Genomic DNA, 56965 nt, shown 5'->3' with positions numbered 1-56965 from the left:
TTTTTCGTCGCAGAACCACAGCACCCGATCAGCGTCCCAGCCATCCAGAAGCCGGTCGAGTTTCTGCAACTCCGCCACCTCGGGCACATAGGTCGCGCCGCATTGTTCGGCGGCCTCGATGGCATGCGCGCGCTGTTTGTCGGGGCGGATCCGTTCGGAATTGGTGAACCGGGTCTGCACCGGCAGGATGCGCCGCGCCCCCAGTTCCACGGCCTTTTCCACGATGAAATCGGTGCGGGCCTTTTTCACCGGCGCAAAGAGCAGCCAGAGATCGGGCGGCATGTCCTGTGGCCTGCTCCGCGCCACGCAAGCCAGCACACCGCCGCGCTTGCCGGCCTCGATGACCTCGGCACGCCATTCGCCGTCCTGGCCGTTAAACAGCAAAAGCTCCGCCCCCACGCCAAGCCGCATCACCCCGAAGAGGTAATGTGCCTGCGCGCGTTCGAGAGGAAGCGTTTGCCCCTCCCCCAAACCTTGCTCTACATACAGCCTGATCGTGCCACTCATGGGGATAGTGTTATGTCAGAGCCGCGCCAGACGCCAGAGGCCGAAGGACAAGTTTCCGACGCCGTAAAGGGCAATTGGGTTGACCGATATGCGCCCCCCGCGGCGCGTCCATATCTGCGGCTGTCCCGCGCCGACCGACCCATCGGGACATGGCTGCTTCTCCTGCCCTGCTGGTGGGGATTACTGCTAGCCATTGTTGCAGATGGACAAGCATCCTGGCACGATCTGTGGATATTTGCAGGATGTGGGTTCGGTGCCTTCCTGATGCGTGGGGCGGGTTGTACCTGGAACGACATCACCGACCGGCATATTGACGGCTCGGTCGCGCGCACCGCGTCGCGCCCCATCCCCTCGGGTCAGGTCACCGACAAAGGTGCAGTGGCGTGGATGTGCGCGCAGGCGCTCATTGCCTTTGGCATTTTGCTCACATTCAATTGGGCCGCGATCGCGCTGGGAATCCTGTCTCTTTTGCCGGTGGCGGTCTATCCCTTTGCCAAGCGCTTCACTTGGTGGCCGCAGATCTTCCTCGGGCTGGCCTTCAACTGGGGCGCTTTGCTGGCCTGGACGGCGCATAGCGGCGCGCTGCAATGGCCCGCGGTGCTGCTTTATGTGGCCGGGATCAGCTGGACGCTGTTCTATGACACGATCTATGCCCATCAGGACAAGGAAGACGACGCGCTGATCGGGGTGAAATCCACCGCGCGGCTGTTTGACCGGGACACGCCGAAATGGCTGCGCCGGTTTCTGGTGGGAACGGTTGTGCTGATCGGTCTGGCCGTGATCGCCGCCGTGCCGCGTGGCGATATCCTTGCGCTGGTCATCGCGCTTGGCGGGCCCTGGGCGATGGGATGGCACATGGCGTGGCAGATGCGCATGTTCGACATGGAGAACATGGACCGGCTGCTCATGCTGTTCCGCTCCAACCGCAATGCCGGGCTGCTCCCTGTGCTGTTTTTCGCCGTTGCCATGCTCGTGTGATTGAACCCCGCGCCCGGGCGACGTATCTCTTCACGGCACAATAACAATCCGGGGCCTTTGAATGCGCCTTTCGAACTATGCTCTGCCCATCGCGAGTTTTGCCTTTGCGGGCGTGGCGTCGGTTGTGGCAGCGACGCTGTCCGTTTCACTGGTCGAAGATGCCTCGGTAGACGCTGTGACCGAACAATTCCAGACCGCCGGGCTGGACTGGGCCTCGGTCGATGCGACGGGCCTTCAGGTCTTTGTCATCGGCACCGCCCCGAACGAGGCTGACCGCTTCCGCGCGCTGTCCAATGCCGGTCAGGTGGTGGATGCCGCGCGACTGATCGACCAGATGGACGTGGCCGAAACCCAGCAACTGGCCCCGCCGAAATTCTCTATCGAGATTTTGCGCAACGATTCCGGTGTGTCGCTGATCGGCCTGACCCCCGACGGCGACGCTCATGAGCAGCTTGTCGAAGCGATGCAAACCGTGGTTGGCGAAGATCAAGTCTCGGACCTGATGGAAACCGCATCCTACCCCGCTCCTGACGGCTGGGAGGAGGCAATTGATTTTGCCACCGATGCGTTGCGCCGCCTGCCGCGTTCGAAAATCTCGGTCTCTGCGGATCTGGTGGAAGTGACCGCCATGACAGACAGCGCCAAGGAAAAGACCGCAACCGAAAGCGCGCTGGCGCGTGCCAAGCCCGACGACCTGCGCGTGGCGCTGTCCATCTCGGCACCGCGTCCGGTGATCACGCCCTTTACCCTGCGCTTTGTCGTTGAGAACGGCACCGCGCGTTTCGACGCCTGTTCGGCTGACAGCGAAGAGACGCGCGACCGCATCCTGCGCGCCGCCCGCGCCGCCGGTCTGGAAGGTCAGACGGTCTGTACAATCGGGCTGGGCGTGCCCAGCACGCGCTGGGTCGAAGCGGCAGAGAAATCCATCAGGGCGCTGACCACATTGGGGGGCGGCACGGTGACAATGTCGGATGCCGATATCTCCCTGATCGCGCTGGAAGGCACGGAACAGGGCGTGTTCGACACGGTTGTGGGCGAGCTGGAAAACAGCCTGCCCGAGGTGTTCGACCTCACCGCTGTGCTGCCCGAAACGCCCGATGAAAGCGATGAAGGCCCGGCAGAATTCGTCGCAACCCTCAGCCCCGAAGGCCAGGTACAGCTGCGCGGCCGCGTCGCAAGCGAGATCGCCCGCCAGACCGCGGAAAGCTATGCCAAGGCGGCTTTTGCCAGCGCGGCGGTGCGGATGACGGCGCGGGTGGACGATACGCTGCCGGCGTCGTGGTCGGTGCGGGTGCTTGCCGGGATCGAGGCGCTTGGGAACCTGTCCAACGGCGCAGTGACCGTAACCAAGGATGACATGCGCATTTCCGGCGATACGGGTTTCAAGGCCGCCCGGTCGGAAATTGCCCGTCTTTTGTCCGAAAAGCTGGGCGATGGGGCGCAGTTCTCGATCGATGTGACCTATAAGGAACAGCTCGACCCGACAGCCGCGCTGCCCACACCCGAAGAATGCCTTGTGCGGATCCAGACGGTTCTTGGCACGCGGAAGCTGAATTTTGAACCCGGATCGGATACGCTGGACAGCGAAGGCCGTGGCATCATGGATGACATTGCCGAAGTGCTGAAATCCTGTCCGGAGATTCCGCTTGAAATCGGTGGGCATACCGACAGCCAGGGCCGTGAGAGCATGAACCAGCAATTGAGCCAGGCCCGCGCCGAGGCGATCCTGACCGAATTGCGCAATCGCCGGGTGCTGACCGCCTCTTACCGAGCGGTGGGATATGGTGAAACACAGCCCATCGCGGACAACGGAACCGAAGAAGGCCGCGAGCAAAACCGCCGGATCGAATTCCGCCTGATCCCTCCGGAACCTGTGGAAGAGACGCAAACAACGCTTGAAAGCTCCGAGCAATCCGTGAAAGAAGACGGCGCGGCACAGTCGGAGGGCAGCGAGGATGAACAGAACTGAATTTGTCATTGCGACAGCAATCATTCTGTTTGTTGCCTTTTGCCTTGGCTGGTTCGCAAACTGGCTTCTGCACCGCTTCACCCGGGTGTCGAAATCCGATGTGGGCGAACTGGAGCGCATGAGCCAGGAGCTGCACGAGGCCGAAGAGACCCGCGATCAGGCGATCACCTACCTCCAGCAGCGCGAGGCTGAACTGACCAACCAGCTGGCCCAGACCGAAGCCGAACTGTCTGCGGCCATGGACGGGCTGCGAGATGCCCGTCACGAGGCCGAAGAGCTGCGCGCCTATGTCGAGCGCGTGCAAAACGCCGGGTGATGTCCACCGGGCCCGACTGATCGAGATCAAGGTTCCATCCCGTCAGATATGATTTCTCGCATGTGACAACATATGCGAAGGAGCCCCCTATGGACTGGACGGAAAAACTGGCGGATACGCGCGGACAATTGCGTGCCCTGAACAAAGCCATCCCTGACGCTACGAAAGCCTTTGGCGAGTTGGGCAAAGCGGTCAAGACCGACGGCGCGCTGGACCTCAAAGCCAAGGAATTCGTGGCGCTTGGGATAGCCGTGGCGATCCGCTGCGAACCCTGCATCATGTTTCACACCCAAGCGCTCATCAATGCTGGTGCCACTCGTGAGGAAGTTGCCGAAGTGCTGGCGATGTGTGTCCAGATGGGCGGCGGTCCGGCGGTCATGTATTCCGCCAAGGCGTTGGAATGCTTTGACCAATTGACCAAAGGAAAATGATGTCCGCCTGCGACATTCTGGCACGACGGAGGGTTCTTCATATTCCGTTTAAGAGATGTATCAACACTGGAATATGGATAGATCAATGACCCGCACACTCGCATTTCTGCTCGCCCTTGCCGCAACCCCGGTTCTGGCGTCAAGCCATGGTCAGGGACAGGGCAACGGTCAGGGAAATCCCGGCGCGCATTTCATCGAGAACTGGGATGTGAACGAAGACGGGCAGGTCACGCTGGAAGAAGCGACCGCGAGACGCGGGGATGTCTTTTTTACATTCGATGCCGATGAAAACGGCGTGCTGGACAGTGAGGAGCACGATCTTTTTGATGAGGCCCGCGCCAATGACATGAAAGAAAACGGCATGGGTCATGGGCGCGGGCGGAACAACCCGGCCAATGGCATGATGCGCAACGTGACCGATGCGGACGGAGACGGTCAGGTGACGCGCGCGGAATTCATGGAGGCCGTGCCCGCTTGGTTTGCGAACATGGACCGGAATGGCGATGGCGTCGTGACTACGGACGATTTCGGGCGCGGGCGGAACTGATCGAAGGGCGCATGCCTTTGAGCAAAAAGCGAAACGCCCCGCATAAGCGGGGCGTTCAACATATCCGGGCCTGTCCTGAGGATGGGTTTGCGCGGCATGACACACGCCGCGCAAGCGCTCCGATCAACCGTCCTTGCGGATGGTTTCGTTCTTGGGATCATAGGGGCTGTCACAGGTGACTTCCGCATCCCAAAGCTGATCAAGCATCTTGACCTTGAGCTTGGTGCCTTCCACGGCCAGCTCGGGTTTGACATAGCCCATGCCGATGCTCTTGCCGAAAGCTACGGAATAGCCGCCCGAGGTCAGACGCCCGACCTTCTCACCATCGAGATAGAGCGCCTCGTGTCCCCAGGGATCCGCGTCCGCCGGACCGTCGATCAGAACGGTGCAACATTTCGAGCGTACGCCGATTTTCTCCATCGCGTCCTTGCCATGGAACTCTTTGGACAGATCCACAAAACGCTGCAGGTCGGCTTCAAGCGGGGTCGCGTCACGGCCCAGCTCGTTGCCAAAGGCGCGGTAGCTCTTTTCCTGACGCAGCCAGTTCTGCGCACGCGCGCCGACCAGCTTCATGCCGTGTTTCTCGCCCGCTTTCTCCAGCAGGTCGAAGAGGTAGTTCTGCATCTCGATCGGATGGTGCAGCTCCCAGCCCAGCTCGCCGGTATAGGCCACGCGGATCGCGTTGACCGGGCACATGCCCAGCTCGATCTGGCGTGCCGACAACCAGGGGAACCGCTTGTTCGACAGGGCGGTGTCCGGTTCGGCATCCTTGATCACCTCGGCCAGCACATCGCGGGATTTCGGCCCGGCGATGGCAAAGACGCCCCATTGGGTGGTGACGTTCTGGATCTCGATATAGCCGAATTCGGGGGCTTTATCCTCGGCCGCCTTGCGCAGAAAATCACCGTCGTAATCGGTCCAGGCCCCGGCGGAGACGAGGTAATATTCGTCTTCGGCCAGACGCACGATGGTGTATTCGGTGCGGGTCGTGCCCGCCGCCGTCAGCGCATAGGTCAGGTTGATGCGCCCGACTTTGGGCAGCTTGTTACAGGTGAACCAGTCGAGGAACTGCGTCGCACCGGGGCCTTTGACCATGTGCTTGGTAAAGGCGGTGGCGTCGATCAGGCCCACGCCGTTGCGGACGGCTTCGGCCTCGGCCTTGGTATAGTCCCACCATGCGCCACGGCGGAACGAGCGGCTGTCATGGTCAAAACTCTCAGGGGCATCAAGCGGGCCAAAGTAGTTGGGGCGCTCGAACCCGTTCACGCAGCCAAATTGCGCGCCGCGGGCCTTTTGCCGGTCATAGGCGGGTGCGGTGCGCAGCGGGCGGCAGGCTTCACGCTCTTCATCCGGGTGGTGCAGGATGTAGACGTGCTCATAAGCCTCTTCGTTCTTGCGCGCGGCATATTCCGTGGTCATCCACGAGCCGTAGCGCTTGGGATCAAGGCTCGCCATGTCGATTTCGGCCTCGCCCTCGACCATCATCTGGGCAAGGTAATAGCCGGTGCCGCCCGCAGCGGTGATCCCGAAGGAGAAACCCTCGGCCAGCCACATGTTGCGCAGCCCCGGCGCGGGGCCCACCAGCGGGTTACCATCGGGCGTGTAACAGATCGGGCCGTTGAAATCGTCCTTGAGACCCACGGTTTCCGAGGACGGAATGCGGTGGATCATTGACATGTATTCCTCTTCGATCCGCTCCAGATCGAGCGGGAAGAGGTCTGCCCGGAAGCTGTCGGGCACGCCATATTCAAAGCGTGCGGGCGCGTTGCGCTCGTACGGGCCAAGGATCCAGCCGCCACGCTCTTCGCGCACATACCATTTGGCATCCGCATCGCGCAGAACGGGATGTTCGCCATGGGTTTTGCGGTATTCGACCAGCGCCGGGTCAGGTTCGGTCACGATGAACTGGTGCTCGACCGGAATGGCGGGCATCTTGATGCCCAGCAGTTTCGCGGTGCGCTGCGCGTGGTTGCCAGTGGCGGTGACCACATGTTCGGCGGTCACGACGGTCTGCTCCTCGGACGGCACAAGGTTGCCGCCCTTTTCGACCATCTTGGTGAGCGTCACACGCCATTCCGACCCGGTCCATTCATAGCCATCAACCTGCCATTTGCGTTCGATCACGACGCCACGCTGACGCGCGCCCTTGGCCATCGCCATGGTCACGTCAGCGGGGTTAATGTAGCCATCGGTCGGGTGATAGATCGCGCCGACAAGGTCCTCGCAATTGACCAGCGGCCAGCGCTGCTTGATCTCATCCGCGCTCAGCCATTCATAGGGCACGCCCACGGTCTCGGCGGTGGTGGCGTAGAGCATGTATTCATCCATGCGCGCCTGGGTCTGCGCCATGCGCAGATTGCCCACCACGGAAAAGCCCGCGTTCAGCCCGGTCTCTTCTTCCAGTGTCTTGTAGAACTTGACCGAATAGTCATGGATATGGCTGGTGGCATAGCTCATATTGAAGAGCGGCAGCAGCCCCGCCGCGTGCCAGGTGGAGCCGGAGGTCAGCTCATCCCGTTCGAGCAGCATGACATCCTCCCAGCCCGCGCGGGCCAGGTGATAGGCGATTGAGGCACCGACGGCACCACCGCCGACGACAAGAGCTTTGACATGGGTCTTCATGAGACGCGACTCCGCTGAGTGTTTTCCAAGCAATAGCCGCGCGCGGGACAGGCGCGCAAAACCTGCCCGACCTGACAGGATGTGAAAGCGACATTCACCCGCGTGTCCGGGTCGGAAAACGCCGTCACCCCGTTGGTTTCACTCGTCCTGCATCTCAAGCGTCAGCGGCTGTTGCGGCACGGCAAGGTCATCCACCCGCAGCGCGTGGCTGGGCCGGGACAGACGGTTGCGCACCACCCAGATCAACCTCTCCTGCGCGCGGGTGATCGCCACATAGGCCAGCCGTTTCCAGAGCGGTTGCCCGGCTTCGACCCGCCCCATGCGCGCGGCAACAAAGAGATCGGGAGCGAAGACCTGTACATCGTCCCATTGGCTGCCCTGTGCCTTGTGGATCGTGACCGCCGCGCCATGCAGAAACGTCGCCCCCATGCGCGCGGCAAAGGGGATGAACGGCTCTTCCTCATCCGGTTTTTCAATCTTCACGATGGAAGCGGCGGAAACGCGCGGGTCCTCGGCCCCCATCACATGCAGGCGGGAAAAGCCCGGTTTGCGTCCCTCGCCGAGATAGATGACTTGCGCGCCCTTGATCAGGCCCCGCGCCTCAAGGTCCAGCCGTTTCTTGCGGTGCTTGAGCGGCAGTTCAATCCCGTCGCAGATCAGCGGCTCGCCCTCCAGGAGCCGGTCATCAGGCGCGTCATGCACGGCGCGAAAGGCGTTGATCAGCCGGATGCGCGTGGCATTGCGCCAGACAAGGACGGGAGAGCGCGCCATCAGGTCCACCTCGACCCGCTGGCCCCAGACGACGCGGTCGTCCTGACGTGACTTTTCCTCAACCATCTGTTCGAAATCGTGAAATTCCAGCGTCGGATCGGCCAGCGCATGGGCGAGATCAAGGATCGGGTTGTCCGCCTCTTGCCGGTGGATGCGGTGCAGATACATGACCTGTTTCTCGGCCAGCTTGTCGAACACCATGGTGCCGGACTGGTTCACCGGGGCAAGCTGTGCCGGATCGCCGAACATCAGAAGCGTTGGGAAGATTTCGCGCAGGTCTTCGTATTGCCGGTCATCGAGCATCGAGGCCTCGTCCACAAAACCGATATCGAGCGGCTCCTCGCGGCGTTTCCAGCCGGTGATGAAATCCGAGCCGCGCAGACCGGCGGCGGCCAGCGCACCGGGAATGGAGTTGTTGGACTGGTAGAACGCATAGGCCCGGTCCAGCGCCGCATCTGTCAGCGCCTCGATTTCGGGGCGTTCACCATTGCCCGCCAGCCATTCCGCGATGCGTTCGTATTCCGGATCATAGACCGGCGTATAAAGAATGCGGTGAATGGTGGTGGCAGGCACGCCGCGCATCCGCAACACGCTGGCGGCCTTGTTGGTGGGGGCAAGAATGGCCAGCGTGCGGCGGTCCTTGCGCCTGCGCCCTTCCCAATCGCCCGACACCACATCAACGCCCGCCTCCTTGAGCGCCTTGTAGAGCTCTGCGAGGAGAAGCGTCTTGCCCGACCCGGCCTTGCCGGTAATGGCCATCACGCCCGAACGCCCCTCGCGCGGGGGCAGGAGCGCGCCATCTTCGATATCAACGCCCACTTCGCGCAACGCCTCGGCAACGCGGTCAAAGGCTTCGGCCTGGTCTTCGGAAAATGTCAGCGCGGGCAATGTCATGCGCGGACCCTACCCCCCGGCCCGCGCAAGTGCCAGCAAGATCAGGCGCTTGCGGCAAGCTGATTTGCGCTATCGAAAGACTGGTTGAACCATTGGCGTGACTGCGCGGCGGAAATGCCCGCGGCTTCGGCCACGCGTGCCTGAGCCTCGGGCGTAAACGCCCACAGGCCCACGCTGATTTTGGCCCGCCCCGCGCCATCGCTGCCCAGCACCTCGGGCGAGGCACCAATGCGACGATAGATGCGCACCATGCGGGCATCGAACACGCCAACGAAATGCCGGACGCCGAAATTCTGCATGATCTCGCCCCCCGCCAGCATAAGCGCCGCCGAGACCTTTGCCGAGGCCCCGCGCGACAGGCAGAAGCGCGTGCATTCCCAGATCACGGGGCTTTGGATCAGGACACCATCGGTCAGGTGCGAGAAATGATCATTGACCATGGTGCGGCCCACGGTGGGCAGAAACCGCATGGAACCGCCATGGCCGCCATCGGCATTCTGCCAGATCACGTAGAGCGGGCTCAGGCCATCATATGCGTCGCGTTCCTCGCCGTTTTCGTCCACCTGCACCTCCCACCCAAGGCGCGTGTGGAACTGATCGGCCCGGTCGCGGAACATGGCGTGGGCAAGACCGGGTTCCTGGGCAAGCTGGTCGGCGTAGAGGTATCGGATCATGTGGCTGTCTCCCCGTGATTTACGGGAAACAGCGTGATCAATTCCGGTTAATGCCGGGCGAGAGACGCGCGCGGGCCGATAAGGACTACACCACGATCAGGCCCCGGCTCAGCGCCTTTGCAACCGCGTGCGTGGTGTTCATCGCGCCAAGTTTGAACCGCGCGCTTTCGATATAGACGCGCAATGTATGCTCCGAGATCGACAGGCTTTCTGCCGCCTGCGCCCGGTTGTAACCCACTGCAATCAAAGTCATTGCCTCGACTTCGCGCGGCGACAGCGCCTGGCCTTGTTCGGGCACGCGGCCCGGTTCGAACTCCAGCGCCTTTTGATTGAAGTAATGCGCCACGAGGATCAGTTCGCGACGGTGGCGTTCGGTAAATTCGGCCCATTCGCGATCACTGCAATTGTGGCTGAGTGTATAAAGTGCGAATTGACCGTTCGGTCCCCGGATCGGGATCGACAAGCCCTGATTTCCGACGCCGTAGTCCAGCGCCTCTTTCTGAAAGGCACGTGCCGCGCGCGACGACCAGTCCAACCGCTTCCAGTCCACCGGGTGGAACCGTTGAAAACATCCCAGAACAACCGGATCAATCCGCAGATATCCCTGATCAAGGTAGCGCTGCACCCATTCCGGAGAATAGGTGCCGCAGCCGTACTGCTCCCCCGTGCTGCTGACCCAGTGATAGACCATGTGATCGACACCGAAGCAGTCACGCAGCTTCTCGATCACATCCTGCAATTCTTCAAGCGCGTCGGATTGCTCCAGCTGCGAAAGTATTTCCTCCAGTTGAGGCGTCCGTGCCGCGAAGCCCAACCCCTGTCCCTTCTTCCTTGGAGGCGACCTCGGCCATGGCGACCATGCGACTGTCCTCCAGCTGCTCGGCGAGGGCTGGCAATCCATTGGTCATTGCAAAGCTTTTGAGGTCTGCCAGTACGTCCAGTATCCAGTCGTGTTGCATGTTAACTCTCAATTTCAGTGGTTAACGAAAGATTAACACAAGCATAGCATGCGCCGGGTTTCTAAAATATTCACGCATTCCAACTCCCCAAAAACGGTGAGGCTGTGATCTCCAAGCTTTTGAAATCACAGTTTGCGCCTGCAAAACGCAAAGCGCCCGCGAACCGATTTCCGATTCGCGGGCGTTTCAGTTCTGCTTGAATTCAGCTTAACCTTTGGGGCCAGCCTCCAGCGCGTCTTCAAATGTGCGCAGCCCGGTCTTGGGTGCCTGCACCAGCACGGACATGTTGCCCGGCTTGTGCTCGTTGCGCAGCATCTTCATGTGGGCGGCCGGCAGGTCATTCCATTCAAAGACTTCGGACATGCAGGGATCAAGGCGACGCTCCAGCATCAGCTTGTTCGCGGCAGACGCCTGTTTCAGATGGGCAAAGTGCGAGCCCTGCAGACGCTTCTGGTGCATCCACATGTAACGCACGTCAAAGGTCAGGTTGAAACCGGTGGTGCCCGCGCAGATCACGACCATGCCGCCTTTTTTCACCACAAATGTGGAAACGGGGAACGTGGCCTCGCCCGGGTGTTCGAACACCATGTCGACATTGTTGCCCTTGCCGGTGATGTCCCAGATCGCCTTGCCGAATTTGCGCGCTTCCTTGAACCACTCGGCATATTCCGGGGTGTTCACCGTGGGCAGCTGACCCCAGCAGTTGAAATCGTTGCGGTTCAGAACGCCCTTGGCGCCCAGACCCATCACGAAATCACGCTTGCTTTCGTCCGAGATCACGCCGATCGCATTGGCACCCGCAGTGTTGATCAACTGGATCGCGTAGGAGCCAAGACCGCCCGAGGCACCCCAGACCAGCACGTTCTGGCCGGGCTTGAGATCATGCGGCTCGTGGCCGAACAACATCCGGTAGGCGGTGGCCAGCGTCAGCGTGTAGCATGCCGCCTCTTCCCAGGTCAGGTGCTTGGGGCGCGGCATAAGTTGCTGGGCCTGCACATTGGTGAACTGGGCAAAGGAGCCATCAGGGGTTTCATAGCCCCAGATCCGCTGGCTGGGCGAATACATCGGGTCGCCGCCGTTGCATTCTTCGTCGTCGCCATCGTCCTGGTTGCAGTGGATCACCACTTCGTCACCGACTTTCCAGCGTGTGACCTTGTCACCCACGGCCCAGACGATGCCGGATGCATCGGAGCCTGCGATGTGGAAGGGCTGGCCATGGCCATCAAAGGGCGAGATCGGCTTGCCCAGCGCGGCCCACACACCGTTGTAATTCACGCCAGCCGCCATCACCAGCACCAGCACCTCGTGGCTGTCCAGTGTCGGCACATCGACCACTTCCAGCTGCATCGCCGTGTCCGGCTCGCCGTGGCGTTCGCGGCGGATCGCCCAAGCATACATTTGCTTGGGGACATAACCCAGCGGGGGCATTTCGCCCATTTCATACAGGTCCTTTTCGGGCGCGTCGTAGGCAGCGATGCCGCCATTGGTGTCCAGAGCCATTTGGGCCTCCTTGTTTAAATCTGTGCCGCAACGCAGAATCGCGGGCTGTGACCCTGAAATATCGGGGGTCACGCAACATTGCAACAATGTTTGAGTGGTTTTTGTAATTTTATGACCGAGCGACCGCAGAAATCCCTATGCAGTCGCAGAATTCCGGCGTTCCAAGTGTGAAATCGAGTTTGCGTAGTAGGCCAGCACGTCGATATGCGCCGGATCGACGCGGATTTGCCCCTCGGGCGTTTCCTGCACCAATGAGCGCCGCAACAGGACATCAAGCCCGGCGGCCACCACTTCGTCCGGGGCGCAATGCACGGCATGTTCGGGGGGAAGCGCCAGGCACCCAAGCTCCGCATCAACCGCCTCCCGCAGCGCGTCGCGGTCCCGCGCCACCCCATCGCGCAACACAAGCGACAAAAGCGGCACCGGCAGAACCGGCACGACCGCGCCAATCCGCTCCATCAGTTCGAGTGCAAGCGGCTCCGGGTCTGCGCCATGGGCAGCGACATGGGCGTTGAGCGAGAGGGGGGTGCCGAAGCTGACAGCCGCATAGCCGAATTTCTGCACCCTCCCGGTCGCTCTGCGCAGAAGATAGCTCAGGCCAAACCGCAGCGCTTCGCCGATGCGCGCTCGGAAACGCCGCGTGCCAGAGCGATGTGCATCCAGAAGCACCCGGTCTTCCAGCACACGGTCGTAGTTCAGCGCCACGGGGACAAAGACCACGTCCCGGCCATCCGGCTGCCAACCATCGGTGATATATTTCAGCAACCCCATGCGCGGCGGTGCCAATGCCCCGTCAAGGCTCAGCCCGCCCTCGGGAAACATCGCCTGCGCCACGCCGCCCTGGGTCGCCATGGCCACGTAGCGCGCCAGCACCCGCCGATAGAGCGGCCCGGCATCCTTGCGCCGGATAAAATAGGCCCCCATGGCGCGGATCAAACGGCTGAGCGGCCAGACCCGCGCCCATTCGCCCACCGCATAGGACAGCGCCGACTGACTTGCCGCGAGATAGGTGACCAGCACGTAATCCATGTTGCTGCGGTGGTTGATGACAAAAATCAGCGTGGCGTCAGGGTCGACATTGTCGAGCGTCTCTTTGTCGTAGCGCCCCAACCGCACGTGATAGAGGAATCGCGCCAGCAAGCGCGCGGCGCGGATAGCAAAACCGAAATAGGCTGTGGCGGAAAAGGATGGCACGATCTCGCGCGCGTAACGCTTGGCCTGCTCAAAGGCCACATCTTCACGCAGCCCATGCTCGCGGGCATGATCGACAATCGCTTCGGTCACCGCCGGGTCATAGACCAGCCGCTGGATCATGTCCGTGCGCCGGGCGAGCTTGAACGGCTGGATCGGGCGGGCCAGCCGGGTGTTCAGCCGCGCCACCACCCGTTCCATCCTGCGACGCAGGAACCAGCGCACAGACGGAAACAGAAAATGCGAAGCAAAGGTCACCGCTGCAAAGGCCAGGATCAGCACAAACAGCCAGATCGGGATTTCGATACGCTCTGTCATTCCGTCACGTTTGCATTTTGCTGCAAACGCGTAAACATGGCTCAGTTGCCGCGATGCAGCGAATTGACAGCGCCATATTCTTTCGCGTATGCAGCAACGGACGAAACAAAATTACGCCACTCGAATCGAGAGACACAGATGACCGAGACCCAGAAAGACCGCCCCTGGCTGATCCGAACCTATGCCGGCCATTCGACGGCCAAGGCCTCGAACGCACTGTATCGCTCGAATCTCGCCAAGGGTCAGACCGGCCTTTCTGTGGCTTTCGACCTGCCCACCCAAACCGGCTATGACAGCGACCACGTGCTCGCGCGCGGCGAAGTGGGCAAGGTGGGCGTGCCGATCTGCCATCTGGGCGATATGCGCGCGCTGTTTGATCAGATCCCGCTGGAGGACATGAACACCTCCATGACCATTAACGCCACCGCCCCCTGGCTGCTGGCGCTCTATATCGCTGTGGCCGAGGAACAGGGTGCGGATGTCTCCAAGCTGCAGGGCACGGTGCAGAACGACCTGATCAAGGAATACCTGTCGCGCGGCACCTATATCTGCCCGCCCAAGCCCAGCCTCAAGATGATCGCGGATGTGGCCGAATATTGCTACACCAACATCCCCAAATGGAACCCGATGAATGTCTGTTCCTACCACCTGCAAGAGGCCGGTGCGACGCCGGAGCAGGAACTGGCCTTTGCACTTGCCACGGCGACGGCGGTGCTGGATGAGTTGAAGCCGCGCATCCCGGCCGAGGATTTCCCGACCGTTGTTGGCCGTATCTCCTTCTTTGTGAATGCGGGCATCCGCTTTGTGACCGAGATGTGCAAGATGCGCGCCTTTGTCGATCTCTGGGATGAGATCTGTGAAAAGCGCTATGGCATCGACAATCCCAAGATGCGCCGCTTCCGTTATGGGGTGCAGGTGAACTCGCTCGGCCTGACCGAGCAGCAACCAGAAAACAACGTCTACCGTATTCTCATCGAGATGCTGGCGGTGACACTGTCCAAGAAAGCCCGCGCGCGTGCGGTGCAGCTTCCGGCGTGGAACGAGGCTCTGGGCCTGCCCCGCCCCTGGGATCAGCAATGGTCCATGCGCATGCAGCAAATCCTGGCCTATGAGACGGACCTCTTGGAATTCGACGATCTGTTTGACGAAAACCCCGCTGTTGACCGCAAGGTAGAGGAGTTGAAGGAGGGCGCGCGCGCCGAGCTGGCCAATCTCGATTCCATGGGCGGCGCGGTGAAGTCGATCGAATACATGAAAGGCCGCCTGGTCGATTCCAACGCCGAACGGCTGAACCGGATCGAGCGCAACGAGACCATCGTTGTGGGCGTGAACAAATGGGTCGAGACCGAACCCTCGCCGCTGATGACCGAAGATGGCGGCATCATGGTGGTGGACCCGGCGGTAGAGCAGGAGCAGGTTGAACGGCTGAACGTGTGGCGCGCCGAACGGGATCAGGATGCGGTAGACGCCGCGCTGGCCGATCTGCGCGCAGCTGCCAAAGACGGCCGCAACGTGATGGAGCCGTCGATTGCCGCGGCACGCGTGGGCGTGACCACCGGCGAATGGGCGGCGGAGATGCGCAAGGCCTATGGCGAATATCGTGGTCCTACGGGCGTTTCGGCCTCGGTGTCGAACAAGACCGAAGGGCTGGACAATATCCGCGATGCGGTGAACGCGGTCAGCGACCGTTTGGGCCGCCGGTTGAAATTCCTTGTTGGCAAACCGGGCCTCGACGGCCATTCCAACGGCGCCGAACAGATCGCCTTCCGCGCGCGGGATTGCGGCATGGACATCTCCTATGAGGGCATCCGCCTGACGCCCGAGGAAATTGTGCGCGGCGCGCTGGAGGAAGAGGCGCATGTGGTGGGTCTGTCGATCCTGTCAGGATCACATATCCCGCTGGTCGAGGACCTGATGGAGCGGATGCGCGCGGCCGGGCTCGGGAATGTACCGGTGATCGTGGGCGGTATCATCCCCGATGACGATGCCAAGCGCCTGCACGCCATGGGCGTCGCCCGGGTCTATACGCCTAAGGATTTCGAACTGAACACGATCATGACTGACATCGTGACGCTGGTCGATCCGCAATCGGTCGCTGCGGAATAAGGCCACCAGCCACGCAACACGCGCTCTGCGTTCAGGAATGCAGGGCGCGCCCCATCCCGGCATGGCGTCGGATTTTGGCAGGTTGACAGATCAGGCGGGTCGGCGCATCGGGCTGCTGATGCCGTCCATGCCTTGTGAAAGGCGCGCGTGCCAGAAATCCGGTCGTTCGGGCCGCCCAAGCAGGTAGCCTTGCGCCGTGTAAATGCCGATCTCTTGCAGAACTTCCAGCGAGGCCTCTGTTTCCACACCTTCGGCAATGACGTCAAAGCCCATGCTTTGAGACATGCTGTGCAAGGCGCGCAGGATGCTTGTGTCCTTACCGGTTTCGCCAAGCCCCCGCACAAAGCTCTTGTCGATCTTGACCATGTCGACATTGAGCGAGCTTAACCAATGCAGGTTGGACATGCCGGTCCCGAAATCATCCAGCGCCACGCGCACGCCGCGTTCCCGCAAAAGATCTAGGAGATACCGGGTCTTTTCAATATTCTGGATCGCGGCGTTTTCCACCAGTTCCAGAACGGTGCGGGCGGGATCGAGATCGCCAATCAGATCATCGATCAAATCGCTGCCCTCCAGCGCGGAGGCTTCCAGAAACCGCGACGAAATATTGAACGCGCAGTAGAACCGGTCGCCCAGCCCGGCAAACTGTGTCGAAATATTGGATGTGGCGCGGACCGACGGAATGATCTGGCGCGCCTGATTTCCGATCATGGCATCCAGGAACTTTTCCGGAAGCAGCACCCGGCCATCGCTGCGCACCCAGCGGATCAAAGCTTCGACGCCCACCGCCTTGCCGATGCGGGTGTCAAAGATCGGCTGCACGAAATAGGTGACCTCTTCGCGGCGGATCGCTTCGGCCATATCTTCGGGCCGGGGGCTTGTGCGGCGGGCGATCATGGAACGGAGCGTTTCACCTTCGGTCACCCGAAGCGCGTTGCCCCCCGATTGCTTGGCAGCATACAACGCCTCATCGGCGTAGTACAAAGCACCGACAAGATCCTGCCCCTTGTCAATGCGCGCGACGCCCGCGCTGGCTGTGCGGCGCACCTGAACACCGTCAATGTCGATCCTGCAATCCGAGACAATCGCCACAAAGGCTTTGGCACGCTCGACCGCCTCGGGCACCGACGTGTTCTCCAGAAAAACGCAGAATTCGTCGCCGCCCAGCCGGAAGAGCACCTCGCCTTCCTTGCAGGCCTTGCGCAACCCATCCGCAATCGCCCGCAAGAGCGTGTCCCCGGCGCGATGGCCGAACCCGTCATTGACGCTTTTGAAATTGTCGAGATCCATGAAGATCATCGCGTTCTTGCCGTCCTGCGGCTTGCTCGCGAAAAGTTCGCGCATGTAGCGACGTGACCGCGCCGAGGTCAGGTCGTCATACTCCACCATATGCATCAGGCGCTTGTTTTCGCGGCTGGTCGTGGCCAGACGATCCCGCAGGTCCAGCAATTGCGATTTCAGCCTGTCCGCACGGATGGCAAAATACAAAGCTGCAGCCGCGCAGCCCAGACCGACCAACGTCAAGAGTACAAGTGCCGTATTGAAGGACGTCACAAGAACGCGGTCCTTTCGGAAAGCAATGGGTGAAACTCAACCTTAAGGATAAAATGCCTCCTCGCAATCCCCTTAAGCGACGGATTCCGTGATGTCTTGCGATTGGCCGTAGCCGGTGCGAATGTCACGGTCTGAGTTGAAGCGAGGAACATGACATGTCCATCCATATCGGAGCCGCACCCGGAGAAATCGCCGAAACCGTGCTGATGCCCGGCGATCCCTACCGGGCGAAATGGGCCGCCGAAACCTTTCTGGACGACGTTGTGCAGGTCAATTCCGTGCGCGGCATGCTGGGCTTTACCGGGACCTGGCGTGGCAACCGGGTAAGCATCCAGGGGTCGGGTATGGGCATGCCGTCACTGTCAATTTATGCCAATGAACTGATCCGCGATTTCGGTGCCAAGACCCTGATCCGCATCGGGTCCTGCGGTGCCATGCAGGAACATGTCAAAGTCCGCGACATCATCCTTGCCATGACCGCCACGACGCTTTCCACGCCCTCGCGCGGTATCTTTCGCGAATTGAACTTCGCGCCTTGCGCCGATTATCCGCTTTTGCGCCGTGCCGCGGATGCGGCCGGGTCGCGCGATGTGGCCACCCACGTGGGCGGCATCTATTCCTCCGATGTGTTCTATGACGAACGCCCCGATCTGAATGACCAGATGACACGGCACGGTATTCTCGGTGTCGAGATGGAAGCCGCCGAGCTCTACATCCTTGCCGCCCGCCACGGGGCCCGCGCCCTTGCCGTTCTCACGGTCTCCGATCACCTGCTGACCGGTGAGGCGTTGCCAAGCGATCAACGGGAAACGAGTTTCGGCGACATGGTCGAGATCGCGCTCGAAGCGGCCTTTGAAAGCTAACCCCCGGAGACACCCGAGATGAGTGATGAAACCGCCAAGCTGGCGTCCCGTGACTGGCTGCCGGAAACCAGCCGGTCATTGATCGACCAGATCGCCCGTCAGACCGCGCGCAATGACAGCGCAGAGGTCTCGTCCCGCGTCGAAACGCTGGCGGCGATGAACCGGCGCATCCATGAACGCGAATGCTTCAACCTCAACCCCGCCACCAACGTGATGAACCCGCGCGCCGAGGCGCTGTTGGCCAGCGGCATCGGCACGCGGCCCTCGCTTGGCTATCCAGGTGACAAATACGAAATGGGGCTTGAGGCTATCGAAGAGATCGAAGTGATCGCGGCGGAACTGGCCTGCGAAATCTTTGATGCCACCCATGCAGAGATTCGCGTGCCGTCGGGCGCGATTGCCAATCTTTACGGCTTCATGGCGACCTGCAAACCCGGCGATGCGGTGATTGTCCCGCCGGCAGTGGTGGGTGGGCATGTCACCCATCACGAAGCCGGGGCGGCCGGTCTCTACGGCCTGCAGATCTTTGAGGCCCCGGTGGACGAGGACGGCTACACGGTTGATCTGAATGCGCTTGCCGATCTGGCAGAGGCTGTTGAGCCGCGCCTGATCACCATCGGCGGCAGCCTGAACCTGAGCCCGCATCCGGTGGCCGGAATACGGCAGATCGCCGACCGGTTCGGGGCCAGCGTGTTGTTTGATGCGGCGCATCAATGCGGGATCATCGCCGGGCGGGCGTGGCCGAACCCGCTGGATGAGGGCGCGCATCTGATGACGATGAGCACTTATAAAAGCCTCGGCGGACCGCCCAGCGGGTTGATCGTGACCCGGGACGCCGCATTGGCCCAGCGGCTGGAGCAAATTGCCTTCCCCGGGATGACCGCCAATTTCGATGCCGCCAAATCCGCAGCGCTCGCGGTGTCGTTGCTGGATTGGCGCGATCATGGCACGGCCTATGCCGAAGCCATGGTGGAGATGTCGAAGGCGCTGGCCAAAGCCTGTCAGGAGGCGGGCCTGCCGGTGTTCAAAACCGCACAGGGCGCAACGCAGTCCCACCAGTTCGCGCTTGAGGCTACCGCGTTCGGGGGCGGACAGGCGGCGTCGAAAAAACTGCGCAAAGCGGGCTTTCTGGCCTGCGGGATCGGATTGCCCACTGAGCCGGTCGAGGGAGACATGAACGGGCTGCGCATCGGCACGCCGGAATTGGTGCGCTGGGGCATGACGGCGGAGCATGCACCAGAGCTGGCACGGCTGATCGTGGCGGCGCTGCGCGCCAATGCACCCGACACGCTGGCTCCCGAGGTCGCCGCGTGGCGCGCGAGTTTCGACAAATTGCACTTCATCCATGCAGGTTGAACACGCTACGCGTCTCTGGTGCCGTGGGTCCGATCATAGCCATTTGCCGGGGACGGCGACCAATCCCTGAGCAGCGCGCGGTCCGGCTCAAAGATCTCAACCTTGAGCGGGTAACAGGCCGCTGCGTCACTGGTATGGGTGGCAGAGCAATCACCGCCGGGACAGGCGCTGAGCGCGCCTAAAAGGTCGATATCAGCGAAGAACTCGATGTAGTCACCGGGGCGGACCGGGCTGGCCTTCATGAAATATTGCCCGGTGTCGCGGGTAAACCCGGTGCACATGAAGACATTCAGAACGTCATGCACGTGAAATTCGCAGGCATGGAGCGGCAATCCGGTTTCTTCGGCCAGTGCGCGGGTCAGGTTGGAATGGCAGCAGTGATGATACTGCACGCCGGACAACAGATAGCCCGTATAAGGATCGCAGCGCGTCCCGATCACATCATGTACGGAGCCGCCGAACGCATCCATCCCATACCAGTCCAGGGTGTCCTCGACGATGGTGGCCATGGCGCGCAGATAGGGCAATGAGGACCAAAGCCGATCCCCGGAGCTCACATGCGTCCCATGCAGCGCACGGGTCTTGCCGGAAAAGAAGCGCTCATTGAGGTCATGCGCGTACCAGAGGTTCAGGTCGCCCACCTGCGGGCCCTCCACGCTCGTGATGCGAAAGAACTGCCCGGCATCGGCACGAAAGCATCCGCCCTCGCGGGGCGGAACGATCACCTCGTCCACCTTTGTGGCGCTGGCCCGGGCTGCGCGCATCATGGAAAGGTCGGGTTTGGGCAAGGTGTCATTCGGATACACGATCACAGGTGCAATCGCGCGGCGCGCTTCTGCGTCCTTTGGTGCCTTGTTCATTGCGATCTCCCGCTTTTTTGCCATGACAAAACGGCAGCTTGACGCAAAAAACAAGGGGCGTGCCGCGCCGGCACGCCCCTTGCCCCTCCCTTCACCGCGCGCGCCGCACGCGTGCGGTGCCAGTATTCAGATGGCCACCACATCCAGAGGCGGAAAGCCATTGAAGCCCACACTCGCATAGGTCGAAGTATAGGCACCGCAGGCCCGGATCATGACCCGGTCGCCCGCGCGCAGCCCCAGCGGCAATTGCACCGGTTGCTTTTCATAAAGCACATCGGCGCTGTCGCAGGACGGTCCGGCGAGAATGCAGGGACCGGTTTGCTCCATATCCCGATCCGTGACGAACTGATAACGGATCGCCTCGCCCTCGGTCTCGGCCAGACCGGAGAAGCGACCGATGTCGAGATAGACCCAGCGGTGCAGGTCATTGTCGGATTTCTTGGACACCAGAAGCACCTCGGACGCGATCATGCCCGCCTCGGCCACCAGCCCGCGACCCGGCTCTGCCATGATATGCGGCACGTCGCCGAAACGCTGCTGGACCAGCTTCATCACCTCTTGTGCGTAAAGCGCTGGTGCGTCGATCTCGCGACCGTAGAAGGCCGGAAAACCACCGCCGATATTAAGGAGCGTCAGATCGTGACCGGCATCGCGCGCGGCGTGCCAGACGGCAGCGACCTGATCCAGGATCGGCGCCCACATGGCGGCGCGACGGGTTTGCGAGCCCACATGGAAAGACAGGCCAACCGGGTTCAGGCCGAACTCTTTCGCCATTTCGATCAGCGCCAGCGCCTTGTCACGGCCCGAGCCGAATTTCCGGGTCAGCGGCCATTCGGCCTCGGTCGCGTCCACGATGATACGCAGGTAGACGCGCGCGCCGGGGGCGTTTTGCGCGATCTTTTCGATCTCTTCCTCGGCGTCCACGGCAAAGAGGTCAATGCCCGTTTCATGCGCCCAGGCAATGTCAGAGGCGCGTTTGATCGTATTGCCAAAGGACAACTGATCGGGGCGCGCGCCCGCATCGAGGCACATTTGCAGCTCGACCCGCGAGGCCGCATCGAAATGTGCGCCCAGCCCGTGCAGGGTGCGCAGGATTTCGGGGGCCGGGTTGGCCTTGACCGCGTAATGGATCTGAGCGCGGCCCAGTCCTTGCGCCAGTGCAGCGTATTGGCGCGCCACGGCCTGGGTGTCGATGACCAGCGTCGGGCGATCAAAATGATGGGTGCGGATGTAATCCTCAGTACGCGAAAATACAGAGGATTCACAGGCCGAAAGCCCGGTTACGAATGCGTTCATAGGTCATCTCCAGTCAGACCCGGCCATGTCCGGTTTCCCGGCGTGAGACCGCTCAGTTCCAAGGGAGACGTTACCGTCGCTACGTAACCGCGTGGGTTTTGAATTGCCCACCTCGCCAGAGGCGCGTGCGTTGGCGTCTGTAAACGCGCATATGGAGCGGTTTGTGGATTCGATCAAGCAGAGATTTTCGCAACTGCCAAAAAAACTGAAAAGCTCCGCCTTATGCTTTGTTTTTAAAGCATACTTTTGGCGGCGTCGCGCTGCCATCCGTGACCTTTGCGCCACAAAAAGCACAGCGCCAGACCAATGCGCCCTCTTCCCGCCCCCGCCGCCAGCGGCAATGGCGCAAATCGGGGCGGGAAAACAGGATCAGCAGGATGAAGGCGATGATCAGGCCTGCGATGATGATCATGGGTCCGTCCTTTCCCCTGCCCCTTCCAAAACGCAATCGGCCCGCCCTTGTTTCAGGGGCGGGCCGGAACAGTCATTTCGCTCAAGTCAGACGGTGCGTTCCACCATCAACTTCTTGATCTCGGCAATCGCCAGCGCCGGGTTTAGCCCTTTGGGGCAGGTCTTGGCGCAGTTCATGATCGTGTGGCAGCGATACAGCTTGAACGGATCTTCCAGATCGTCCAGACGCTCACCCGTGGCCTCATCGCGGCTGTCGATGATCCAGCGATAGGCGTGGAGGAGCGCTGCCGGTCCAAGGTACCGATCGCCATTCCACCAATAGCTGGGACAGGAGGTCGAACAGGACGCGCACATCACGCATTCATAAAGCCCGTCCAGCTTCTTGCGGTCCTCGATGGACTGCTTCCACTCTTTCGCTGGGCGATTGGTCTTGGTTTCCAGCCACGGCATGATCGAGGCATGCTGGGCATAGAAATGGGTCAGATCGGGGATCAGGTCTTTGACCACCGGCATGTGCGGCAGCGGATAGATTTTCACGTCACCCTTGATCTCGTCGAGGCCGTAGATACAGGCCAGCGTGTTGATCCCGTCGATATTCATCGCGCAGGAGCCACAGATGCCTTCTCGGCAGGAGCGGCGGAAGGTCAGCGTCGGATCAATCTCGTTCTTGATCTTGATCAGCGCGTCGAGAACCATCGGCCCGCATTTGTCCATGTCGAGGAAATAGGTATCGACCTGGGGGTTTTTGCCATCATCGGGGTTCCAGCGATAGATCTGGAACTTGCGGACATTGGTCGCGCCCTCGGGCTTGGGCCATGTCTTGCCCGTCGTGATGCGGGAATTCTTGGGGAGCGTCAGTTGTACCATGGGTTTACCTCGCGCTTGCGGCTGTCTCGTTGTGCTGCGGATCCGGCGCTTTGACAGCGGTCGAACCAACAACAAGGATTTCGGTTACAAGGGCGGCATGCGCCGCTGCCCTCTTGGGGACAAATCCCCGTGCGTTCTGTGTCCGGGTCATTGTCATTTCACCCGCCCATATGCTTCTCGCGGAGTCCCGCCGCTGAGATCTGCGTGCAGGCGCAAAACCACATCAACCGCCTTAAGGCGCTCTGCTTTGTTCAGGCCGATGGCATTAATGTCACGCACATAATCCAGCAAGTCACCCGGAAGGCCGATATTGGTTCGCGGCGCGGGCGTCAGCGCATTGATCTTGTCTTCGCTCATCCCGGCAAGTCTCAGGATTGGTGCGCCCCAAGCATGCGCGGTAGCCTTTTCCGCTTCCATGTCAAAGACATGCCCGGCATCTCCAAAAGCGCGGGCCGTATCCTCGACAAGCTGATCCAGCACCTCGGGCGTTCCGATCCGACGGGACCATTCCTCGCACCCATCCGAAACGCCGCGCAGCTTGACGAAGTAGCGGTAGGCAGAGCGCATATGCGCCTTGGCATCGCGGCGATACAGCACCCAGTGAAGTTCATACCCGTCAAGGGCGCGAACCAGAGCTTCCATCGCTTGTCTCGGACCGTTCTCAAAGGACATTCGGTACATGTCACGCACACGCCAGCCCAAAAGGTTTTCTTCGGTCACCAGAACCACGTCATGCGGTTGGCGGTCCACCCAGGCACGGATGCCCCGCGCTGCGCGATCCAGTTGCCACAACCGCCAGCGATTGGACCCGTGACGCACGATATCGCGTACACGTTTACAGAACGCCATGCCCACCTCGGCCTTGGTCGAGAACGAGATAATCTGGGCGGGAATCTGGTCCCGGTTTAACTCAAGCGACTCCTGAAATGCTGTCGTGCCCGTCTTTGGCAAGCCGACGTGCAGGATGACCCGCTTTGACATGTGAGGCTTGGAAGAACGCATCATCAGCAGGCCCTCGTTCCGGGCTCGATGCGCCTCCGCCCGTTTCCGGGCGTCACCGGGCGCATACATTGTTCCATGGGAGTGCCTTCCAGCCGGTCGCGCGCACCATGGACATGGGCACTCAGGGTGCCGCCTGTTTCGCCGCTGGCGCTTTTATATTCGTCGTGTCGTTTCATCAAAAGGGACAAGTTTGGCGCAAACCCTGCCGGAGCGGTTCGAGATGCGGGATTGGAGTAGATTGAGCCATTTGTGAAAGCTGTTCGCAGGTCTCTGAGCCTCGCATCCGCTCAAACCGGGGGCATGTGTTGCCTGCAGACAGGTAATAGTCGTCGAACTTTGTGCCATCACCCAGTAGCGCGGTTGAGAATGCGACGGGTGCACAGGGCCGATCATAAGCGTGCGCAATAATCACCCCGTGGAGCGAGCTGGACACCAGAAACTCGCAGGACATGATATCCAGCACCACCTCTTCGACCGAACGTCCGACATCAATGATCATCACGTCATCATGGTGTCCGAACAGCCTGTCTGCTTCTTCCCTGTGGCTCAGATGCGGAACAAGCCCGACACGCCCCGGCACGAAAGGCACGGGTGCGATGTAATCCGGCAGGATGATGGCCGGGTCACCATAGACCTCCGGGCAGTCATAGCCCAGCTCCAGACAGCGCTCGCGCGTCAGCGGCCCCCGCACAGCGCGGATGTCACGCGGACGGGCAAAGCGCGCGTCACGCGACATGATGCCGGTGCCCCAGACGACAGCCTGATCGGGGTGCGAAATCTTGTGCAGGATGCTGCCCGCCGCGAAGATCACCGGGGCCCGTCCGCCGCGTATCGTGTTGCAATAGACCGGTGCGTTGCCGGTCCGGCAGGCATAGAGATACGGCCCCACCCAATCGCCGAAATTCACGGTTTTCGACCACCCCCAGCGCATGCCCCGGTCCCCCGACAGGCCAAAGCGCTGCATTGGGCGCGCCCAAACCGACCGACGCCGGGCGAAAACGCCCGGCTTAACCTCGACCCGGGCCGCCGCTGCGGAGGTCGTCTCCGAAACAGCGTCCCGTGGGGTTTGGGCCGCTTGTTGCATCAGAACGTCCGGGCCTTGGGTGCGATACGCTTCAACTCGATACCGCCTTCAGCCTCGGTCGACAGCGGATCGACCACGACGGGGCGATACTCAAGCTCCACCTTGTTGCCGTCGATGCGGCTGATCGTGTGGACGCGCCAGTTCTCGTCGTCACGCTCGGAGAAATCCTCGTGCGCATGCGCGCCGCGGCTTTCCTTGCGCGCCTCGGCGCCCACGATGGTGGCCAGCGCGTTGGGCATCAGGTTGGTGAGTTCCAGCGTTTCCATCAGATCCGAGTTCCACACAAGGGAGGTATCGGTCACTTTCAGATCGTCAAGTTTGGCGGCGATGGCGGTCATTTTCTCGACGCCTTCGGCCATGGTCTTGGCGGTGCGGAACACGGCGGCATCGGCCTGCATGGTTTTCTGCATCTCCAGCCGCAGATCGGCGGTGGGGATGGCACCCTTGGCGTGACGCAGCCCATCAAAGCGGTCCAGCGCCTTGTCGATCTCTGCTTTCGGAGCTGTCGGCACGGCGGCGTCGCGGTCCACAACCTTGCCCGCGCGGATGGCGGCGGCGCGACCAAAGACCACGAGGTCAATGAGCGAGTTGGACCCAAGGCGGTTGGCACCATGCACCGAGGCACAGCCCGCCTCGCCCACGGCCATCAGGCCGGGCACGATGGCATGCGGATCATCCTGGGTCGGGTTCAGTACCTCACCCCAGTAGTTCGTCGGGATACCGCCCATGTTGTAGTGCACGGTGGGGATGACCGGGATCGGTTCCTTGGTGACGTCGACGCCGGCAAAGATCTTGGCGCTTTCCGAGATACCGGGCAGGCGTTCGGCCAGAGCCTCGGCAGGCAGGTGCGACAGGTTCAGGTGGATGTGATCCCCCTCTTCGCCCACACCACGGCCTTCGCGGATTTCCATGGTCATGGAGCGCGAGACATAGTCGCGGGGCGCGAGGTCTTTATACTGGGGCGCATACCGCTCCATGAAGCGCTCACCCTCGGAATTGGTGAGGTAGCCACCTTCGCCGCGCGCGCCCTCGGTGATGAGACAGCCGGAGCCATAGATGCCGGTGGGGTGGAACTGCACAAACTCCATGTCCTGCATGGGCAGGCCGGCACGGGCCACCATGCCGCCACCGTCACCGGTGCAGGTATGGGCCGAGGTGGCCGAGAAATAGGCGCGTCCGTAGCCGCCAGTGGCCAGCACGACCATCTTGGCATTGAACACATGCATGGTGCCGTCATCCAGCTTCCAGCAAATCACGCCCTTGCACTCGCCGTCTTCCATCAGCAGGTCGATGGCGAAATATTCGATGTAGAATTCCGCGTTGTTCTTCAGCGACTGGCCATAGAGCGTGTGCAGGATGGCGTGACCGGTCCGGTCGGCAGCGGCACAGGTCCGCTGCACGGCGGGGCCTTCGCCAAATTCGGTGGTGTGGCCGCCAAAGGGGCGCTGGTAAATCTTGCCCTCTTCGGTGCGCGAGAACGGCACGCCGTAATGCTCAAGCTCGTAAACCGCCTTGGGCGCTTCGCGGGCGAGGTATTCCATGGCGTCGGTATCACCGAGCCAGTCGGAGCCCTTCACCGTGTCATACATGTGCCACTGCCAGTGGTCGGGGCCCATGTTCGACAGCGACGCGGCGATGCCGCCCTGGGCCGCAACGGTGTGGGAGCGGGTCGGGAAGACCTTGGTCACACACGCGGTGCGCAGCCCCTGTTCCGCCATGCCAAGCGTTGCGCGCAGACCGGCCCCGCCGGCGCCCACAACCACGACGTCATAATCATGGTTTTCGTAGGTATATTCAGCCATTGTCAGCTCCGGTATTTCAAAGCGCGATCTTGGCGATGGCAAACAAGCCAGTCACCATCGCGGCGTAAGACAGACAGATCATCGCGATGATCAGGATTTTCCCCATCAGCCCGTGCACATAGTCCTCGATCAGGACCTGCACACCGTCCTTGAAGTGCATGAAGGTCACGACAATGGTCAGCGCCGCAAGGATCGCCGGATAGGGGCGGCCGAAATGCTCCAGCACCACGTCATGCGGCTGGCCCAGCATCGGGCCGAAATTGAAGATGAACAGCGGGATGAGCACCAGAAGCGCCACGGAGGACACTTTCATCGCCCAGAAATGCGCGGTGCCGGTCTTGGCAGAGCCCATGCCGGTGGCGCGTTTGCGGTCAGTCAGATAACGCATGATGGCCTCCTCAGACGATGGCAACGGTGAACAGGGTGAGGAACAGCGAGCCACCGATCACGGCCCAGCTCAGCTTGTCCGCGCTGGCAAGATCGAGACCAATCGCATTGTCCCAGATCAGGTGGCGGACACCGGCGAGCAAGTGATACCACAGCGCCCAGAGCGAGCCGAGCATGATCAGGTCACCGATAAAGCTGGTCAGCAGCCAATCCGCAAAGGCGAAATATTCCGGCGAGGTGGCCGCCGCCAGGAACCACCACACGATCAGCAGGCAGCCAAGCAAGAGCGCGTTGCCGGTGATCCGGGTCAGGATCGAGGTGATGGAGTTCAGTTGGGGACGGTAGATCTGCAAGTGCGGAGAGAGCGGCCGGTTGCCGCGATTCACATCAGCCATGGCTGTTCCTTTCGGTTCGCTTGGCTCCCGTGATAGTGATTTTTACGTGTCTGTCACGCGCCGCAGCGCCGCATGGGCGCGGTTTTTTGGCGCAACCGGGATAATTTCAGGGATTTGTGATCACTTAATCGGAGGCAGTGATCACAAAACCTCAATTGGCTCGCACATCGAAGTGGCATTTCGGGAATCACTGAGACAACAGCGAAGAAAGCCCAAGAAAACCGTTAGCGGTCACGTAGAGGCCGTTTGTGATCACAAATTTTAGGGAAGGTGCGCAACGATTGCGCACCCTACTGGCGGGCTTAGGGTGCGCGGTCTTTGCGCACCGCCCCCATCACACCGGCATCAGCGCCCAGTAATCCAGATCCAGCAGCACATGGGGCAGGTATTTGCCGTCCTCGCCCTTGAGCGTGAACGCGTCACCGCCGCTGGTCGCCACAAGACGCAGTCGGATCGCACCAACGCCGGGGGCAGAGGTTTCCGCCTTGTCCAGCACTTCCGACCACGCTTTGACGGTCAGACCGGAATAGCACGGGTTGGCATGCGCGCCGCCGTTCAGCCCCACGATCATCTGCGCATTGGCCAGCCCGTTAAAGCTGAGCGCGCGGGCCATGGAGATGATGTGACCGCCATAGATCAACCGCTGACCATCGGGGCGGAAGGTGACGTCGAAATGCACCTTGGCGGTGTTCTGCCAGAGCCGGGTGGCGAGCATATGCTCGGCCTCTTCAATCGTCACACCATCCACATGGTCGATGGTTTCGCCCACGGCGTAGTCGCCCCAGCGATGCGGCTCTCCGGCGAGCGTGAAGTCGTAGTCGGAGAAATCCAGCCCCTCAGGGATCACCAGATCAGAGGCCGGGATGACCTTTTGCAGTTCGGGTATCACCGTCTCGGGTGCGGGCGCATCAAGGTTGGATTTGCGCACCATGACCCAGCGCACGTAGTCCATCACCACCTCGTCACGCTGGTTCAGACCGCGGGTGCGGACATAGACAACGCCGGATTTGCCGTTGGAGTTCTGTTTCAGGCCAATGACTTCCGACTCCGAGCGCAGCGTATCCCCGGGATAGACCGGCAGACGCCAGTTGCCTTCTGCATAGCCAAGGTTCGCCACGGCGTTGAGCGAGATGTCGGGCACCGTCTTGCCAAAGACCACGTGGAACGCAGCCAGATCGTCGATAGGCGCGGCAGGCAGGCCGGACGCTCGCGCGAATTCATCGGAGGAATAAAGCGCGTGGCGCGCGGGATAAAGCGCGTGATACAGCGCACGCTCGCCACCGGAAACGGTGCGCGGCACGGCGTGCTGGATGGTTTCTCCAAGGCGGTAGTCCTCGAAGAAACGGCCGGGATTGGTTTTGGCCATTACTGGTCTCCAAGTTTGAGATCGGGGGTGTAGTCGCCATCCACGTCTTTGGTCACGGCCTGTCCGCAGCGCATGACACCATTGGCGGCATCAAAGGCGTAGGTCGGCGAGCCATGCAGCGCCCAACCCTTGTTGAGCGCGGCGGTGACCTTGTGGCAAAATTCCGACGTGTCGTCGGCCGACAGAAAACGATAGAGTTTCATGAGCTTATCCGGGGAAGGGCCAAGGGCCGAGGTAGCCGTGAATCCAGCCAATGATGGCAAGCAGCACGATGGACGCGACAAAGAACATCGCGTCCTTGGCAATTGGGCCGGGCGTGCGCGGGGTCCAGTCGGGTTCAGCGCGGTTGATGATAATGATCTCTGAAACTGCCCATGCCAACAGCCCGCCAAACAGGATGATTGACGCCAGATCGCCATTCACCAGCAAATGCGCCACGGCCCAAAGCTTGAATCCGATCAGCATCGGATGGCGCATACCGGCCAGCAACCGGCCTTTCTTGGGCGCGGGGCTCATCATGTAAAGCGCAATCAACACCAACAGGTTGTTGATATGCAACATGAAACTGGGCGGGTACCAAAGGTCGATGAACGGTGCCATGCGGTAGCCAAAGATCATCAGGACCACCGAAACGGCAATCGCTGCAGCGACCGCCCCCTTGCCCGCGTCGCCCATCGCCGCACGCCGTTCTGGCATGAGACGTTTGAAATAATGCGCAAGTGCCCAAAGGGCGACGCCGAGGACAAGAAGGGTCATGGGGTTTACTCCGCTGCGATGGCTTTGATTGCCTCCGCTTTTGCCAGTATTTCACGTGCCGTGGCAACGTGCAGGTTTTCGACGATCTTGCCATCGACCACGGCAACCCCCTGCCCGCCGGCCTCGGCCTCTTCAAAGGCGGCGATCTGGCGCTGGGCCAGCTCGATCTCGGCCTCAGACGGGGCAAAGGCTTCGTTGGCGATGGCCACCTGCGCGGGGTGGATCAGCGTCTTGCCGTCCATACCCATGTCACGGCCCTGCTCACATTCGGCGCGCAGGCCCTCGTCATCCTTGAACGCGTTATAGACGCCGTCCACGATGACAACCCCATGGGCTTTGGCCGCGAGCAGGCAGAGCGACAGCGCGGTCAGCATCGGCAAACGGTCGGCACGGAAGCGGCATTGCAGTTCCTTGGCGAGGTCATTGGTGCCCATGACAAAGCCCGCCAGTTTGGGATGCGCGGCAATCTCCTCGGCATGCAGCATACCCGCGGGCGTCTCCATCATCGCCCAGATCGGCAGATCGCCGGTGATCTCGGCCAGCGCATCAATATCCGCGGCAGAGCCCACCTTGGGCAGGAGAACCGCGTCGCAGTCCATCTTGGTGACCGCCTCTGCATCGGCGCGGCCCCATTCGGTATCGAGCGAGTTGATGCGCACGATCTTCATGCGCGCGCCATAACCGCCCTCGGCCAGAGCAGCGGTGAGCGTGTCGCGCGCGTTCACCTTTTCCTCGATCGAGACGGCGTCTTCGAGGTCAAAGATGATGGCATCAATCGGCAGGGTCCGGGCCTTGTCCAATGCGCGGGGCTTGGAGCCGGGAATATAAAGAACCGAACGATAAGGGCGGGCGCGCATGTCCATGACGAGTCTCCTTGAAACAATGTTGCGCGCATAAGGGGCATTTTTTGCCGAATTGTTCAAGGGGTGAGGTGCCGCAGTGCAGCAAATTTATCGTCAAATCGCACCGCCCGGTGGATTAAGCCGGGATTTAACCATTTTGCGGCAGGCTTTTCCCCATGGCCGCATGCCCTTTTGCCAGAATGGCGGGACGGGTCCGGCCCATGCGATAACAGCTTGCCACAGGTCGGCAAAGCCGCGCCACCTGGCAAGGGAACCAAAAGGTGACGAGATGAAACTGAATGATTTCACACTGGCCATGGCGGCGTCGACGCTTATCCTTGCTGCAACCCAGCTCCCGGCACAGGGCCGCAATCATTGCGCAACACGCGATGTCATGCTTGACCGTCTGGCCCAAAGCTATGGCGAAACCCGTCAATCCATCGGGCTTGGTGGCAACAACGTGGTGGTCGAGGTTTTCGCCAGTCGTGAGACCGGAAGTTGGACCATCACAGCAACCATGCCCGACGGGGTCACCTGCCTGATGGCCAGTGGTCAGGCGTTTGAAACCCTGGCCGAGGCTTTGCCCGCCAATGACAAGGACGCCTAGACTAGCGCGTCCCAGATCAGCTTGGCTCCGGTGCAGGTCAGGAGCGTGTAAGTCAGCGCAAAGAACGCCCGTTCCGAAATCAGGAAATGCGCGCGCACACCCAACCATGCACCAATGAGCGCGGCGGGGGCCAGAAACAGATCGGCAAGCAGGGTCTGCGCCGTGAAAATGCCCATGAAGCTGTAGGGCAGGAATTTCGCGATATTGATTGCCCAGAAAACCAGAACGGTCGTTGCCTGATAGGTGGTTTTGTCCAGCCTGCGACCGAGCAGAAAGACCGCTGATGGCGGGCCGCCCGCGTGGCTGACAAAGCTGGTGAACCCGGCCACGATCCCGGCCGGATACCCCCCGGACAATGGCAAGGGACGCGCACCAAGCCGGACCCAACCGCGTTTGACCGAGAGCTGCCAGGCAACAAACCCAAGTGATACCGCGCCGATCAACAGCCGGATCGCATCGTCATCGGCCCAGCGGTAGAACAAGGCGCCCAGCGCCACACCCGGAACGGCACCGGTCAGTAAGACCCGCGCCTCGGGCCAGGACCATCGCCGCCAATAGGGGCGGAGCGAGGCCACGTCGACCAGCATCAGAAGCGGCAGCATGATGCCCAGCGCGATGCCCGGCGGCAGCACGATCGCCAGAATCGACGCGCTGGCAAAGGCCGCGCCGGACCCGAAACCGGCCTTGGAAATCCCGGCAAAGATCACTGCAGGCACTGCAATGGCGAAAAATCCGGGGGTGAATTCCAACATGGTGACCCTTTAAAATCCTGCCGTTTTAGGGTCTTTAGCGCTACCGGCCCCCGACAACCAGCCCAAGCGCGCGCACGCGCCGCAGTGCAGCGCCCTTGCGCGAAACGCATTTCCGCTCTACCCCACGTGCCAAATTCAACGGACCGGAGAAAATTCCATGGCCAGACCCAAGATCGCCCTCATCGGCGCGGGACAGATCGGTGGCACCCTTGCTCACCTCGTTGCACTCAAGGAACTGGGCGACGTCGTCCTGTTCGACATTGCCGAAGGCACCCCGGAAGGCAAAGCGCTCGACATCGCGGAATCCGGTCCCTCGGAAGGCTTTGACGCCACCCTGAAAGGCACCCAGGATTATGCCGATATCGCGGGCGCAGATGTCTGCATCGTGACCGCCGGTGTGCCGCGCAAGCCGGGCATGAGCCGTGATGACCTGCTGGGCATCAACCTCAAGGTGATGAAATCCGTGGGCGAAGGCATCCGCGACAACGCGCCGGACGCCTTCGTGATCTGCATCACCAACCCGCTCGACGCGATGGTCTGGGCGCTGCAGCAATTCTCGGGCCTGCCCGCGAACAAGGTCTGCGGCATGGCCGGTGTTCTGGACAGCGCGCGCTTCCGTCACTTCCTCGCCACCGAGTTCGAAGTGTCGATGAAAGACGTCACCGCCTTCGTTCTGGGCGGCCACGGCGACACCATGGTGCCGTCGGTGCGCTACTCCACCGTTGCCGGTATCCCGCTGCCCGATCTGGTCAAGATGGGCTGGACCACACAGGAGAAGCTGGACGCGATCGTGCAGCGCACCCGTGACGGCGGCGCCGAAATCGTCGGCCTGCTGAAAACCGGCTCCGCTTTCTACGCGCCGGCCACCTCGGCCATCGAGATGGCAGAAGCCTATCTGAAAGACCAGAAGCGCGTCCTGCCCTGCGCGGCCTATTGCGACGGCGAGTTTGGCCTCGACGGCATGTATGTGGGCGTGCCCACCGTGATCGGTGCCGGTGGCATCGAGAAAATCGTCAACATCAAGCTCAACAAGGAAGAGCAGGAGATGTTCGACGTGTCCGTGAAGGCCGTCCAAGGTCTGGTCGAGGCCTGCAAAGGCATCGACAGCTCGCTGGCCTAAGCGATCCCGCCAGAATTAATAAGGGCGCTCCGACCGGGGCGCCCTTTTTCGTTTCAGAGGCCGTTCAAAAGGCCAGGATTTGCGCGCCGCACGTCGCGATCAAAGCTTTCAGAGCTCAGATCCGGCACATCGCCAAGGACCTCCCGGAGCATCGGCACGGGATCGAACGGCGTTTCATAGAGCAGACCGAAGTCACGCAGCCGCTCGATTGCGTCCGGCTCGAGCTCACGAAACTCCCGGTGAAATTCGGCCAAGGCTTCGGGATCATCAGCGATGTCCTGAAAAATCCCGATCTGAGCCAGCCTGTGCGGCGGAAATTTCAGGTCTTCCGCAGGCGTGTCGCGGTAGCGCATGAGCTTGCCCAGCCAGTGCAGCCGAGTCAGCCCGTCGAAATGCAGCAACCGGGTCGAGGTCGAGCGGTAGCGTTGCGCCCGGTCGCGCCCCTTTCCCCGGTAGGACCAGTGCAGCCCGAGACGGAAATCGCTGTCGGTGGGGGCGGCGCATTTTCCTGCGGAATGGGCCAGCACCCCGTTATTGAGCACAGGCAGGTGCGCGCCGAAAATGACCGCATCATTGCTGCGCCCGTCGGTGCGGCGGTTCAACCCTTTGGTGGTGGTGCGAAACAGCCCGTCAAAGATGGAATGCACCGGTACATCGCGGCAAAAGAAGCGCTCGTGCACCGGGAAATGGACCTCGCAGTCCAGTTCGCGCGCGACGGCCAGTTCATTGGCGAGCGGTCGCTCCTGAAACAGAAACTCATCGGCGTCCAGATGGATCAACCAATCGGTGTTCGCGCGCACCATAGCGTGGACAGCATTGCGCCCCTGTCGGCGATTGATCGACGCGGGGCGCTGTTGGGATTGCGCAGCGTCGCGCCAATGCGCGGCATCGCAACATGTCACACGCACCGGCCCAAGCGCATCGAGTTGCGGCTTAATCGGGTCACGAGGGTCATCAAGATAGACATGGATTTCCGACGCACCGGTCCCAAGGTGCCAGGCCACATTGGCCAGAACCAGTTGCGCTGGTTCACGCACCGTCATCACGATGCCCCAGGTGGCGGACATGAAAACTCCTTTTGCGAAAGGCTCGCGGCAACCGTAATCGTCGGCTGATTCTCTGCCAAGGCGCATTAGCGCGTATTTTTGTGATCACACGATTTAAACGTGTGATCACAAATGTCGCTTTTTGCACGCTAACAACCGTGCTGCGTCAAAATGGCGTTTAGATGCTGTACTTTAATCCCTTAAGGCTGTGGCAATTGTAGCAAGACGGGACAGATGATCCATGAACATTCATGAGTATCAGGCGAAGGCTCTGCTTCGCAGCTACGGCGCACCGGTATCGGATGGACGCGTCGTTCTGAAAGCGGAAGAAGCCAAAACCAAAGCCGGTGAAATGGACGGCCCCCTGTGGGTGGTCAAGGCTCAGATCCACGCGGGTGGTCGCGGCAAAGGCTCCTTCAAGGAAGCCAGTGCCGGTGAAGCCGGTGGCGTGCGCCTCGCCAAGTCGGTGGAAGAAGCGGCTGAGGAAGCCAAGAAGATGCTGGGCCGCACCCTTGTGACCCACCAGACCGGCCCGGCGGGCAAACAGGTCAACCGCATCTATATCGAAGACGGTTCGGGCATTGAGCGCGAACTCTATCTCGCGCTTCTGGTGGACCGCCAGACCAGCCGCGTTTCCTTTGTCTGCTCGACCGAAGGCGGCATGGACATTGAAGAGGTGGCCGCAGCCACTCCTGAAAAGATCCTGTCCTTCTCGGTTGATCCGGCCACGGGCTACCAGCCCTTCCACGGTCGCCGCATCGCGTTCTCGCTGGGCCTTGAAGGCAAGCAGGTCAAGGAATGCGTGGCGCTGATGGGTCTGCTCTACCAAGCCTTCATCGAAAAAGACATGGAGATGCTTGAGATCAACCCGCTGATCATCACCGATGCCGGGTCGCTCAAGGTTCTCGACGCCAAGGTCGGCTTTGACGGCAACGCGGTTTACCGCCACCCGGATATTGCCGAACTGCGCGACACCACCGAAGAAGACCCCAAAGAGCTTGAGGCGTCCAAGTACGACCTGAACTACATCGCTCTGGACGGTGAGATCGGCTGTATGGTGAACGGCGCGGGCCTTGCCATGGCGACCATGGACATCATCAAGCTCTACGGTGCCGAGCCTGCCAACTTCCTCGACGTAGGCGGCGGCGCGACCAAGGAGAAGGTGACCGAAGCGTTCAAGATCATCACCTCTGACCCCAACGTCAAAGGCATCCTGGTCAACATCTTTGGCGGCATCATGCGCTGTGACGTCATCGCCGAGGGCGTGATCGCCGCGGTGAAAGAGGTGGGCCTGCAGGTTCCGCTGGTTGTGCGTCTTGAAGGCACCAACGTGGAAAAAGGCAAAGAGATCATCAACAACTCCGACGTTGACGTGATCGCCGCCGATGACCTCAAGGATGGCGCCCAGAAGATCGTGAAAGCGGTTAAGGGCTGATCGTAGGGTGGGCAATTTGCCCACCAATGCGCGACGGTGGGCAGAAATGCCCACCCTACGAAAGATTTCAAAGGAGTAGCCGAAAATGGCAGTCCTCGTAGACGAAAATACCAAGGTGATCTGTCAGGGCCTCACCGGCTCGCAGGGCACATTCCACTCTGAACAGGCCATCGCCTATGGCACCAAGATGGTCGGCGGTGTGACCCCCGGCAAAGGTGGTCAGACCCATCTTGACCTGCCGATTTTCAATTCGGTGCACGAAGCCAAGCACGTGACCGAGGCCAACGCCTCTGTCATCTACGTGCCGCCGCCCTTTGCTGCGGATTCGATCCTCGAAGCCATCGACGCCGAAATGGAACTGATTGTCTGCATCACCGAGGGCATCCCGGTGCTGGACATGATGAAGGTCAAGCGTGCGCTGGAAACCTCGAAATCGCGTCTGATCGGCCCGAACTGCCCCGGCATCATCACGCCCGACGCCTGCAAGATCGGCATCATGCCCGGCCACATCCACAAGCGCGGCTCCTGCGGCGTGGTTTCGCGCTCGGGCACGCTCACCTATGAGGCGGTCAAACAGACCACCGATATGGGCCTTGGCCAATCTTCAGCCGTGGGTATCGGCGGCGACCCGATCAAGGGCACCGAGCATATCGACGTTTTGGAAATGTTCCTGGCCGATGACGAGACCCAGTCGATCATCATGATCGGTGAGATCGGGGGTTCCGCGGAAGAAGAAGCCGCAGAATTCCTGGCCTCCGAGAAGAAAAAGGGCCGCTGGAAGCCCACCGCCGGGTTCATCGCCGGTCGCACGGCGCCTCCGGGCCGCCGCATGGGCCATGCCGGTGCCATCGTTGCCGGTGGCAAAGGCGGCGCAGAAGACAAGATCGAAGCCATGCGTTCCGCTGGCATCGTGGTGGCCGACAGCCCCGCGACGCTGGGCGAAGCCGTCAAGGAAGCGATCGACAAGGGCTAAGCCGCCCGCGTCATTCCCGGGAAGGGCCGCAACCGGCCCTTCCCGAAGCACCATGACGGCGGGCCAGAGCCAAGGCCCGCTTTCTTGCTGCTTCCAAGATCGGTCGAGAGGAAAACAATATGACGGATCAATCGCCCAACGACCTGTTTCACGCCTCCAGCTTCATGCAGGGCGCGAATGCGGAATATCTCGAACAGATGTATGCCCGCTATGCCAATGACCCGAACGCGGTGGATCAGGCGTGGCAGGAGTTTTTCGGCGCGCTTGGCGATGCCGAACTGGACGTCAAGAAAGAGGCAGAGGGCCCAAGCTGGCTGCGCGCCGACTGGCCGCCGCAGCCCAATGACGATCTGACGGGCGCGTTGACCGGTGAATGGCCCGCAGAGCCGGCCCCGAAAGAGGCCAGGGCCGCGGGCCAGAAGATCGCCGACAAGGCGAAATCCGCAGGCATTGAACTGACCGATGACCAGATCCAGCGCGCCGTGCTGGATTCGATCCGCGCGCTCATGCTGATCCGGGCTTACCGGATCCGGGGTCACCTTGCCGCCGACCTCGATCCTCTGGGTCTGCGCGAAGAGACACCGCATCCCGAGCTGGACCCGAAAACCTACGGCTTTACCGAAGCCGACATGGATCGCCCGATCTTTATCGACAACGTGCTGGGGCTGCAGATCGCCTCGATGCGCCAGATTGTCGATATCGTGAAGCGGACCTATTGCGGCACCTTTGCGCTGCAATACATGCACATTTCCGACCCCGAGCAATCGGCCTGGCTCAAAGAGCGGATCGAAGGCTACGGCAAGGAAATCAGCTTTACCCGTGAAGGCCGGAAAGCCATCCTCAACAAGATGGTCGAAGCCGAGGGTTTCGAGAAATTCCTGCATGTCAAGTACATGGGGACCAAACGTTTCGGTCTCGACGGCGGCGAAAGCCTCATCCCCGCGATGGAACAGATCATCAAGCGCGGCGGCGCGCTGGGCGTGAAAGAGATCGTGATCGGTATGCCCCACCGTGGGCGTCTGTCGGTGCTGGCCAATGTGATGGCCAAGCCCTACCGCGCGATCTTCAACGAATTCCAGGGCGGCTCCTTCAAACCCGAGGATGTGGACGGTTCCGGCGACGTGAAATACCACCTTGGCGCCTCCTCCGACCGCGAGTTTGACGGCAACAAGGTGCACCTGTCGCTGACCGCCAACCCCTCGCACCTTGAGGCGGTGAACCCGGTGGTTCTGGGCAAGGCCCGCGCCAAGCAGGACCAGTTGAACGATCCCGAGCACAAGAGCGTCATTCCGATCCTTCTGCACGGTGACGCGGCCTTTGCAGGTCAGGGCGTCGTGGCGGAATGTTTTGCCCTGTCGGGCCTGCGCGGTCACAAGACCGGCGGCACGATCCATATCGTGGTGAACAACCAGATCGGTTTCACCACCGCGCCGCATTTCTCGCGCTCCTCGCCCTATCCCACCGACAACGCTCTGGTGGTGGAAGCGCCGATCTTCCATGTCAATGGTGACGACCCCGAGGCCGTGGTGCACGCCGCCAAGGTGGCGACCGAGTTCCGTCAGAAATTCGGCAAGGACGTGGTCATCGACATCTTCTGCTACCGCCGGTTTGGTCACAACGAGGGCGACGAGCCCATGTTCACCAATCCGCTCATGTACAAGAAGATCAAGGGCCACAAAACCACCCTGTCGCTCTATACCGAGCGTCTGGTCAAGGATGGTCTCATCCCCGAGGGCGAGATCGAGGACATGAAAGCCGGGTTCCAGGCCTTCCTCAACGAAGAGTTCGAAGCGGGCAAGAACTACAAGCCGAACAAGGCCGACTGGCTGGACGGCAAGTGGTCCCACCTTGACCGTCAGGACGAGGATTACCAACGCGGCGAGACCTGGATCAAGGATGAAACCCTAGAAGAAGTGGGCAAGGCATTGACCCGCCTGCCCGAAGGTTACCCGGTGCACAAGACCATCGGTCGTCTGCTCGAAAGCAAGCAGAAGATGTTTGAGACCGGCGAAGGCTTTGACTGGGCCACGGCCGAGGCGCTGGCCTTTGGCTCGCTTCTGACCGAGGGCTACAAGGTGCGTCTGGCCGGTCAGGACAGCACGCGCGGCACCTTCTCCCAGCGTCATTCGGGCATCGTGAACCAGGAAACCGAAGAGCGCTACTACCCGCTCAACCATATCCGCAACGGTCAGGCCCGCTATGAAGTGATCGACTCGGCCCTTTCGGAATACGCGGTGCTGGGCTTCGAATACGGCTACTCCATGGCCGAACCCAATGCCCTGACGCTCTGGGAGGCGCAGTTCGGTGACTTTGCCAATGGCGCGCAGATCATGTTCGACCAGTTCATCAGCTCGGGCGAAAGCAAATGGCTGCGCATGTCCGGTCTGACCGTGCTTCTGCCGCACGGGTTTGAAGGACAGGGACCGGAACACTCCTCGGCGCGTCTGGAACGCTTCCTGCAGATGTGCGGTCAGGACAACTGGATCGTGGCGAACTGCACGACGCCCGCGAACTATTTCCACATCCTGCGCCGCCAGCTGCACCGGACCTTCCGCAAACCGCTCATCCTGATGACGCCGAAATCGCTGCTGCGTCACAAGCTGGCGATCTCGGACAAGGATGATTTCACCACCGGGTCGAGCTTCCACCGGGTGCTTTGGGACGATGCCGAAAAGGGTCATTCCGACACCAAGCTGGTCGCCGATGACAAGATCAAGCGCGTGGTGATGTGTTCGGGCAAGGTCTATTACGACCTGCTGGAAGAGCGCGACGCACGTGGCATCGACGATGTCTATATCCTGCGTTTCGAACAGTTCTACCCCTTCCCGGCAATCTCCGCGGTCAAGGAACTGGAACGCTTCAAGAATGCCGAAATGGTCTGGTGTCAGGAAGAGCCCAAGAACCAGGGTGCCTGGACCTTTATGGAACCCAACCTGGAATGGGTCCTGAACCGCATCAAAGCCAAGCATAACCGCCCGGTCTATGCCGGTCGCGCCGCCAGCGCCTCGCCCGCCACGGGCCTGGCCTCGCAGCACAAAGCACAACAAGAAGCGCTGGTCGATCAGGCGCTGACCATCGAAGGAAAGTAAGACATGGCAACCGAAGTACGTGTACCCACCCTCGGCGAATCCGTGACCGAGGCCACAGTGGCCACCTGGTTCAAGAAACCCGGCGACAGCGTTGCCGTGGACGAGATGCTCTGCGAGCTGGAAACCGACAAAGTGACGGTCGAGGTGCCCTCGCCCGCCGCTGGCACGCTGGCAGATATCGTTGCGCAAGAAGGCGAAACCGTGGGCGTTGATGCGCTCTTGGCCAATATCGCCGAAGGTGGCGAAGCGGCTGCCTCTGCGCCTGCCAAATCCGAGGCCCCCGCAGCCGCACCTGCCGCATCGGGCGGCGGTGACAGCGTGGACGTCATGGTCCCCACGCTGGGTGAATCTGTGACCGAAGCAACTGTTTCGACCTGGTTCAAAAAGGTCGGCGACACGGTCGCGCAGGACGAGATGCTCTGCGAACTGGAAACCGATAAGGTCTCGGTCGAAGTGCCCGCACCCGCCGCTGGTGTCCTGTCCGAGATCGTGGCCCCCGAAGGCACCACCGTGGATGCCTCTGCCAAGCTGGCCGTCATTGGTGGCTCCGCTGGTGCCGCTTCTGCGCCCGCAGCCGAAGCCGCCCCTGCCCCCGCCGCAGCCCCGGCAGCCGGTGGTGTCAAGGACGGCCCCGCCGCCGAGAAAGCGATGGCCGAAGCAGGCATCTCGCGTGACGCCGTAACCGGCACCGGCCGTGATGGCCGCGCGACCAAGGCCGATGTGGCCAAGGCCGTCGCCGCCGCCACTGCCCCCGCGCCTGCCGCCGCTGCGCCCCGCGCGCCGGTGCCTGCCGATGATGCGGCGCGCGAAGAGCGGGTGAAAATGACCCGCCTGCGCCAGACCATTGCCAAGCGTCTCAAGGATGCGCAGAACACCGCCGCGATCCTGACCACCTATAACGAGGTGGACATGACCGAATGCATGGCGCTGCGGAAGCAGTACAAGGACCTGTTCGAGAAGAAACACGGCGTCCGCCTGGGCTTCATGTCCTTCTTCACCAAGGCCTGCTGCCACGCGCTGAAAGAAGTGCCCGAGGTGAATGCCGAGATCGACGGGACGGATATCGTCTACAAGAACTTCGTGCATATGGGCATCGCCGCTGGCACGCCCCAGGGCCTCGTCGTTCCGGTCATCCGTGACGCGGACAAGATGTCCTTTGCCGAGATCGAAGGCGCGATTGCCGAAAAAGGCCGCCGCGCGCGGGATGGCAAACTGTCCATGGCGGAAATGCAGGGCGGCACCTTCACCATCTCCAATGGTGGTGTATACGGCTCGCTGATGTCCTCGCCGATCCTGAACCCCCCGCAGTCGGGCATCCTCGGCATGCACAAGATCCAGGACCGCCCGATGGTCATCAATGGCGAAATCAAGATCCGCCCGATGATGTATCTGGCCCTGTCCTATGATCACCGCATCGTCGATGGCAAAGGCGCCGTGACCTTCCTCGTGCGCGTCAAGGAAGCGCTGGAAGATCCCCGCCGGTTGCTGATGGATCTGTGATCCATGGCAACCCACGCTCTCTGGCAGGCCGACGTCGCGGATTTTGATGCTTGGTTCAAGGTGTTTCACGAAGATGTCGGCGCGCGTAAAGCCGCCGGCATCGTCGACATGAACGTCTGGCGTGATCCCGACCGGGAAAACCACGCTGTTGCGCTCTTTGCCATCACCGATCTGGAAAAGGCCCGCGCCTTTTTCGACTCGGAAGAACTGGCCATGCATCGCGAAAGAGACGGCGTGGCCCATATCACCGTCAAACTCCTAACACCGGCCTGAGGCGGGCACACCGCCCCTCGCCACCCCCGGATCGAGGCACATGACCCCCGAACTGACCGCCCTCACCCTCGCAGCGCTTTTGCAAGTGATCCAGTTTGGGATCTATTCCATCAGCGCGCAAAAACAGGTCGGCACCAAATACGCCGCCTCCCCGCGTGACGAACCACGTCAGCTCACCGGGTTTGCGGGCCGCGCGCAGCGGGCGATGAACAACCATTTCGAGGGGCTGATCCTCTTCTCCATCGCGGTTTTTGTCGTGACCTATGCCGATCAGGCCAGCGGCGTCACCGCCGCCTGCGCGATGCTCTACCTGATCGCCCGCATCCTTTACTTCCCCGCCTATCTCTTCGGCTGGACGCCGTGGCGCTCCGCGATCTGGGCGGTGGGCTTCCTCGCCACCACCATAATGCTGCTGGCGGCGCTCCTATGACCTGTCAGACCGGATATCTTCGCTCTGGACATTGTGCCGTCCAGCCTCTTCTTCTGTTCACAAATACCTCGGGGGAGTCGCCCCAAGGGCGACGGGGGCAGCGCCCCCACCCGATCCAACGAAAGGACCAATCAAATGGCAAGCTATGATGTGATCGTCATCGGTGCAGGCCCCGGCGGCTATGTGGCCGCCATCCGCTGCGCGCAACTGGGGCTCAAGACCGCCTGTGTCGAGGGGCGCGAAACCCTTGGCGGGACCTGTCTCAACGTGGGCTGCATCCCCTCCAAGGCGCTGCTGCACGCCTCGCACCAGCTGCACGAGGCCGAGCACAACTTTGCCAAGATGGGTCTCAAGGGCAAATCCCCCTCCGTCGACTGGAAACAGATGCTGTCCTACAAGGACGATGTGATCGGCCAAAACACCAAGGGCATCGAGTTCCTGTTCAAGAAGAACAAGATCGACTGGCTCAAGGGCTGGGGCTCGATCCCCGAAGCGGGCAAGGTCAAAGTGGGCGACGACGTCCATGAAGCAAAGAACATCATCATCGCCTCCGGCTCTGAGGCGTCGCCGGTTCCCGGCGCAGATGTCACCGTGGATGAAAAGGTTGTCGTGACCTCAACCGGCGCGCTGGAACTGGGCAAGGTGCCGAAAAAGATGATCGTGATCGGAGCGGGTGTGATCGGGCTGGAAATGGGCTCGGTCTATGCCCGTCTGGGTGCCGAAGTCACCGTGATCGAATTCCTCGACGCCATCACCCCCGGTATGGACGGCGAGGTTCAGAAGCAGTTCAAAAAACTGCTCGAAAAGCAGGGCATGAAATTCGTCATGGGCGCGGCAGTGTCCAAGGTCGATGCCACCAAGACCAAGGCCAAGGTGACCTATAAGCTGCGCAAGGACGACAGCGAAGAGACCCTCGACGCCGATGTGGTGCTGTGCGCCACCGGCCGCCGTCCCTTTACCGGCGGGCTGGGGCTTGAGGCTCTGGGCGTGGAAATGTCCGAGCGCGGCCAGATCAAGACCGACAATCAGTGGCGCACCAATGTGCCCGGCATCTTTGCCATCGGCGACGCCATCGACGGCCCGATGCTGGCCCACAAGGCCGAGGATGAAGGCATGGCCGCCGCCGAGGTCATCGCGGGCAAGCATGGTCATGTGAACTATGACGTGATCCCCGGCGTGATCTACACTGCCCCCGAAGTGGCCAGCGTCGGCAAGACCGAGCAGGAGCTGAAAGAGGCGGGCGTCAACTACAAGGTTGGCAAATTCTCTTTCATGGGCAATGGCCGCGCCAAGGCCGTGTTCCAGGGCGACGGGTTCGTCAAACTGCTGGCGGATAAAGACACCGACCGTATTCTGGGCTGCCACATCATCGGCCCGGCGGCGGGTGACCTGATCCACGAGGTTTGCGTGGCGATGGAATTCGGTGCCTCTGCTGAAGATCTGGCGCTGACCTGCCACGCGCACCCGACCTTCTCCGAAGCCGTGCGCGAGGCCGCGCTGGCCTGCGGTGACGGCCCGATCCACATGTGATCGACGGAACATTTGAATGACAAAGGGCGGCCCTGGTAGCCGCCCTTTGCTTTTCCCGGCAGCGATGGGCGCTCTACCACAAACGCGGCTGGGCTTTTTCCTCGTAGGTGGCGTCATAGTCGCCGCAGCCGACCTCGCCATTGGTGACCTCGGCCAGAATCTCGCCCACCGTCGGCACGGTCTCCGCATCGTCCCGCCCCCAAAGCCCCGAGCGCATCAACGCCTTGGCGCATTGGATATAGACCTCGTCGATCTCGATCACGATCACCGTGGCGGGGTGCTTGCCGCGCTGCTCAAAGCTTTGCAGCACCTCGGGTTCATCGGTCAGAAACGCACGGCCATTCACGCGCACCGTGGTCTTCGAACCGGGGATCAGGAACAACAACGCCACGCGCGGATCGCGGATGATATTGCGCAACGTGTCGAGCCGGTTATTGCCGCGCCAGTCGGGCATCATGAGCGTCTTTTCATCTGCCACGCGCACCACCGGGCCATCATCGCCGCGCGGGCTGCCATCGGTGCCGTTGGGGCCAACGGTCGAGATCACGCAGAACCGCGATCCTTCGATCCAGGCGCGGTAGCTGGGCGTCAGCTGTGGCACCACTTTGCGCAGGGCAGCAGGGACCGGTTCGCCATACAATGCATGCAGGCCTTCAAGCGTTGTGAGTGTCCGCGTCAAACCCGGCCTCGCGCATCAACTCGTTGGATTTGGCTTCGACCACGGTCTCAAGCCGGGTCATGAAGGTCACACGGTCCAGCCCCGGTTCGATTGGTTCAAGGAATTCGACCACCGCCACCCCGGGCTTGCGCAGGATACCGCGCTTGGGCCAGAGCACGCCAACATTGGTCGCCACCGGGACGCATTCGTGGCCAAACTGGGCATAGAGCACATGGGTGCCGACCTTGTAAGGCAGGTATTTTCCGGGGGGCACGCGCGTGCCCTGCGAATAGATGACCAACTGCCCCGGATTGGCGTGCCCTGCGGCCACATCCGCCACCATCTTCTTGATCGCCGCGCCGCGTTTGCCGCGCGCCACGGGAACACAGCCGATGCGTTTGGCATAAAGCCCAAGGATCGGCGCCCAGAGCAGTTCCCGCTTCATGATGAATTTGCCATTGGGAATGGCGTTGAAGATCATGATGATGTCGAGGAACGACTGGTGTTTCGCGGCGATCATCAGCTCGTCTGTGGGCGGCGTGCCGCGCACCTCGCAGCGGATGCCGACCATCCATCCGGCGGTCCAGATCACCCAACGACAATAGGTCTTGCAGGCCTTGAGGGCGCCGTTTCGCGTTGCGACCGCATAGGGGAAATACACAACGCCAAGGACCACCATGGCAAGGTACATCTGGACGTTGAACACCAGTGAGCGCAGATGCTGCATCAACGCAATCCTCCCAAAACCCGCATCGCCGCCCAGCGCGTCGCGAAAAACGCCACCAGACCGGCAAGCGGCGGTACCAGAAGCGGCCAGAACCAGTGCAGGCCCTGAAAGCCCAGCCCCGTCAGGATGCTTGCCTCGGCCGAGGCGGATGGCAGGAACAGGATGGCCAAAAGCCCCACCACCATGCCAAGCGCCGCCCCAGCAAGAGCGCGCAGTGTGAAGCGCCGGACAAAAGCCCCGGCGATGTAGGCATCGGTCGCCCCGATCAAACGTAACACTTGAATGACCTGCGCATTGGCGGCCAGCGCTGCATTGGCGGCCAGCGTGATCATCGCGCCCATGGCCCCAAAGATCAGCAGGATCGCCGCCCAACCCAGGATCTTGAGCCGCCCCGCCGCCTGCACCAGCGGCCTGCGCCAGCGTGTGTGATCGTCCAGCACCGCGCCCGGCAACTCCGCCTGCAGCCGCAGCCGCAGCCCGTCACCATCATAGCCCTGCCCGCTTTCACGCACTTCGATCAATTGCGGCACCGGCAGGCTTTCCACCGGCAGGTCCGGCCCGAACCATGGCTCCAGAAGCGCGCGTTGCTCTTCGGGGGACAGCGCGCGCGCCTCGGCCACGCCGGGGGTTTCGGACAGGATCCTGAGCGCACGCTCGGTCTGGGCCGCCATTTGCTCGGCCGGGGCCGAAATCCGCAGCGTCGCGGACCCGGCCAGCGCGTCCCGCCAGTTCGAGGCCAACCGCCCCGACGCCAGCGACAGGGCCAGTGCAAATACCGCGAGAAACGCCATTGCGCCCGCCGTGAACAGGGTCAGCCGCGCGGTAAAGCCGGTGGGCGGCACGACGCGGTCGGCCTGTGAATCGCCGCCAAACAGATCAAGAAACGCGGCCAGGTAGTCCTTCACAGGTCCGCCCCCGCCAATTGCAGCCGCCTGTTCGAAATACGCAGCACGCGGGCCTGCACATGTGGCTTGGCCGCGCGGATCAGGCTCAGGTCATGGGTGGCGATCATGATGGTCTTGCCCATCTTGTTCAACTCGACCAACAGCCGCAAAAGTCTCTGGGACATGTCCCAATCGACATTGCCCGTGGGCTCATCGGCCAGCACCACATCCGGCGACAGGATCAGCGCCCGCGCCAGCGCCGCGCGTTGCCGTTCGCCCCCCGAAAGTTCAGGCGGATAGGCATTGGCGCGTGACGACAGCCCCACCCAGTTCAGAAGCTCCTTGAGATCGGCCTGTGCCTCCAGCTTGTCCTGACCGGACACGGCCAGCGGCAGCGCGATGTTTTCGGCCACCGGCAGGTGATCAAGGAACTGGCAATCCTGATGCACCACACCAATGCGGCGGCGGGCCATGGCGATGCCGTCCCGGTCAATCTCGCGCACATCCTTGTCGAACATCCTCAGATGCCCGGCTGTGGGCACCAGTGCGCCGTAGCACAGCTTGAGAAAGGTTGTCTTACCCGCGCCGGAGGGGCCGGTCAGGAAGTGAAACGACCCGGGCGGCAGGCGCAGGGACATATCGGTCAGCAATTCCCCACCGCCGTAGGAATAGGCCACGTTTTCAAGCTCGATCACCGGCGCCCCAACTCTGAATTATCACGGGTTATGCGTTGTCGATACGTTTTGCACGAGGCCGGGGAAGGTTTCAATGCGGCCTTGAGTTCATTGCGCTTTTCCTTGCCGACAGTCTGCCTATGATGCAACCATGCCCCCGAGGGTTGAGGCACGGGCAAACAAAGGTGGGATGAATGCGGCTGATCTGCCCAAATTGTGAAGCACAATACGAAGTTCCGGATGATGTGATTCCCGAGGACGGTCGGGATGTGCAATGTTCCAATTGCGGCAACACCTGGTTTCAGCAGCCTGCCAGCGCGCAGGACGATGCAGAAGAGGACAGCGCGCTTTACGGCGCGCCGGAGGATGTGAGCCCGGCCCGCGAAGCTGTGGCTCCGGTCGCAGCCGAACCGGCCCCCGAGACACCGGCAGAACGCCGGCAACGGCGACAGCTCGATCCCGAGATTGCCAATGTTCTGCGCGAGGAGGCCGAGCACGAGGCGCGCGCCCGCGCCGCCGAAAGCGGGTCGCTCGAAACGCAGCCGGACCTAGGTCTGGATGACGGCGGGCCAAGCGAAGAAGCTGAGAAGCGGGCACAGCAGGCGCGGGAACGGATGGCCCGGATGCGCGGCACGTCCGTTGATGATGGTGATGACGGGTTTGGGTCCGCCGCCGTCTCGGCCGCTGCGGCTGCGGCGGGCAACACCCGCCGCGACATGCTGCCCGACATCGAAGAGATCAACTCGACCCTGCGCTCCAGTTCCGAGCCGCGCGCGGCAGAGACCCAAGGGGCAATCGACGACAGCCAGGATATGCACCGCGCCAGGGGCGGGTTCCGGCGTGGGTTCACATGGGTGATCCTGCTCGCCGTGCTGGCCGTTGCTGTCTATCTCTACGCCGACAGGATTGCCGAAATGGTGCCACAGGCGGCGGGGCCGTTGGAAAGCTATGTTGCGCTGGTGGATGATGGTCGCGCGTGGCTGGACGCCAAGGTTCTGCAAGGGCTGCAATGGTTGGACAGCATGTCGTCAGAGGCCGCGACCCCGGCTGACGCCCCGGGCAGCAACTGACAGTGTTCGGGTGCGCAGCCATGCGCGCCGCTTCACCTTGATCAAAACCGGTCCAGCAGACGTTCCAGATAGTTGCGCTCGATCTCCGGACGATCACCGTCACCCGAACGGCGGCGGATTTCGTCCAGCAATTCCCGCGCACGGCGATAGACATCTTCGCCTTGCAGCAGGTTTTCATTGGAACTGATCGTGCCGGTATTGCCCGCCTCGCGTCCCAGCGGGTCGCGCTGGTCGGGGCTTTGGGCCCCTGCGGTGTCACCCTGCCCGCCTTGCTGGCGCTGCTCTTCGGCCAGCGCCTCACCAAGGTTGCGCATGCCTTCGCGCAGCGCTTCCATTGCCTCGGACTGACGATCAATCGCTTCGGGCAGGTCGTTGCCGCGCAGCGCCTCTTCGGCCCCATCCATGGCGCGCTCCGCGTCACGCAGCGCTTCCTGTGCCCGGCGACCGGCTTCGGTCCCCTGTCCCGGCATGGCTCCGCGCTGGCGTTCGACCTCGCGGCGCAGCGCCTCTTGCCGGTCGGCAAGCTCGCCACGCTGACCTTGTTGGCCCTGCTGGCCTTCGCCGTCGCCCTGCCCCTGGCCTTCGCCTTGCTGGCCCTCGTGGCTCTGGCCGCGGCCCTCACCGCCATTGCGGCCCTCGTTGCCTTGGCTCTGGCCCTGATTGGCGCTCGGGTTGAACTGTTCCTGCAGATCGCGGAATGCCTGATCGGACAGGCCTTGCTGTTCGCGCAGCGTCTCGGCCAGCCCTTCCATGGCCTGCTCACCGGGGCTTTGCTGGCCCTGACCCTGCTGGCCCTGCGTGACCTGCATGTTTTCCATCAGTTCCTGCAATTCGCGCAAGGCCTGTTCAGCCTCGGCCATGCGGCCCTGTTCCATCAGCTCCTGAATCCGGTCCATCATGGCCTGCAGGTCGTCCTGCGTCATTTCCATCATGTTCTCGGGGTTCTGGGCCATCTCCTGATTCTGCTCGCCATTGCGGCGCTGTTCCTGCGCAAGCTGGCGCATGTAATCCTCGGTCGCCTGACGCAGCTCCTGCATCAGCTCAGCGATTTCCTGATCGCTGGCCCCGTTCTTCATCGCTTCCGACAAACGCTCCTGCGCCCGCTTCAGCCGTTCGCGCGCATCGTTCAGATCGCCGTCTTCGAGCAGCACGGCAAGGTTCCACATCGCCTCGGCAATCTCGTCGCGCTGATCTTCGGTCAGGCCATGTTTGGTAAAGAGCTCCAGCCGCCGCTGGATCGTGCGCATGCGCAGATAGGTGGTCGCCGAGCGGAACACGTCGTCGGGGCGGTGCACCACGGCGCGCAGAACCATGATCACGTCGGGCGCGTTTTCCCGCGTCCAGAGCAGCGCCTGACGCTGTTCGATCACCGCTGCCGCCAGCGGATCAAAGAACCGGCGTCCCGGCAGGGGCACGTTCACCGCTGCGGGCGCGCTTTGCTGACCCGGATCGTCGCTTACGGTCAACTCGATTTTCACGGGCAGGTTGGCCCAGGGGTGTTCCGAGAAATCCTCGATCAGTGTTTCGTTGAACGCCGCACGATTGCCCGCCACCGGCATTGGCAGCGGAATGCGGATTTCATCGCGGGGTTCGGGGTCGCGGGCCAGCCCGTAGCGCCGGTCCAGCGCCTCCATGTCCAGCGAGATGATCGCCTCGCCTTCGCGAATGCCGTAATCGTCCCTGGCCTCGAACGGCAGGCTCATTTCGCCAAAAGCGGCGGCCGTGATGTCGTCAGTCGCCTGCACCGTCGGATTGCTATCCGCGATCAGCGCGATGTCCCAGCTGCGCCCGCCCGGCCCCTCGATGGACAATTTACCCGCCCGCACGGCATCGAAGCTCTGCGATGCATCCGCGGCACTCGGCACATCTTCGGTACGGCCAGAGATGCTCTCGGCCACGGTCAGCGCCCCCACTTGTCCATACAGCCGCAGTGTAATGCGGCTGCCTTCGGCTATTTCAAGCACGCCCTCCGGCTGATCCGCGAGATACAGCGACGGCAGGCCCGTATAGGCGGGTGGCTCGACCCACCCCTCCCAAACCGGCCCATCCGCCAGCGCCGCGCCGCCCGGTGTCATCTCGGCCACCGAACCGACGCGCAGGAAAGACCCGAAAATCAGCGCAACCGACAAGGCCAGAACAGCCACGTAGCGCAGCGCGTAAGGATCGCGTTTCGACACGCGAAGGTCCGGCGAAACGGCTTTTGCGGCGGCCGCGCGCTCGGCCATGCGGGCCTGATGCGCCTCCCACACGGCGCGCGACGCGGCATCACCGCCGCCAATGGCCTGCGTATCGCGGAGCGTCTGCAACGGACGCCCCGAAAGGTTTGCATCCAACCGGTCCAGCGCATCCTGACGACCGGGCACCCGAAACCACCGTATGCCCAGAACCAGCGCAGTAGCCGCCGCAAGGCCCAGACCCACTCCGATAATCCAGACGGCTTCCACGGGCAGCGAATCCTGCACACCCAGCATCAGCAGAGCCAAAGCCACGAACAGCACCGACCACAGGGGCCAGAAGGCACGCGTGATGCGCTCCGCCCAGAGGCCCAGATGGGTCAGAACAAGCGGAAAACGTATCCGGCGCAGGCTTTGCTGATAGCGTGATTGGGTGATGGCACCGCTCCGTCATGACAGGCGGCAAGGCACCATAGCCCTACAGCCATTCAGGGATGGTATCGCGATTTATGATTTCGTCAAAGGTGGGACGGGGTCGGATGACAGCAAATTTATCATTGTGCACCATCACCTCGGGGATCAGCGGGCGGGTGTTGTATTCGCTGGACATGACCGCGCCATAGGCCCCGGCAGAGCGAAAGGCCACCAGATCGCCCGCTTTGAGGACCGGCATCATGCGCCCCTTGGCAAAGGTATCGCCGCTTTCACAGACCGGTCCGACAATGTCATAAGGCACCTGGTCCAGGCCCGGTTCCGGCTCGATCACAGGCACGATATCGTGATGCGCGTCATACATGGCCGGGCGGATCAGATCGTTCATTGCCGCATCGAGGATCAGGAACTGCCGGTCCTCGCCCTGCTTCACATAGATCACCCGGCTGACCAGAATACCCGCATTCCCGGCAATAAGCCTGCCCGGCTCGATCTCGACCTCACAGCCCAGATGGCCGACGGTCTCCTTGATCAGGTTGCCGTAATCGGTGGGCAACGGCGGTGCCTCGTTCGAGCGGGTATAGGGAATGCCCAAGCCCCCGCCCAGATCAAGCCGCGTAATCTCGTGCCCATCCGCACGCAGCGCCTCGGTGAGTTCCGCCACCTTGAGATAGGCCAGCCGGAACGGCTCCAGCTCGGTCAGCTGGCTGCCTATATGCACGTCGATGCCCACCACCTTGATACCCGGAAGGTCGGCGGCATGGGCATACACTTCACGCGCGCGAGAGATCGGAATGCCGAACTTGTTCTCGGATTTGCCGGTGGCAATCTTGGCATGGGTTTTGGCATCCACATCCGGATTGACCCGGATGGTGATCGGCGCCTCCAGCCCCAGCGATGTGGCCACCTCGGAGATCACGGCCATTTCCGGCTCGCTTTCCACATTGAACTGACGAATCCCACCAATCAGGCTGGCGCGGATCTCTTCATGGGTCTTGCCAACACCGGAAAACACGATGCGCTCGCCCGGCACACCCGCCGCCACCGCGCGCGCATATTCCCCGCCCGACACCACGTCCATGCCCGCGCCCGCAGCGGCCAGCGTCTTGAGGATCGCCTGATTGCTGGCGGCTTTCATCGCGTAGCAGACCAGATGCGGCAGGCCATCGAGCGCCTGATCAAACAGCTGGAAATGCCGCACAAGCGTGGCCGTGGAATAGAGATAGAACGGCGCGCCTACGCTGGCCGCAATCTCGGAAACAGGGACATCCTCGGCGTGAAGCGCGCCGTCGCGATACATGAAATGATCCATGGCCGCGTCATAGCAAAAACGCGGGCCTGCGCAATGGGCTTGCGCATACCGCAAACAGGGACGGGGTCCCTGATCTTCTTCTGTTCAAAAATACCTCGGGGGAGTCCTCGCACCCGCGAGGACGGGGGCAGAGCCCCCAATCCCCGATGCAATCAACCGCCGCGTTTGATCCGCTTGCGCTTTTGCTTCTCCGCCTTCTTCGCGGCCTTGAGCCGGTCGGCCTGCCGCGCGGCGATCTTGTCAAAGACCGGCGTGAAACGCGGGTTCAGAACGCCCTCGCCGGTGGCAAGCTGATAGAGCGTGTGAAACGGCGAATTGTTGCATTCCACGATGACCGGCCCATCCTCGGACATGCCGATATCCCAGCCCAGAACGCCCGAGTTCGGGAACAGCGCATGGGCCTTTTCGGCCAGCGCCTTCAATTCGTCCCAATAGGGAATGGTTTCGCCCACGATGGGCAGCCCGGTTGCGGGGTGCATCTCGATATGCTGGGTGTCCAGCCCGGTGCCGAGACGGCATTTCACGATGCGGCCGGTCTCAAGCTCGATCTGTGCCAGCATCGAGCCCTCCTGCCAGAAATTGTCGGACATGGCGCGCGGCGACGGGATTTTCCACAGTACATACAGAACGCGCGGGCGATCCGCCTCTTCCGGGACGGTCACAACCCGGATCGTGCCCAGCGCAGAGCCGGTCATTTCGGTCAGCTTGGGATGTTGCGCAACGGCGGTCTGGAACAGGAAGCCGCGCCTGGCGTGATCGTTCAGAATTTCCTGCGCGAACTCATCAAGAGCAACGGTTTCGCCATTTCCGAAACGCAATGTCTTGCCGCCCTCCTCTACAGCTTCGATACGCGCGGAGCCGACGCTGAGTGAGCCGACCGCAGGTTTGGCAAAGAGCGGGAAGCGCGCGTCGCGGGTCAGAAAGGTGCGGATATCCTCAAGGCTGCGCAAAACGGGCAGATCCCCGAACAGGCGGCGGTTGTCCACCACCGCCTGGGTTTCCGTCGAACGCAGGCCAAGCCCGTTCAGGAACTCGCTCAGCATGACCTTGTCATTGAGGAAATCGCAATGCTGCCGAACGCCCTCGGGGGACAGGCTCCCGTTGAGGTGCCGACTGCCCTGAACACCGACGAATTCCATGCGCTTGGTCCGGTCGGCAAAACGATACAGTTCGAAATCGTAGTAATCCGACAATTTCAGACCGTTGACCTTGCGCCGCCCCTGAAGCACCTGCGTAAATTGCGTGATCGGGTTCACGCCATGTTCGCGCGCCACGCGCACCAGCTTGGGCGCATCGGGGGCTTTCTTCGGTGCGGGGCCCGATAGCAAGGATTTGTCAGCGCTGACGGTGGCTGTGGACATTGGATCCTCCGGGTCTGAGACTGGTCTTGGCCGGAAGATGCGCGGCAATTGTGGCCGCATTTGGACGGAAAGAAACAATACTTGTGACCCGTCACGCTTTGATGCGCATTTGACGACAATTGAATTAACCCACCAGTCCCGAAATCCGGTCCGGAAATCGGGGCCTCAGGTCACCGGGCGCGTCCGCAGGAAGAGATAGAGCGGAAGCCCACAGGACAAACCGATGCAAAAAGTCGCCGGTATCGCCCAGAGTGCCTCCCAATTGCGGCGCACCGCCACCTCGGCAATGACCCAAACCGTGAGAGCAACAGCGGCAATCGTCAGGTCCCAGACCAGCCCCGATGTCGCAGCATTGACGTGCCACGCGTCCACCATCCCCATCAGGTCAAAGCCGTTTTCGCGAAACCAGGTCACGAAATAGGCCATGGGATGCACCGCACCCCAGATCGCTAGGGCCAGATAGATCCAGCGCAATGGCGACATCAACGGATCGACCGCCCCACGACACCGATTTCCGCCTTGCCGGTGATGCTCACGCCGATGGGCGTGGATTGCTTCTTCTCTGGCCGGGTCGGCGCGCCGTCCACGCCACATCCTGCTAGAGCGGCCAATGCCGCAAAGATCGTCAGAACCTTCATGCCAGCGCCTCCTTCCAGCGCGCCACCTGTTCGCGGACCCGTTCGGGCGCGGTGCCGCCATAGGACAGGCGCGAAGCCACCGAATTATGCACGCCCAGTACGTCGAACACGTCCCGGGTGATATCAGAGTGCACGGATTGCATGTCGTCAAGGCTCAGATCCGGCAGGTCACAGGCTTTTGCCTCGGCCATGGCCACCAGCGACCCGGTGACATGGTGCGCGTCGCGGAACGGCATGCCCAAAACCCGCACCAGCCAGTCGGCCAGATCGGTGGCCGTGGAAAAACCAGTCGCTGCCGCCGCTTCAAGGCTCTCGCGATTGGCCGACATGTCCTTGACCATGCCTTCCATCGCGGCCAGCGCCAGCATCAGGTTGTCGGCGGCGTCAAAGACCTGTTCCTTGTCTTCCTGCATGTCCTTGGAATAGGCCAAGGGCAGCCCTTTCATCACCGTCATCAGCGCCACATTGGCCCCGAAAATCCGCCCGATCTTGGCGCGGATAAGCTCGGCGGCATCGGGGTTCTTCTTTTGCGGCATGATCGAGGAGCCGGTGGAGAACCTATCGCTGAGCGTGACAAAACGGAACTGCGCCGAGGACCAGATCACCAGCTCTTCGGCCATACGGCTCAGGTGCATGGCACAGATCGAGGCGGCAGACAGGAATTCCAGCGCGAAATCGCGGTCCGACACGGCGTCCAGCGAATTGGCCGCAGGCCGGTCAAAGCCCAACGCTTTTGCCGTCATCTCCCGGTCTATCGGAAAGGATGTGCCCGCCAGCGCCGCCGCGCCCAGGGGACATTCATTCATCCGGGTCCGCGCGTCGCGGATACGCGACCGGTCGCGGGCGAACATTTCCACATAGGCCATCATGTGATGGCCCCAGGTCACCGGCTGCGCCACTTGGAGATGGGTGAACCCGGGCATGACCCAATCGGCCCCGGCCTCGGCCTGATCCACAAGTGCGCGCATGAGGGCACTCAGACCGGCATCCACCGCGTCCAACTGATCGCGCACCCAAAGCTTGAAATCCGTGGCCACCTGATCATTGCGGGACCGCCCGGTATGCAGACGCCCTGCGGGCTCGCCGATCACCTCTTTCAGGCGCGCCTCGACATTCATATGGATGTCTTCCAGCGCGGTGGAGAACTGGAATTTGCCGCCTTCAATCTCTGACAAGATCGTGAGAAGCCCTTCCCTCATCGCCTCGGCATCTTTAGCGTCGATGATACCTTGCGCGGCCAGCATGGCAGCATGGGCGCGCGAGCCTGCGATATCCTGGGCAGCCATGCGCTTGTCGAACCCGATCGAGGCGTTAATTGCCTCCATGATTGCATCGGGTCCGGCGGCGAAACGACCGCCCCACATCTGGTTAGAGGATTTGTCTGACATGCATGCCACCTTGCGCGAAATGAAACGGGTGCTGGTTTGCGCCGTTCTCTATACGGGGCTGGCGGCAAGCGCAAATGCCGCCGACTGGTCCGCGATCGAAAACCTGCGGGCGGGCGATATGTCCAAGCTTGAATTCTTTGCCGATCCTGCCGCGGCGCCGGTGGCGGAGTTCCTCACTTTCGACGAAGAGCCCATCGCGCTCGACGCCTATCGCGGGCAAATCGTGCTGCTGAATTTCTGGGCCACCTGGTGTGCGCCGTGCCGCAAGGAAATGCCGATGCTCTCCGAGTTGCAGAACGAGTTCGGCGGCGAGGATTTTGCCGTGGTCACCGTGGCCACGGGCCGCAATGCGCCCCCTGCCATGACGCGGTTCTTTGATTCCATCGGGGTTGATAACCTGCCGCTCTACCGTGACCCGCAACAGGCGCTGGCCCGCGAAATGGGCGTGCTCGGCCTGCCCACGACAATGGTCCTTGGCCGCGACGGGCGCGAGATCGCCCGGCTGCAGGGTGACGCCAACTGGGCCAGTGACAGCGCCAAGGCCATCGTGAAAGCGCTGATCGCTCACGGCATGTGAGACACGTTACTTTCACAGCCCCAGCCTCGGACGCCGGGGCTGTTTCTTTCCGCAAGGCCTGGACGACCACCGGTGCCGATGCAATGCGTCACTGTGTCGATTTATCCAACAGTTTCGCGGACATCATGGGTGATCTGGGCTGGCGCTGCCTCGGCTCGCCTTCGCGATCCTCACCTATCACGACCGAGACGACCAACTCCACCACGTTCAAAGCCCAGGACCGGGTTCGGCAAGACCTTCTGCTCAAAGCCTTTGCCGAAGCCAGTGGCGTGAACAACAAGATTTGGCTTGAACTGAGCTTCAAAGATCGCGAATTGATCGGCCAGATCGCGGACTCCGTGGTCTTCTGGGCACCGCATATCGACACCGGTGCAAACGATTTGAAAGTCTGAAACGATGCTGCCTGTTTTTTCCTTCATGACCGCAACCGAGATCTGTTTTGGCCGGGGGACGGCTTCCGTTGCGGTGGGCCGGATCGCCGCCTTTGGATCCCGCGTGCTGCTTGTCCATGGCGCAAATGCCGCCCGGTCCGACTGGCTTGCCGAGGCGCTGGTTCAAAACGGATGCGATGTGGCCCGATTTGCGGTAGCGGGCGAGCCAGATATGGACATGGTCCAGGCCGGGATTGACGCGGCGCGCCGCCATGGCGCGGACGTGGTCACAGCGCTTGGCGGTGGTGCGGCCATTGACGCGGGCAAGGCCATCGCCGCGCTGGCCTCCGGTACGCGCCCGATGCTCGATCATCTGGAGGTCGTGGGGGCAGGCCTGCCGCTTGAGACCGCACCCCTGCCCTTTGTCGCTTTGCCCACAACCGCCGGGACCGGTGCCGAAGTGACCCGCAACGCGGTGATCGCCGTGCCCGAGCATCAGCGCAAGGTGTCGCTGCGCGACCCCCGCATGCTGCCGCGGCTCGCGCTGGTCGATCCCGCGCTGACCGACAATTGCCCGCGCTCTGTGACGCTGGCCTCGGGGCTGGACGCGGTCACACAGGTGATCGAACCCTATCTCTGCACCCGGGCCAACCCGATGACCGATGCGCTCTGCCGCGATGCCATCCCGCGCGGGCTGGTCGCGCTGTGCCGCCTGATGAAGGGCGAAGACACGGCGGCGCGCGAGGAGATCGCCTGGGTCAGTCTTTGTGGCGGGCTGGCGCTCGCCAATGCGGGGTTGGGCGTGGTGCACGGCCTTGCCGGTCCGCTCGGGGGGCTTTCCTCTGCCCCGCATGGTGCGATTTGCGGCGCGCTTCTGCCGCATGCGCTTGAAGTCAATGCCCGCCATGCCACCGATCCCCGGACACAGGCCCGCATTGCCGAGATCCGGCACTGGATCGCCGAAGCTCTGGGCGGCGCAAAGGATGAGGCTTTTAGCAGGCTGGCCGCGTGGTCCCGTGAAAACGGTCTGTCGGGGCTCGATGCGCTTGGCATCTCCCCGGAGCAGCGTAGCACGGCCGCCGAAGCCGCTGCGGCCTCGTCGTCGATGAAGGCAAATCCGGTGCCGCTTGGCCCGGACACGCTGTCCAAGTTGATGGATAACGCAACATGACAGAGCGACTAGGTGTTTGATCCCACGGTTTGATGGTGTGATTTTTTCTCAGGAATTGAAGGAAGCATTATGGGACAAGTTCGTCACGGGAGCGCCACGACCACGTACGCCGTCAGAGCTGCAATACAGCGATCGCAAGCTTCGCTCGC

54 protein-coding genes (1 of these 54 cut by a window edge) are annotated in these 56965 nt (G+C 61.8%); 21 read left to right on the top strand and 33 right to left on the bottom strand.

The window, feature by feature from the left end; translation table 11 throughout:
* Positions 1-507, bottom strand: partial view of a 16S rRNA (uracil(1498)-N(3))-methyltransferase gene (locus tag PGB28_RS02375; RefSeq protein WP_271419879.1) — the 5' portion only. Its footprint begins 228 nt before the window's first position; the window shows 507 of its 735 coding nt (coding positions 1-507); the start codon lies at positions 505-507; its stop codon lies off the left edge, out of view.
* Between the two features lie 12 nt (positions 508-519).
* Here PGB28_RS02375 and ubiA point away from each other — a divergent pair, with 12 nt between their 5' ends.
* The 5 genes from ubiA (at position 520) to PGB28_RS02350 (ending at position 4748) form a co-directional block, all read left to right on the top strand.
* Positions 520-1485, top strand: a complete 966-nt coding sequence (ubiA, locus tag PGB28_RS02370) for a 4-hydroxybenzoate octaprenyltransferase (protein ID WP_271419878.1) — start codon at positions 520-522, stop codon at positions 1483-1485.
* Positions 1486-1546: 61 nt separating this feature from the next.
* Positions 1547-3454, top strand: a complete 1908-nt coding sequence (locus tag PGB28_RS02365) for an OmpA family protein (protein ID WP_271419877.1) — start codon at positions 1547-1549, stop codon at positions 3452-3454.
* Positions 3441-3770, top strand: coding sequence for a hypothetical protein (locus PGB28_RS02360; protein ID WP_271419876.1), 330 nt, complete (start codon positions 3441-3443; stop codon positions 3768-3770). The genes PGB28_RS02365 and PGB28_RS02360 overlap by 14 nt, the downstream gene beginning before the upstream one ends.
* An 89-nt stretch (positions 3771-3859) precedes the next feature.
* On the top strand, positions 3860-4201 hold the full coding sequence (locus PGB28_RS02355; protein WP_271419875.1) for a carboxymuconolactone decarboxylase family protein: 342 nt from the start codon (positions 3860-3862) through the stop codon (positions 4199-4201).
* A gap of 85 nt (positions 4202-4286) precedes the next feature.
* Positions 4287-4748: an EF-hand domain-containing protein gene (locus PGB28_RS02350; protein ID WP_271419874.1), complete on the top strand. Its 462-nt coding sequence runs from the start codon at positions 4287-4289 to the stop codon at positions 4746-4748.
* Positions 4749-4871: 123 nt separating this feature from the next.
* Here the strand turns inward: PGB28_RS02350 and PGB28_RS02345 are convergent, their stop codons facing one another.
* The 6 genes from PGB28_RS02345 to PGB28_RS02320 all read right to left on the bottom strand — a co-directional run bounded on the left by PGB28_RS02345 (position 4872) and on the right by PGB28_RS02320 (position 13677).
* On the bottom strand, positions 4872-7370 hold the full coding sequence (locus tag PGB28_RS02345) for a GcvT family protein (RefSeq protein WP_271419873.1): 2499 nt from the start codon (positions 7368-7370) through the stop codon (positions 4872-4874).
* 138 nt (positions 7371-7508) lie between these two features.
* Positions 7509-9035: an ATP-dependent DNA helicase gene (locus PGB28_RS02340; RefSeq protein WP_271419872.1), complete on the bottom strand. Its 1527-nt coding sequence runs from the start codon at positions 9033-9035 to the stop codon at positions 7509-7511.
* A gap of 41 nt (positions 9036-9076) precedes the next feature.
* Positions 9077-9709, bottom strand: a complete 633-nt coding sequence (locus PGB28_RS02335; RefSeq protein WP_271419871.1) for an acyl-homoserine-lactone synthase — start codon at positions 9707-9709, stop codon at positions 9077-9079.
* A gap of 85 nt (positions 9710-9794) precedes the next feature.
* Entirely contained in the window at positions 9795-10523 is a 729-nt protein-coding gene (locus tag PGB28_RS02330; RefSeq protein ID WP_271419870.1) for a helix-turn-helix transcriptional regulator, read from the bottom strand.
* A 352-nt stretch (positions 10524-10875) separates the two neighbouring features.
* Positions 10876-12168 carry a crotonyl-CoA carboxylase/reductase gene (ccrA, locus tag PGB28_RS02325; RefSeq protein WP_271419869.1) on the bottom strand — a complete coding sequence of 431 codons (1293 nt, stop codon included), beginning with the start codon at positions 12166-12168 and terminating at the stop codon, positions 10876-10878.
* 135 nt (positions 12169-12303) lie between these two features.
* Positions 12304-13677, bottom strand: coding sequence for a 1-acyl-sn-glycerol-3-phosphate acyltransferase (locus PGB28_RS02320; RefSeq protein ID WP_271419868.1), 1374 nt, complete (start codon positions 13675-13677; stop codon positions 12304-12306).
* Positions 13678-13815: 138 nt separating this feature from the next.
* On the opposite strand from PGB28_RS02320, the gene PGB28_RS02315 reads away from it, so the two are divergent.
* Positions 13816-15783, top strand: coding sequence for a protein meaA (locus PGB28_RS02315; RefSeq protein ID WP_271419867.1), 1968 nt, complete (start codon positions 13816-13818; stop codon positions 15781-15783).
* 90 nt (positions 15784-15873) lie between these two features.
* On the opposite strand, the gene PGB28_RS02310 is transcribed toward PGB28_RS02315, so the two are convergent.
* The gene (locus tag PGB28_RS02310; protein ID WP_271419866.1) at positions 15874-17337 is read right to left on the bottom strand and encodes a putative bifunctional diguanylate cyclase/phosphodiesterase; all 1464 of its coding nucleotides are present in this window, start codon (positions 17335-17337) and stop codon (positions 15874-15876) included.
* Between the two features lie 155 nt (positions 17338-17492).
* Here PGB28_RS02310 and deoD point away from each other — a divergent pair, with 155 nt between their 5' ends.
* Positions 17493-18200 carry a purine-nucleoside phosphorylase gene (deoD, locus tag PGB28_RS02305; protein WP_271419865.1) on the top strand — a complete coding sequence of 236 codons (708 nt, stop codon included), beginning with the start codon at positions 17493-17495 and terminating at the stop codon, positions 18198-18200.
* 18 nt (positions 18201-18218) lie between these two features.
* Positions 18219-19556: a serine hydroxymethyltransferase gene (locus PGB28_RS02300; protein ID WP_271419864.1), complete on the top strand. Its 1338-nt coding sequence runs from the start codon at positions 18219-18221 to the stop codon at positions 19554-19556.
* A gap of 5 nt (positions 19557-19561) precedes the next feature.
* Here the strand turns inward: PGB28_RS02300 and PGB28_RS02295 are convergent, their stop codons facing one another.
* From PGB28_RS02295 to PGB28_RS02235, 13 genes are all read right to left on the bottom strand, one after another.
* Entirely contained in the window at positions 19562-20416 is an 855-nt protein-coding gene (locus PGB28_RS02295; RefSeq protein ID WP_271419863.1) for an urea carboxylase-associated family protein, read from the bottom strand.
* 126 nt (positions 20417-20542) lie between these two features.
* Complete coding sequence (locus tag PGB28_RS02290) at positions 20543-21712, bottom strand: type III PLP-dependent enzyme (protein ID WP_271419862.1); 1170 nt, start codon at positions 21710-21712, stop codon at positions 20543-20545.
* A 220-nt stretch (positions 21713-21932) separates the two neighbouring features.
* A complete protein-coding gene (locus PGB28_RS02285) occupies positions 21933-22124 on the bottom strand; it encodes a hypothetical protein (RefSeq protein WP_271419861.1) in 192 nt (63 codons plus the stop codon).
* A gap of 86 nt (positions 22125-22210) precedes the next feature.
* Positions 22211-22990 (bottom strand): succinate dehydrogenase iron-sulfur subunit, encoded by a 780-nt coding sequence (locus PGB28_RS02280; protein ID WP_271419860.1) that lies wholly within the window; start codon positions 22988-22990, stop codon positions 22211-22213.
* Positions 22991-23143: 153 nt separating this feature from the next.
* Positions 23144-23971 (bottom strand): hypothetical protein, encoded by an 828-nt coding sequence (locus tag PGB28_RS02275; protein WP_271419859.1) that lies wholly within the window; start codon positions 23969-23971, stop codon positions 23144-23146.
* Between the two features lie 196 nt (positions 23972-24167).
* Positions 24168-24956, bottom strand: coding sequence for a polysaccharide pyruvyl transferase family protein (locus tag PGB28_RS02270; protein WP_271419858.1), 789 nt, complete (start codon positions 24954-24956; stop codon positions 24168-24170).
* 119 nt (positions 24957-25075) lie between these two features.
* Positions 25076-26878 (bottom strand): succinate dehydrogenase flavoprotein subunit, encoded by a 1803-nt coding sequence (gene sdhA, locus PGB28_RS02265; RefSeq protein WP_271419857.1) that lies wholly within the window; start codon positions 26876-26878, stop codon positions 25076-25078.
* Positions 26879-26894: 16 nt separating this feature from the next.
* Positions 26895-27266 (bottom strand): succinate dehydrogenase, hydrophobic membrane anchor protein, encoded by a 372-nt coding sequence (gene sdhD, locus PGB28_RS02260; RefSeq protein ID WP_271419856.1) that lies wholly within the window; start codon positions 27264-27266, stop codon positions 26895-26897.
* 10 nt (positions 27267-27276) lie between these two features.
* On the bottom strand, positions 27277-27660 hold the full coding sequence (gene sdhC / locus PGB28_RS02255) for a succinate dehydrogenase, cytochrome b556 subunit (protein ID WP_271419855.1): 384 nt from the start codon (positions 27658-27660) through the stop codon (positions 27277-27279).
* 334 nt (positions 27661-27994) lie between these two features.
* Positions 27995-29026: a MaoC family dehydratase gene (locus PGB28_RS02250; RefSeq protein WP_271419854.1), complete on the bottom strand. Its 1032-nt coding sequence runs from the start codon at positions 29024-29026 to the stop codon at positions 27995-27997.
* The gene (locus PGB28_RS02245; RefSeq protein ID WP_271419853.1) at positions 29026-29229 is read right to left on the bottom strand and encodes a DUF1737 domain-containing protein; all 204 of its coding nucleotides are present in this window, start codon (positions 29227-29229) and stop codon (positions 29026-29028) included. The genes PGB28_RS02250 and PGB28_RS02245 overlap by 1 nt, the downstream gene beginning before the upstream one ends.
* A gap of 4 nt (positions 29230-29233) precedes the next feature.
* Positions 29234-29782 (bottom strand): NnrU family protein, encoded by a 549-nt coding sequence (locus tag PGB28_RS02240; RefSeq protein WP_271419852.1) that lies wholly within the window; start codon positions 29780-29782, stop codon positions 29234-29236.
* Between the two features lie 5 nt (positions 29783-29787).
* A complete protein-coding gene (locus PGB28_RS02235) occupies positions 29788-30645 on the bottom strand; it encodes an HpcH/HpaI aldolase/citrate lyase family protein (RefSeq protein ID WP_271419851.1) in 858 nt (285 codons plus the stop codon).
* Between the two features lie 268 nt (positions 30646-30913).
* Here PGB28_RS02235 and PGB28_RS02230 point away from each other — a divergent pair, with 268 nt between their 5' ends.
* On the top strand, positions 30914-31231 hold the full coding sequence (locus PGB28_RS02230; protein WP_271419850.1) for a hypothetical protein: 318 nt from the start codon (positions 30914-30916) through the stop codon (positions 31229-31231).
* On the opposite strand, the gene PGB28_RS02225 is transcribed toward PGB28_RS02230, so the two are convergent.
* Positions 31228-31983, bottom strand: coding sequence for a sulfite exporter TauE/SafE family protein (locus PGB28_RS02225; RefSeq protein WP_271419849.1), 756 nt, complete (start codon positions 31981-31983; stop codon positions 31228-31230). The genes PGB28_RS02230 and PGB28_RS02225 overlap by 4 nt on opposite strands.
* Positions 31984-32140: 157 nt before the next feature.
* Between PGB28_RS02225 and mdh the strand changes: the two genes are divergently transcribed.
* The gene (mdh, locus tag PGB28_RS02220; protein WP_271419848.1) at positions 32141-33103 is read left to right on the top strand and encodes a malate dehydrogenase; all 963 of its coding nucleotides are present in this window, start codon (positions 32141-32143) and stop codon (positions 33101-33103) included.
* A gap of 53 nt (positions 33104-33156) precedes the next feature.
* Here the strand turns inward: mdh and PGB28_RS02215 are convergent, their stop codons facing one another.
* A complete protein-coding gene (locus PGB28_RS02215; protein WP_271419847.1) occupies positions 33157-34170 on the bottom strand; it encodes a glycosyltransferase family 2 protein in 1014 nt (337 codons plus the stop codon).
* 220 nt (positions 34171-34390) lie between these two features.
* Here PGB28_RS02215 and sucC point away from each other — a divergent pair, with 220 nt between their 5' ends.
* The 7 genes from sucC to lpdA all read left to right on the top strand — a co-directional run bounded on the left by sucC (position 34391) and on the right by lpdA (position 43379).
* On the top strand, positions 34391-35584 hold the full coding sequence (sucC, locus tag PGB28_RS02210; RefSeq protein WP_271419846.1) for an ADP-forming succinate--CoA ligase subunit beta: 1194 nt from the start codon (positions 34391-34393) through the stop codon (positions 35582-35584).
* 85 nt (positions 35585-35669) lie between these two features.
* On the top strand, positions 35670-36557 hold the full coding sequence (gene sucD / locus PGB28_RS02205) for a succinate--CoA ligase subunit alpha (RefSeq protein WP_271419845.1): 888 nt from the start codon (positions 35670-35672) through the stop codon (positions 36555-36557).
* A gap of 119 nt (positions 36558-36676) precedes the next feature.
* Positions 36677-39646: a 2-oxoglutarate dehydrogenase E1 component gene (locus PGB28_RS02200; protein ID WP_271419844.1), complete on the top strand. Its 2970-nt coding sequence runs from the start codon at positions 36677-36679 to the stop codon at positions 39644-39646.
* Positions 39647-39649: 3 nt separating this feature from the next.
* On the top strand, positions 39650-41146 hold the full coding sequence (gene odhB, locus PGB28_RS02195) for a 2-oxoglutarate dehydrogenase complex dihydrolipoyllysine-residue succinyltransferase (RefSeq protein ID WP_271419843.1): 1497 nt from the start codon (positions 39650-39652) through the stop codon (positions 41144-41146).
* 3 nt (positions 41147-41149) lie between these two features.
* A complete protein-coding gene (locus PGB28_RS02190; RefSeq protein ID WP_271419842.1) occupies positions 41150-41419 on the top strand; it encodes a hypothetical protein in 270 nt (89 codons plus the stop codon).
* Between the two features lie 40 nt (positions 41420-41459).
* On the top strand, positions 41460-41849 hold the full coding sequence (locus PGB28_RS02185; protein ID WP_271419841.1) for an MAPEG family protein: 390 nt from the start codon (positions 41460-41462) through the stop codon (positions 41847-41849).
* 135 nt (positions 41850-41984) lie between these two features.
* Entirely contained in the window at positions 41985-43379 is a 1395-nt protein-coding gene (gene lpdA, locus PGB28_RS02180; RefSeq protein WP_271419840.1) for a dihydrolipoyl dehydrogenase, read from the top strand.
* A 73-nt stretch (positions 43380-43452) separates the two neighbouring features.
* On the opposite strand, the gene PGB28_RS02175 is transcribed toward lpdA, so the two are convergent.
* The 4 genes from PGB28_RS02175 to PGB28_RS02160 are packed head-to-tail and all read right to left on the bottom strand — an operon-like array spanning position 43453 to position 46343.
* Complete coding sequence (locus PGB28_RS02175) at positions 43453-44058, bottom strand: pyridoxamine 5'-phosphate oxidase family protein (RefSeq protein ID WP_271419839.1); 606 nt, start codon at positions 44056-44058, stop codon at positions 43453-43455.
* Positions 44033-44764 carry a lysophospholipid acyltransferase family protein gene (locus tag PGB28_RS02170; RefSeq protein WP_271419838.1) on the bottom strand — a complete coding sequence of 244 codons (732 nt, stop codon included), beginning with the start codon at positions 44762-44764 and terminating at the stop codon, positions 44033-44035. The genes PGB28_RS02175 and PGB28_RS02170 overlap by 26 nt, the downstream gene beginning before the upstream one ends.
* A complete protein-coding gene (locus PGB28_RS02165) occupies positions 44764-45669 on the bottom strand; it encodes a cell division protein FtsX (RefSeq protein WP_271419837.1) in 906 nt (301 codons plus the stop codon). The genes PGB28_RS02170 and PGB28_RS02165 overlap by 1 nt, the downstream gene beginning before the upstream one ends.
* Complete coding sequence (locus PGB28_RS02160; RefSeq protein WP_271419836.1) at positions 45666-46343, bottom strand: cell division ATP-binding protein FtsE; 678 nt, start codon at positions 46341-46343, stop codon at positions 45666-45668. Before PGB28_RS02160 ends, PGB28_RS02165 begins: the two co-directional genes overlap by 4 nt.
* A gap of 173 nt (positions 46344-46516) precedes the next feature.
* Between PGB28_RS02160 and PGB28_RS02155 the strand changes: the two genes are divergently transcribed.
* Complete coding sequence (locus PGB28_RS02155; protein ID WP_271419835.1) at positions 46517-47392, top strand: zinc-ribbon domain-containing protein; 876 nt, start codon at positions 46517-46519, stop codon at positions 47390-47392.
* A 41-nt stretch (positions 47393-47433) separates the two neighbouring features.
* Here PGB28_RS02155 and PGB28_RS02150 read toward each other — a convergent pair whose 3' ends face one another.
* The 6 genes from PGB28_RS02150 to argH form a co-directional block, all read right to left on the bottom strand.
* Positions 47434-50004 (bottom strand): TIGR02302 family protein, encoded by a 2571-nt coding sequence (locus PGB28_RS02150; RefSeq protein ID WP_271420173.1) that lies wholly within the window; start codon positions 50002-50004, stop codon positions 47434-47436.
* A gap of 40 nt (positions 50005-50044) precedes the next feature.
* The gene (gene lysA / locus PGB28_RS02145) at positions 50045-51310 is read right to left on the bottom strand and encodes a diaminopimelate decarboxylase (protein ID WP_271419834.1); all 1266 of its coding nucleotides are present in this window, start codon (positions 51308-51310) and stop codon (positions 50045-50047) included.
* Between the two features lie 152 nt (positions 51311-51462).
* A complete protein-coding gene (locus PGB28_RS02140; RefSeq protein WP_271419833.1) occupies positions 51463-52671 on the bottom strand; it encodes a sugar-transfer associated ATP-grasp domain-containing protein in 1209 nt (402 codons plus the stop codon).
* A 165-nt stretch (positions 52672-52836) separates the two neighbouring features.
* Positions 52837-53154: a DUF2834 domain-containing protein gene (locus tag PGB28_RS02135; protein WP_271419832.1), complete on the bottom strand. Its 318-nt coding sequence runs from the start codon at positions 53152-53154 to the stop codon at positions 52837-52839.
* The gene (locus PGB28_RS02130) at positions 53154-53309 is read right to left on the bottom strand and encodes a hypothetical protein (RefSeq protein ID WP_271419831.1); all 156 of its coding nucleotides are present in this window, start codon (positions 53307-53309) and stop codon (positions 53154-53156) included. The genes PGB28_RS02135 and PGB28_RS02130 overlap by 1 nt, the downstream gene beginning before the upstream one ends.
* Positions 53306-54697, bottom strand: a complete 1392-nt coding sequence (argH, locus tag PGB28_RS02125) for an argininosuccinate lyase (RefSeq protein WP_271419830.1) — start codon at positions 54695-54697, stop codon at positions 53306-53308. The genes PGB28_RS02130 and argH overlap by 4 nt, the downstream gene beginning before the upstream one ends.
* On the opposite strand from argH, the gene PGB28_RS02120 reads away from it, so the two are divergent.
* The 3 genes from PGB28_RS02120 to PGB28_RS02110 all read left to right on the top strand — a co-directional run bounded on the left by PGB28_RS02120 (position 54696) and on the right by PGB28_RS02110 (position 56816).
* Positions 54696-55274, top strand: a complete 579-nt coding sequence (locus PGB28_RS02120; RefSeq protein WP_271419829.1) for a TlpA family protein disulfide reductase — start codon at positions 54696-54698, stop codon at positions 55272-55274. The genes argH and PGB28_RS02120 overlap by 2 nt on opposite strands.
* Positions 55275-55399: 125 nt before the next feature.
* Complete coding sequence (locus PGB28_RS02115; protein WP_271419828.1) at positions 55400-55666, top strand: hypothetical protein; 267 nt, start codon at positions 55400-55402, stop codon at positions 55664-55666.
* A 25-nt stretch (positions 55667-55691) separates the two neighbouring features.
* Entirely contained in the window at positions 55692-56816 is a 1125-nt protein-coding gene (locus PGB28_RS02110) for an iron-containing alcohol dehydrogenase (protein ID WP_271419827.1), read from the top strand.
* The last annotated feature ends 149 nt before the right edge of the window (positions 56817-56965 follow it).

The sequence above is a fragment of the Primorskyibacter aestuariivivens genome, from assembly GCF_028023675.1.
Taxonomy (GTDB): domain Bacteria; phylum Pseudomonadota; class Alphaproteobacteria; order Rhodobacterales; family Rhodobacteraceae; genus Marinovum; species Marinovum aestuariivivens.
Note: the sequence above shows the minus strand (reverse complement) of the source record. Positions and strands in the feature narration are given on the sequence as shown.

Bases quoted from the DNA above. Each gene is read 5' to 3' on its own strand.
- argH (WP_271419830.1), bottom strand. From the start codon at position 54,697: ATGTCAGACAAATCCTCTAACCAGATGTGGGGCGGTCGTTTCGCCGCC.
- lpdA (WP_271419840.1), top strand. From the start codon at position 41,985: ATGGCAAGCTATGATGTGATCGTCATCGGTGCAGGCCCCGGCGGCTAT.
- PGB28_RS02135 (WP_271419832.1), bottom strand. From the start codon at position 53,154: ATGTCGCCATTGCGCTGGATCTATCTGGCCCTAGCGATCTGGGGTGCG.
- PGB28_RS02190 (WP_271419842.1), top strand. From the start codon at position 41,150: ATGGCAACCCACGCTCTCTGGCAGGCCGACGTCGCGGATTTTGATGCT.
- PGB28_RS02285 (WP_271419861.1), bottom strand. From the start codon at position 22,124: ATGATCATCATCGCAGGCCTGATCATCGCCTTCATCCTGCTGATCCTG.
- PGB28_RS02335 (WP_271419871.1), bottom strand. From the start codon at position 9,709: ATGATCCGATACCTCTACGCCGACCAGCTTGCCCAGGAACCCGGTCTT.
- PGB28_RS02215 (WP_271419847.1), bottom strand. From the start codon at position 34,170: ATGTCCGCCACCTGGGGCATCGTGATGACGGTGCGTGAACCAGCGCAA.
- PGB28_RS02110 (WP_271419827.1), top strand. From the start codon at position 55,692: ATGACCGCAACCGAGATCTGTTTTGGCCGGGGGACGGCTTCCGTTGCG.
- mdh (WP_271419848.1), top strand. From the start codon at position 32,141: ATGGCCAGACCCAAGATCGCCCTCATCGGCGCGGGACAGATCGGTGGC.
- PGB28_RS02315 (WP_271419867.1), top strand. From the start codon at position 13,816: ATGACCGAGACCCAGAAAGACCGCCCCTGGCTGATCCGAACCTATGCC.
- PGB28_RS02365 (WP_271419877.1), top strand. From the start codon at position 1,547: ATGCGCCTTTCGAACTATGCTCTGCCCATCGCGAGTTTTGCCTTTGCG.
- PGB28_RS02240 (WP_271419852.1), bottom strand. From the start codon at position 29,782: ATGACCCTTCTTGTCCTCGGCGTCGCCCTTTGGGCACTTGCGCATTAT.
- ccrA (WP_271419869.1), bottom strand. From the start codon at position 12,168: ATGGCTCTGGACACCAATGGCGGCATCGCTGCCTACGACGCGCCCGAA.
- PGB28_RS02300 (WP_271419864.1), top strand. From the start codon at position 18,219: ATGAGTGATGAAACCGCCAAGCTGGCGTCCCGTGACTGGCTGCCGGAA.
- PGB28_RS02280 (WP_271419860.1), bottom strand. From the start codon at position 22,990: ATGGTACAACTGACGCTCCCCAAGAATTCCCGCATCACGACGGGCAAG.
- deoD (WP_271419865.1), top strand. From the start codon at position 17,493: ATGTCCATCCATATCGGAGCCGCACCCGGAGAAATCGCCGAAACCGTG.
- sdhD (WP_271419856.1), bottom strand. From the start codon at position 27,266: ATGCGTTATCTGACTGACCGCAAACGCGCCACCGGCATGGGCTCTGCC.
- PGB28_RS02130 (WP_271419831.1), bottom strand. From the start codon at position 53,309: ATGAAGGTTCTGACGATCTTTGCGGCATTGGCCGCTCTAGCAGGATGT.
- PGB28_RS02235 (WP_271419851.1), bottom strand. From the start codon at position 30,645: ATGGACATGCGCGCCCGCCCTTATCGTTCGGTTCTTTATATTCCCGGC.
- lysA (WP_271419834.1), bottom strand. From the start codon at position 51,310: ATGGATCATTTCATGTATCGCGACGGCGCGCTTCACGCCGAGGATGTC.
- PGB28_RS02230 (WP_271419850.1), top strand. From the start codon at position 30,914: ATGAAACTGAATGATTTCACACTGGCCATGGCGGCGTCGACGCTTATC.
- PGB28_RS02170 (WP_271419838.1), bottom strand. From the start codon at position 44,764: ATGCAGCATCTGCGCTCACTGGTGTTCAACGTCCAGATGTACCTTGCC.
- PGB28_RS02225 (WP_271419849.1), bottom strand. From the start codon at position 31,983: ATGTTGGAATTCACCCCCGGATTTTTCGCCATTGCAGTGCCTGCAGTG.
- PGB28_RS02355 (WP_271419875.1), top strand. From the start codon at position 3,860: ATGGACTGGACGGAAAAACTGGCGGATACGCGCGGACAATTGCGTGCC.
- PGB28_RS02140 (WP_271419833.1), bottom strand. From the start codon at position 52,671: ATGTCCACAGCCACCGTCAGCGCTGACAAATCCTTGCTATCGGGCCCC.
- odhB (WP_271419843.1), top strand. From the start codon at position 39,650: ATGGCAACCGAAGTACGTGTACCCACCCTCGGCGAATCCGTGACCGAG.
- ubiA (WP_271419878.1), top strand. From the start codon at position 520: ATGTCAGAGCCGCGCCAGACGCCAGAGGCCGAAGGACAAGTTTCCGAC.
- PGB28_RS02185 (WP_271419841.1), top strand. From the start codon at position 41,460: ATGACCCCCGAACTGACCGCCCTCACCCTCGCAGCGCTTTTGCAAGTG.
- PGB28_RS02245 (WP_271419853.1), bottom strand. From the start codon at position 29,229: ATGAAACTCTATCGTTTTCTGTCGGCCGACGACACGTCGGAATTTTGC.
- sucD (WP_271419845.1), top strand. From the start codon at position 35,670: ATGGCAGTCCTCGTAGACGAAAATACCAAGGTGATCTGTCAGGGCCTC.
- PGB28_RS02155 (WP_271419835.1), top strand. From the start codon at position 46,517: ATGCGGCTGATCTGCCCAAATTGTGAAGCACAATACGAAGTTCCGGAT.
- PGB28_RS02270 (WP_271419858.1), bottom strand. From the start codon at position 24,956: ATGCAGCGCTTTGGCCTGTCGGGGGACCGGGGCATGCGCTGGGGGTGG.
- PGB28_RS02250 (WP_271419854.1), bottom strand. From the start codon at position 29,026: ATGGCCAAAACCAATCCCGGCCGTTTCTTCGAGGACTACCGCCTTGGA.
- PGB28_RS02115 (WP_271419828.1), top strand. From the start codon at position 55,400: ATGGGTGATCTGGGCTGGCGCTGCCTCGGCTCGCCTTCGCGATCCTCA.
- PGB28_RS02350 (WP_271419874.1), top strand. From the start codon at position 4,287: ATGACCCGCACACTCGCATTTCTGCTCGCCCTTGCCGCAACCCCGGTT.
- sucC (WP_271419846.1), top strand. From the start codon at position 34,391: ATGAACATTCATGAGTATCAGGCGAAGGCTCTGCTTCGCAGCTACGGC.
- PGB28_RS02320 (WP_271419868.1), bottom strand. From the start codon at position 13,677: ATGACAGAGCGTATCGAAATCCCGATCTGGCTGTTTGTGCTGATCCTG.
- PGB28_RS02360 (WP_271419876.1), top strand. From the start codon at position 3,441: ATGAACAGAACTGAATTTGTCATTGCGACAGCAATCATTCTGTTTGTT.
- sdhC (WP_271419855.1), bottom strand. From the start codon at position 27,660: ATGGCTGATGTGAATCGCGGCAACCGGCCGCTCTCTCCGCACTTGCAG.
- PGB28_RS02290 (WP_271419862.1), bottom strand. From the start codon at position 21,712: ATGAACGCATTCGTAACCGGGCTTTCGGCCTGTGAATCCTCTGTATTT.
- PGB28_RS02340 (WP_271419872.1), bottom strand. From the start codon at position 9,035: ATGACATTGCCCGCGCTGACATTTTCCGAAGACCAGGCCGAAGCCTTT.
- PGB28_RS02345 (WP_271419873.1), bottom strand. From the start codon at position 7,370: ATGAAGACCCATGTCAAAGCTCTTGTCGTCGGCGGTGGTGCCGTCGGT.
- PGB28_RS02295 (WP_271419863.1), bottom strand. From the start codon at position 20,416: ATGAACAAGGCACCAAAGGACGCAGAAGCGCGCCGCGCGATTGCACCT.
- PGB28_RS02275 (WP_271419859.1), bottom strand. From the start codon at position 23,971: ATGTCAAAGCGGGTCATCCTGCACGTCGGCTTGCCAAAGACGGGCACG.
- PGB28_RS02200 (WP_271419844.1), top strand. From the start codon at position 36,677: ATGACGGATCAATCGCCCAACGACCTGTTTCACGCCTCCAGCTTCATG.
- sdhA (WP_271419857.1), bottom strand. From the start codon at position 26,878: ATGGCTGAATATACCTACGAAAACCATGATTATGACGTCGTGGTTGTG.
- PGB28_RS02120 (WP_271419829.1), top strand. From the start codon at position 54,696: ATGCATGCCACCTTGCGCGAAATGAAACGGGTGCTGGTTTGCGCCGTT.